This is a genomic window from Nonomuraea sp. NPDC049152 (assembly GCF_040648355.1).
Classification (GTDB): domain Bacteria; phylum Actinomycetota; class Actinomycetes; order Streptosporangiales; family Streptosporangiaceae; genus Nonomuraea.
On the sequence record NZ_JBEZDO010000050.1, the window covers coordinates 1 to 47,049 of the forward strand.

Annotated in this window: 50 protein-coding genes and 2 pseudogenes; 22 read left to right on the forward strand and 30 right to left on the reverse strand. The window is 68.8% G+C overall.

The window, feature by feature from the left end:
• The first annotated feature begins 163 nt into the window (after positions 1 to 163).
• Positions 164 to 520: a hypothetical protein gene (locus AB0B45_RS48140; RefSeq protein WP_358145195.1), complete on the forward strand. Its 357-nt coding sequence runs from the start codon at positions 164 to 166 to the stop codon at positions 518 to 520.
• A gap of 419 nt (positions 521 to 939) precedes the next feature.
• On the forward strand, positions 940 to 1,914 hold the full coding sequence (locus tag AB0B45_RS48145; RefSeq protein ID WP_358145197.1) for an NUDIX domain-containing protein: 975 nt from the start codon (positions 940 to 942) through the stop codon (positions 1,912 to 1,914).
• A gap of 163 nt (positions 1,915 to 2,077) precedes the next feature.
• Here AB0B45_RS48145 and AB0B45_RS48150 read toward each other — a convergent pair whose 3' ends face one another.
• The 4 genes from AB0B45_RS48150 to AB0B45_RS48165 form a co-directional block, all read right to left on the reverse strand.
• Positions 2,078 to 2,404, reverse strand: coding sequence for a hypothetical protein (locus AB0B45_RS48150; protein ID WP_358145199.1), 327 nt, complete (start codon positions 2,402 to 2,404; stop codon positions 2,078 to 2,080).
• Positions 2,334 to 2,651, reverse strand: a complete 318-nt coding sequence (locus AB0B45_RS48155; RefSeq protein WP_358145201.1) for a hypothetical protein — start codon at positions 2,649 to 2,651, stop codon at positions 2,334 to 2,336. Before AB0B45_RS48155 ends, AB0B45_RS48150 begins: the two co-directional genes overlap by 71 nt.
• Before the next feature lie 71 nt (positions 2,652 to 2,722).
• Positions 2,723 to 3,526, reverse strand: coding sequence for an inositol monophosphatase (locus AB0B45_RS48160; protein WP_358145203.1), 804 nt, complete (start codon positions 3,524 to 3,526; stop codon positions 2,723 to 2,725).
• Between the two features lie 44 nt (positions 3,527 to 3,570).
• Complete coding sequence (locus tag AB0B45_RS48165) at positions 3,571 to 4,194, reverse strand: hypothetical protein (protein WP_358145205.1); 624 nt, start codon at positions 4,192 to 4,194, stop codon at positions 3,571 to 3,573.
• A 104-nt stretch (positions 4,195 to 4,298) separates the two neighbouring features.
• Here AB0B45_RS48165 and AB0B45_RS48170 point away from each other — a divergent pair, with 104 nt between their 5' ends.
• Together AB0B45_RS48170 and AB0B45_RS48175 are read left to right on the forward strand one after the other, a co-directional pair.
• On the forward strand, positions 4,299 to 5,624 hold the full coding sequence (locus AB0B45_RS48170) for a monodechloroaminopyrrolnitrin synthase PrnB family protein (RefSeq protein ID WP_358145208.1): 1,326 nt from the start codon (positions 4,299 to 4,301) through the stop codon (positions 5,622 to 5,624).
• A 22-nt stretch (positions 5,625 to 5,646) separates the two neighbouring features.
• A complete protein-coding gene (locus AB0B45_RS48175) occupies positions 5,647 to 6,744 on the forward strand; it encodes an aminotransferase class V-fold PLP-dependent enzyme (protein ID WP_358145210.1) in 1,098 nt (365 codons plus the stop codon).
• Positions 6,745 to 6,968: 224 nt separating this feature from the next.
• On the opposite strand, the gene AB0B45_RS48180 is transcribed toward AB0B45_RS48175, so the two are convergent.
• Positions 6,969 to 7,520 carry a TetR/AcrR family transcriptional regulator gene (locus tag AB0B45_RS48180; protein ID WP_358145212.1) on the reverse strand — a complete coding sequence of 184 codons (552 nt, stop codon included), beginning with the start codon at positions 7,518 to 7,520 and terminating at the stop codon, positions 6,969 to 6,971.
• Between the two features lie 121 nt (positions 7,521 to 7,641).
• Between AB0B45_RS48180 and AB0B45_RS48185 the strand changes: the two genes are divergently transcribed.
• Positions 7,642 to 8,160, forward strand: coding sequence for a cupin domain-containing protein (locus tag AB0B45_RS48185; RefSeq protein WP_358145214.1), 519 nt, complete (start codon positions 7,642 to 7,644; stop codon positions 8,158 to 8,160).
• A 569-nt stretch (positions 8,161 to 8,729) separates the two neighbouring features.
• On the opposite strand, the pseudogene AB0B45_RS48190 reads toward AB0B45_RS48185, so the two are convergent.
• From AB0B45_RS48190 to AB0B45_RS48220, 7 genes and pseudogenes are all read right to left on the reverse strand, one after another.
• Positions 8,730 to 8,879: pseudogene (locus AB0B45_RS48190) on the reverse strand (IS701 family transposase); the annotation flags it as partial.
• Positions 8,880 to 9,619: 740 nt separating this feature from the next.
• Positions 9,620 to 10,495 (reverse strand): hypothetical protein, encoded by an 876-nt coding sequence (locus AB0B45_RS48195; protein ID WP_358145216.1) that lies wholly within the window; start codon positions 10,493 to 10,495, stop codon positions 9,620 to 9,622.
• A gap of 250 nt (positions 10,496 to 10,745) precedes the next feature.
• Positions 10,746 to 12,140, reverse strand: coding sequence for an AMP-binding protein (locus tag AB0B45_RS48200; RefSeq protein WP_358145217.1), 1,395 nt, complete (start codon positions 12,138 to 12,140; stop codon positions 10,746 to 10,748).
• 35 nt (positions 12,141 to 12,175) lie between these two features.
• Positions 12,176 to 13,681, reverse strand: coding sequence for an AMP-binding protein (locus AB0B45_RS48205; RefSeq protein WP_358145220.1), 1,506 nt, complete (start codon positions 13,679 to 13,681; stop codon positions 12,176 to 12,178).
• Positions 13,674 to 14,360, reverse strand: a complete 687-nt coding sequence (locus AB0B45_RS48210) for a GntR family transcriptional regulator (RefSeq protein ID WP_358145222.1) — start codon at positions 14,358 to 14,360, stop codon at positions 13,674 to 13,676. The genes AB0B45_RS48205 and AB0B45_RS48210 overlap by 8 nt, the downstream gene beginning before the upstream one ends.
• Positions 14,353 to 14,964 (reverse strand): nuclear transport factor 2 family protein, encoded by a 612-nt coding sequence (locus AB0B45_RS48215; protein WP_358145224.1) that lies wholly within the window; start codon positions 14,962 to 14,964, stop codon positions 14,353 to 14,355. The genes AB0B45_RS48210 and AB0B45_RS48215 overlap by 8 nt, the downstream gene beginning before the upstream one ends.
• Complete coding sequence (locus AB0B45_RS48220; RefSeq protein WP_358145226.1) at positions 14,961 to 16,274, reverse strand: carboxylesterase family protein; 1,314 nt, start codon at positions 16,272 to 16,274, stop codon at positions 14,961 to 14,963. Before AB0B45_RS48220 ends, AB0B45_RS48215 begins: the two co-directional genes overlap by 4 nt.
• 74 nt (positions 16,275 to 16,348) lie before the next feature.
• Here AB0B45_RS48220 and AB0B45_RS48225 point away from each other — a divergent pair, with 74 nt between their 5' ends.
• A complete protein-coding gene (locus tag AB0B45_RS48225) occupies positions 16,349 to 17,284 on the forward strand; it encodes a fumarylacetoacetate hydrolase family protein (protein ID WP_358145228.1) in 936 nt (311 codons plus the stop codon).
• 20 nt (positions 17,285 to 17,304) lie between these two features.
• On the opposite strand, the gene AB0B45_RS48230 is transcribed toward AB0B45_RS48225, so the two are convergent.
• The gene (locus AB0B45_RS48230) at positions 17,305 to 17,664 is read right to left on the reverse strand and encodes a thioredoxin domain-containing protein (RefSeq protein ID WP_358145230.1); all 360 of its coding nucleotides are present in this window, start codon (positions 17,662 to 17,664) and stop codon (positions 17,305 to 17,307) included.
• Positions 17,577 to 17,996, reverse strand: a complete 420-nt coding sequence (locus tag AB0B45_RS48235; RefSeq protein WP_358145232.1) for an FAD-dependent oxidoreductase — start codon at positions 17,994 to 17,996, stop codon at positions 17,577 to 17,579. Before AB0B45_RS48235 ends, AB0B45_RS48230 begins: the two co-directional genes overlap by 88 nt.
• A gap of 415 nt (positions 17,997 to 18,411) precedes the next feature.
• On the opposite strand from AB0B45_RS48235, the gene AB0B45_RS48240 reads away from it, so the two are divergent.
• A complete protein-coding gene (locus AB0B45_RS48240; protein ID WP_358145234.1) occupies positions 18,412 to 19,581 on the forward strand; it encodes a PQQ-binding-like beta-propeller repeat protein in 1,170 nt (389 codons plus the stop codon).
• Positions 19,582 to 19,765: 184 nt separating this feature from the next.
• Here AB0B45_RS48240 and AB0B45_RS48245 read toward each other — a convergent pair whose 3' ends face one another.
• Entirely contained in the window at positions 19,766 to 20,272 is a 507-nt protein-coding gene (locus AB0B45_RS48245) for a hypothetical protein (protein WP_358145236.1), read from the reverse strand.
• On the reverse strand, positions 20,262 to 20,687 hold the full coding sequence (locus AB0B45_RS48250; protein ID WP_358145238.1) for a hypothetical protein: 426 nt from the start codon (positions 20,685 to 20,687) through the stop codon (positions 20,262 to 20,264). Before AB0B45_RS48250 ends, AB0B45_RS48245 begins: the two co-directional genes overlap by 11 nt.
• A 307-nt stretch (positions 20,688 to 20,994) precedes the next feature.
• Here AB0B45_RS48250 and AB0B45_RS48255 point away from each other — a divergent pair, with 307 nt between their 5' ends.
• Positions 20,995 to 21,939, forward strand: a complete 945-nt coding sequence (locus AB0B45_RS48255) for a hypothetical protein (protein WP_358145240.1) — start codon at positions 20,995 to 20,997, stop codon at positions 21,937 to 21,939.
• A 341-nt stretch (positions 21,940 to 22,280) separates the two neighbouring features.
• Here the strand turns inward: AB0B45_RS48255 and AB0B45_RS48260 are convergent, their stop codons facing one another.
• The 4 genes from AB0B45_RS48260 to AB0B45_RS48275 form a co-directional block, all read right to left on the reverse strand.
• Entirely contained in the window at positions 22,281 to 22,403 is a 123-nt protein-coding gene (locus AB0B45_RS48260; RefSeq protein WP_358145242.1) for a hypothetical protein, read from the reverse strand.
• Between the two features lie 1,163 nt (positions 22,404 to 23,566).
• Positions 23,567 to 24,634 (reverse strand): LLM class flavin-dependent oxidoreductase, encoded by a 1,068-nt coding sequence (locus tag AB0B45_RS48265; RefSeq protein ID WP_358145244.1) that lies wholly within the window; start codon positions 24,632 to 24,634, stop codon positions 23,567 to 23,569.
• 49 nt (positions 24,635 to 24,683) lie between these two features.
• The gene (locus AB0B45_RS48270; protein WP_358145246.1) at positions 24,684 to 25,352 is read right to left on the reverse strand and encodes a hypothetical protein; all 669 of its coding nucleotides are present in this window, start codon (positions 25,350 to 25,352) and stop codon (positions 24,684 to 24,686) included.
• A 347-nt stretch (positions 25,353 to 25,699) separates the two neighbouring features.
• Positions 25,700 to 26,053: a VOC family protein gene (locus AB0B45_RS48275; RefSeq protein WP_358145249.1), complete on the reverse strand. Its 354-nt coding sequence runs from the start codon at positions 26,051 to 26,053 to the stop codon at positions 25,700 to 25,702.
• 166 nt (positions 26,054 to 26,219) lie between these two features.
• Between AB0B45_RS48275 and AB0B45_RS48280 the strand changes: the two genes are divergently transcribed.
• Both AB0B45_RS48280 and AB0B45_RS48285 read left to right on the forward strand, forming a co-directional pair.
• Positions 26,220 to 27,647, forward strand: coding sequence for a hypothetical protein (locus AB0B45_RS48280; RefSeq protein ID WP_358145251.1), 1,428 nt, complete (start codon positions 26,220 to 26,222; stop codon positions 27,645 to 27,647).
• A complete protein-coding gene (locus AB0B45_RS48285) occupies positions 27,632 to 28,027 on the forward strand; it encodes a hypothetical protein (protein WP_358145252.1) in 396 nt (131 codons plus the stop codon). Before AB0B45_RS48280 ends, AB0B45_RS48285 begins: the two co-directional genes overlap by 16 nt.
• Positions 28,028 to 28,054: 27 nt before the next feature.
• Here AB0B45_RS48285 and AB0B45_RS48290 read toward each other — a convergent pair whose 3' ends face one another.
• Positions 28,055 to 28,567, reverse strand: a complete 513-nt coding sequence (locus AB0B45_RS48290; protein WP_358145254.1) for an NUDIX domain-containing protein — start codon at positions 28,565 to 28,567, stop codon at positions 28,055 to 28,057.
• A gap of 244 nt (positions 28,568 to 28,811) precedes the next feature.
• Between AB0B45_RS48290 and AB0B45_RS48295 the strand changes: the two genes are divergently transcribed.
• The gene (locus AB0B45_RS48295) at positions 28,812 to 29,255 is read left to right on the forward strand and encodes a hypothetical protein (protein ID WP_358145256.1); all 444 of its coding nucleotides are present in this window, start codon (positions 28,812 to 28,814) and stop codon (positions 29,253 to 29,255) included.
• A gap of 66 nt (positions 29,256 to 29,321) precedes the next feature.
• On the opposite strand, the gene AB0B45_RS48300 is transcribed toward AB0B45_RS48295, so the two are convergent.
• Entirely contained in the window at positions 29,322 to 30,218 is an 897-nt protein-coding gene (locus tag AB0B45_RS48300) for an aminoglycoside phosphotransferase family protein (protein ID WP_358145258.1), read from the reverse strand.
• Between the two features lie 144 nt (positions 30,219 to 30,362).
• Between AB0B45_RS48300 and AB0B45_RS48305 the strand changes: the two are divergent.
• The 3 genes and pseudogenes from AB0B45_RS48305 to AB0B45_RS48315 all read left to right on the forward strand — a co-directional run.
• Positions 30,363 to 31,013 (forward strand): annotated as a pseudogene (locus AB0B45_RS48305) (IS5 family transposase); the annotation flags it as partial.
• A gap of 511 nt (positions 31,014 to 31,524) precedes the next feature.
• Complete coding sequence (locus tag AB0B45_RS48310) at positions 31,525 to 32,268, forward strand: prolyl oligopeptidase family serine peptidase (RefSeq protein ID WP_358145260.1); 744 nt, start codon at positions 31,525 to 31,527, stop codon at positions 32,266 to 32,268.
• Positions 32,269 to 32,571: 303 nt separating this feature from the next.
• The gene (locus tag AB0B45_RS48315) at positions 32,572 to 33,318 is read left to right on the forward strand and encodes a transposase family protein (protein ID WP_358145263.1); all 747 of its coding nucleotides are present in this window, start codon (positions 32,572 to 32,574) and stop codon (positions 33,316 to 33,318) included.
• A 95-nt stretch (positions 33,319 to 33,413) separates the two neighbouring features.
• Here the strand turns inward: AB0B45_RS48315 and AB0B45_RS48320 are convergent, their stop codons facing one another.
• Positions 33,414 to 33,671, reverse strand: a complete 258-nt coding sequence (locus AB0B45_RS48320) for a hypothetical protein (RefSeq protein WP_358145265.1) — start codon at positions 33,669 to 33,671, stop codon at positions 33,414 to 33,416.
• Positions 33,672 to 33,769: 98 nt separating this feature from the next.
• Here AB0B45_RS48320 and AB0B45_RS48325 point away from each other — a divergent pair, with 98 nt between their 5' ends.
• Positions 33,770 to 34,096 (forward strand): hypothetical protein, encoded by a 327-nt coding sequence (locus AB0B45_RS48325; protein ID WP_358145267.1) that lies wholly within the window; start codon positions 33,770 to 33,772, stop codon positions 34,094 to 34,096.
• A 126-nt stretch (positions 34,097 to 34,222) separates the two neighbouring features.
• Positions 34,223 to 35,143, forward strand: a complete 921-nt coding sequence (locus tag AB0B45_RS48330; RefSeq protein WP_358145269.1) for an NADP-dependent oxidoreductase — start codon at positions 34,223 to 34,225, stop codon at positions 35,141 to 35,143.
• A 32-nt stretch (positions 35,144 to 35,175) separates the two neighbouring features.
• On the opposite strand, the gene AB0B45_RS48335 is transcribed toward AB0B45_RS48330, so the two are convergent.
• Complete coding sequence (locus AB0B45_RS48335; protein ID WP_358145271.1) at positions 35,176 to 35,298, reverse strand: hypothetical protein; 123 nt, start codon at positions 35,296 to 35,298, stop codon at positions 35,176 to 35,178.
• Between the two features lie 381 nt (positions 35,299 to 35,679).
• Positions 35,680 to 38,964, reverse strand: a complete 3,285-nt coding sequence (locus AB0B45_RS48340) for a S8 family serine peptidase (RefSeq protein WP_358145273.1) — start codon at positions 38,962 to 38,964, stop codon at positions 35,680 to 35,682.
• A 245-nt stretch (positions 38,965 to 39,209) separates the two neighbouring features.
• Between AB0B45_RS48340 and AB0B45_RS48345 the strand changes: the two genes are divergently transcribed.
• From AB0B45_RS48345 to AB0B45_RS48355, 3 genes are read left to right on the forward strand one after another with little or no spacing between them, the layout of a single operon-like run.
• The gene (locus tag AB0B45_RS48345) at positions 39,210 to 39,815 is read left to right on the forward strand and encodes an RNA polymerase sigma factor (protein ID WP_358145276.1); all 606 of its coding nucleotides are present in this window, start codon (positions 39,210 to 39,212) and stop codon (positions 39,813 to 39,815) included.
• The gene (locus AB0B45_RS48350; RefSeq protein WP_358145278.1) at positions 39,808 to 40,848 is read left to right on the forward strand and encodes a hypothetical protein; all 1,041 of its coding nucleotides are present in this window, start codon (positions 39,808 to 39,810) and stop codon (positions 40,846 to 40,848) included. Before AB0B45_RS48345 ends, AB0B45_RS48350 begins: the two co-directional genes overlap by 8 nt.
• Complete coding sequence (locus tag AB0B45_RS48355) at positions 40,845 to 41,741, forward strand: hypothetical protein (RefSeq protein WP_358145280.1); 897 nt, start codon at positions 40,845 to 40,847, stop codon at positions 41,739 to 41,741. The genes AB0B45_RS48350 and AB0B45_RS48355 overlap by 4 nt, the downstream gene beginning before the upstream one ends.
• Positions 41,742 to 41,866: 125 nt before the next feature.
• Here the strand turns inward: AB0B45_RS48355 and AB0B45_RS48360 are convergent, their stop codons facing one another.
• The 4 genes from AB0B45_RS48360 to AB0B45_RS48375 form a co-directional block, all read right to left on the reverse strand.
• A complete protein-coding gene (locus AB0B45_RS48360; RefSeq protein WP_358145282.1) occupies positions 41,867 to 42,469 on the reverse strand; it encodes a hypothetical protein in 603 nt (200 codons plus the stop codon).
• On the reverse strand, positions 42,466 to 42,774 hold the full coding sequence (locus AB0B45_RS48365; RefSeq protein WP_358145284.1) for a hypothetical protein: 309 nt from the start codon (positions 42,772 to 42,774) through the stop codon (positions 42,466 to 42,468). The genes AB0B45_RS48360 and AB0B45_RS48365 overlap by 4 nt, the downstream gene beginning before the upstream one ends.
• Before the next feature lie 711 nt (positions 42,775 to 43,485).
• Positions 43,486 to 43,740 carry a hypothetical protein gene (locus AB0B45_RS48370; protein WP_358145286.1) on the reverse strand — a complete coding sequence of 85 codons (255 nt, stop codon included), beginning with the start codon at positions 43,738 to 43,740 and terminating at the stop codon, positions 43,486 to 43,488.
• The gene (locus AB0B45_RS48375) at positions 43,692 to 44,378 is read right to left on the reverse strand and encodes a hypothetical protein (protein ID WP_358145289.1); all 687 of its coding nucleotides are present in this window, start codon (positions 44,376 to 44,378) and stop codon (positions 43,692 to 43,694) included. The genes AB0B45_RS48370 and AB0B45_RS48375 overlap by 49 nt, the downstream gene beginning before the upstream one ends.
• A gap of 335 nt (positions 44,379 to 44,713) precedes the next feature.
• Between AB0B45_RS48375 and AB0B45_RS48380 the strand changes: the two genes are divergently transcribed.
• The gene (locus AB0B45_RS48380) at positions 44,714 to 44,836 is read left to right on the forward strand and encodes a hypothetical protein (protein WP_358145291.1); all 123 of its coding nucleotides are present in this window, start codon (positions 44,714 to 44,716) and stop codon (positions 44,834 to 44,836) included.
• Between the two features lie 271 nt (positions 44,837 to 45,107).
• A complete protein-coding gene (locus AB0B45_RS48385) occupies positions 45,108 to 45,296 on the forward strand; it encodes a hypothetical protein (RefSeq protein WP_358145293.1) in 189 nt (62 codons plus the stop codon).
• Between the two features lie 63 nt (positions 45,297 to 45,359).
• Here AB0B45_RS48385 and AB0B45_RS48390 read toward each other — a convergent pair whose 3' ends face one another.
• Positions 45,360 to 46,241 carry a LysR family transcriptional regulator gene (locus AB0B45_RS48390; RefSeq protein ID WP_358145295.1) on the reverse strand — a complete coding sequence of 294 codons (882 nt, stop codon included), beginning with the start codon at positions 46,239 to 46,241 and terminating at the stop codon, positions 45,360 to 45,362.
• A gap of 72 nt (positions 46,242 to 46,313) precedes the next feature.
• On the opposite strand from AB0B45_RS48390, the gene AB0B45_RS48395 reads away from it, so the two are divergent.
• Complete coding sequence (locus AB0B45_RS48395; RefSeq protein ID WP_358145297.1) at positions 46,314 to 46,958, forward strand: hypothetical protein; 645 nt, start codon at positions 46,314 to 46,316, stop codon at positions 46,956 to 46,958.
• Positions 46,959 to 47,049 lie beyond the last annotated feature (91 nt).

Here is a 47,049-nt window from a genome sequence, read left to right on the forward strand (position 1 = left end):
TCCCAGCACACCCGGACCCGCCTATTGGCGGTAACGCTACAAATCCCCTCGATCACACTGCGGCATCACGGGCAGAGGCTCGCGTAACGCACTCTAATGACCGCGGGGGACCGTCCATAGCAAGGTGTTGGAGACGAACCGTCCCCTCGAAGGAGACCTCTCTGTGCGGATCCACCGCCTCCACCAGGCTCTCACCTGCAAGGCCGCCCTGGTCCTGGCGCTCTCCACAACGCTCACCACGATCACGTTCGGCACGGCCGCCGACGCGGGCGTGCGCACCACCGCGAGGGAACCCATCTGCATCCTCTTGGAGGAGGACGGCGGGCAGCGGGTCGGCCAGCGGTGTGCCAGAAACCTGGGCGGCGTGACGTTGCACCGGGTGCACGCGAAGTTCTGCAGCTCCGGCTTCAACTGCGATTGGTACACCGGTAACTGGGCCCCGACGCCGAACGGCATCTCGTACGTCTCCGCCATCGGCAAGTACTGGACGGGCGAGAGCTGGGGCGAGTACTACTCGTAGGCACCTGACGCGTGGCTATGAATGTGGATCCGAGAGCCATATGTTGGTCGGTTTGAGAGCCACTCGCTGATCAACTGCCTTGGAGTGTCGGTCAAAACGAGAGCCATGACCGTGGGTCTGGAGCATGGCTCTGGTGACGCTGTGTGAGGGCCCCGGTAGTAATGCGGAAAATCCACTGGATTATGCCCCTGAACTGCTCTGATGCGAGGGCGCCGCAGGACTGGTGTTAAAAGTATCCCTTGAGCTCATTGGGTCTCTTCGGCCTCTATAGCCGCAGGACCTGGGCTTATGTGCTGGCGCTCCGACTTCTCTAGGTATGAGCCTTCAGGGATTCTGAAGGTCTACGGGGGTCCTAGTGCTCTTGACTCTGTATGAAATCCAATACATAGTGGATGATGTCTCATACAAAGGAGAGTCTGATGACCAACCCCCACCTGTCTTACGAGCAGATCACCACCCGCGGCGGCTCCGAGATCCACCTGCGGCTCGGCGTCGCTGAGACCGAGCTGCTCGGCGAGGCCGCGCTGCACCTGGCCGCCGGCCTGGACACCGCTCTGCGCGCCATGGCCGAGCTGCGCGCGGGTGCCTGGGACCACACTGTCCCCGGCCCGCACGATGATGGACGGCCCCGCGCCCGCCAGCGTCAGCGCATGTCGGAGACCGTGCACGCCCTGGCCCGCGACCTCATCCCGCGCCTGGAGGCGATCCAGGCCGCCACGCTGCGCCGCTGGAAAGCAGAGGGAGCCAGCTACGCCGAGATCGCCTCAGCGATGGGCCTGAGCAACGCGGCAGGGGCGCCGAACCGGGCCACCGCTCAGTCCCGGCTGCGCGCTCTGGAGGACGCTGGGCCGTCCCCGCTGGAACGCTGGGCGTGCGGGCCGATCACGCACGCCCGCGACGTGTGCGACCACACCTCCATCGGCGTCATCGTCACCGACGAGCACGGCCGGTATCTGCTGATCCAACGGGCCGAGTACCCGCACGCCTGGGCTCCGACGGCTGGGCATGTCGACGACCACGGTAACCCGGGGGAGCGCGCCCGCGAGGCGGTCGCCGAGGAGACCGGCCTGACCGTCGGCCAACTGGAGCATGTGACCGGCGGGTGGCGGCCCAACCGGTGCTGCCGCCTCGTCCGCCAGGGACGCACGCCCGGCCACTACTGGACCATCTACCGCGCCATCGTTACCGGCGAGCCGGCCCCGTCCGCCGACAAGACGCGCGTCGCCCGCTGGGTGACTGGCGCCGAGCTTCAGGCGCTGGCCGACCGGACCGCCGCCTACGCTCGCGGCAAGGTCACCGAGACCGAGTGGGCTGCCTCCCCCGGCTTGGAGGACGTGTGGAGGTGGTGGCTGCGCCGGGTCGGCATCCTCGACACCGCGGACGTGGCCAGATGACCGCCCGGCCGCGCTCCTGATCACCCGCGCCCCTGCTGTCGGCGTACAGCTTGGCGTGCGGGCGGCCATTATCTGGATCAACCAAGCACGCTCGCCATCCTGGTCGGCAGGTCGGTCGCCGGCGTCTTCGGCGGCGGTTGGAGGGGGTGGTTCCCGGTCTTCCTCAGCCGCTTTGCGCGCCTCCAGCGCGACCGCGTCGGCGGTGAGGGGCTCCGGCCCGCAGAGCCGCGGCCAGGCCGGTGACCAGGTGCTCGGTCGGTAGGTGGCGGGCCAGCAGCAGCACTTCGATCAGCGCGCGCGTTCCGTCGCGGTCGCCGTGGGCCTTGCAGGCCGCCGCCCACCACGCGTCGTGAACAGGGGTGAACTTGCCTGCGGCTTTGGCCTGTTCCAGCGCGGTCGCGCCCGGGAGCGCGCCGGGTTTACGGATCAAGACCTCCAGGTAGTGATCCAGCTCCAGGCGGCGGCCCGCCTTGGGCGAATAGCCGCTCATGCCGTGCGACGATCTGCTGTCTGTCATAGACGATCAGAGCCGAGGCGTGCAGCATCACCCACAGCTGTCGGCCGATGAGCCGAGCCGGAACCGAATACCGGTTCGTGCGGACAGTGATCTGGTTGTAGCGATCAACCCGAACCGGCAACAGCAGGCCGGTCTCGAACGCCTCCAGCGGAACCGGTCGCAGCGGCGGCTGCTCGATCGCCAAGTACTCGCCGACCGTCCTGGCCCGCGCCTCCATCAAAGCCGGGGCGGTTCACCTTGCCCTTGCCGGTCCGGCATGCGGGTGACGTAGCGATGTGCCGCTAAACGAGGTCAGAGGTGCAAGACCGACCGGACGGCCTGCCAACAGGAGGCGCCGGCGGCGGTCAGCAGTCCTGGCTGAGTGTCAGTGGGGCGGTAGGTCGTGTGGTCGAAGTGACGGACAACACCTCCGGCCTCGGTGAGCAAGAAGGCACCGGGGGCATGGTCCCAGGGGAGGATGCGCCGGAACGCGACGAAGTCGAGTTCCCCGTCGACCAGGCGGGGGTAGTCGACGCCTGAGCATTGCGCCCCGGGCTCCAGCGCGGCGAATCGGGACGCCACGCCCTCGACGCGGGTCCTGGCGGCGGGTGTCAGAAATCTGGTGAGGACGGCACCGCGCAGCCTGGCGGGGTCGTCCGATGCCGGGGCTCGGCTCACCCGGACGCCGTCGCGCCAGGCGCCGGCGCCGTGTTCGGCGACATAAGCGCGGTCGCAGACAGGGCGGACGATCCACGAAGCCACGGTGTGTCCGTTTCGGACCAGTGCCGCCATAACGGCATAGTCGGGGCTGCCCGCAACGAAGTTGGCGGTTCCGTCCAGCGGATCGACCAGCCAGACGGTGGCGGCCGCAGAAAGTGCGTCGATGAGCCGGGGGTTGGCCGCCACTGCTTCCTCACCGACGACGGGGGCGTCGAGCACGCCACGGAGCCGGCGTGTGATCAGATCCTCGGCTTCGCGGTCGGCAGTGGTGACCACCTCGCCGGGCGACTTCTCCATCACGTCGCCGAGTGCCAGCGCTCTGTATCGAGGCAGAATGATGGCTTGCGCGGTTTCACGTAGGATCTCGGTCACTTTGTCGACCTGCATGATCACCATCGTAGGCCACTGTCCGTTGCCGGCCGCGGCTGGATCCAGTCTCGTCATGGCCTGCGGGAAGCGATGTGCGGGCCGATCGGCGTACCCAGCCGTGCCACAGTCGGTCCGCCACAGCGATGATCGACCTGTCCGTTCAGCCGAGTCCGCCACTGCTTCGACCGTGGCCCCGTTCGACCACCCATGCAGCGATCTGAACGCGGGACCTGAAGTCGAGCTTGGCCAGAATGTGCTCGATGTGGCCCTCCGCCGTGCGCGTCGACGAGCAGCATCTGCCTGTCGCCGATCCGCTCGGCCACCACCTCCAGGGGCGGCCGGTCCGGCTGGTCGCTGATCCCGAGGAGCTGCTCCACCGTATGCACCAGCAGCTCGGCATCGCCCAGCGCGGACAGGTCGACCAGCCACACCTCGTCGCGAAACGCCCGTCTCAGGTCCGCGGCCAGCCTCAGGCCAGCGGTGTCTCGCCCCCCGCCGACGCCGGTCAGCGTCACCACCCGGGCGTGTGGGAGCAGTCGTTTGACGTCCGTCAGCTCGCGACGTCTGCCGACGAAACTCGTGAACGTCGCCGGCAGGTTGTCCAGCGGACGCCTCGTTGTCGGAACCATGTCAGAGCCACGCAAAGAACGGTGGATCCCGCCTGTCAAACTGCTGTTGAGCTGCGCGATCGCCACGGCGGACATCTGAACGTGCTCCGCGACGTCGCTTTCCCTCAAGTCGTGAGGGGAAGGAAGGCGCGACGCTTGCGAAGCCGGTGCCAACGGTATGGACCTGTGAGATGTATTTGGTTTGGACCTGTTTGGGGGAGCCATTAGATAGCCAGGATGGAAAGGTGAACACAGGAACGACGATCCCCGGCACGCAGGGCGAGGCGGCGAGCGCGCCCGGCGGACGCGCGAACACCGCCATCGACCTGCTCGATCAGTGGATCAGAGGCGAGTTCGTCGACCTCAACACCAAGCTCGAAGAGGCGTACTTCTCCGCCCGGAGCGAGGTCCTGACCGACCGCCCAGACCTAGACGAACTCAAGCAGGCGATCGTGCGGGAGGGCTCCAAGCTGATCTCCCAGATCGCCGATGAGGGAAAGCTACCCGTGAGTCCGCAGGAGAGGTACGAACTCCTGGGCCTCGTGGGGTTCTACCTGGCGGCATGCCGCCGGCACGAGGCCGACCTGCCGGGAGGCGTGAACGCCGGGGCGCTGTCGCCCGCCTGGTCGCTCGCCGGCCTGCTCGGCGCCTCGCTCGGGGTCGCCCCCCGGTACGTTTTCGCGCACCAATCCCTCTTCAACCCGTCCGTCCGGGACATCTACCGGACCTTCACCGCGCTCGACGATGAGCGCGTCTTCATCACCGCCAACGGGCTTGCCGTGCTGGCCTACCAGCGCGCGGCCGCCGCGCTACGGCGGATACCCGCGATGGGCGTCTCGAGCCCGCTGGCAACGTACCTGTTCGAGGACGCCCGGGCGGCGCTCGACGACGTGTTGCGCTTCAACCGCACGCTCAGCGAGACGCTCAACGTGGACCGCTTCTTTTTCAACATCCGGCCCTATTTCAAGACATACCGCGTCGGCGACGCGGAGTACCGCGGCGCGAACGCCGGAGACTTCGCCGCCATCAATGAGATCGACCTGCTGCTCGGCGTATGCAGCGCGCGGGATCCCTTCTACCAGCACGTCCTGGCGGAGAAGTACGCTTACGTGCCGCCCGAGGACCAGAGCCGGCTGAGGTCGGCCGTGAGCGGCGGAACGCTGCTGGACTCCTTCCTGCGCGAAGCTGCCCTGGGCCCTCTCACGCCGCAATTCCGGCACAATACGGAACTCTTCCTGGCGATCTGCCGAGCCCACGGCGCCGCTTACACTTTCCACCACCACAAGCTCGTCAAGCCCTTTCTCGAAGCGCCGGCCGGGACCGAGCCGCAGGGCCAGGCGAGGGGCATCACCGCGAGCGGGCCTCCTCTGGAGGCCGTGATCAGCGGGCTGGCACGCCTGAGCGATCTTCGCGCGGCCCGTGACCGGTCCGGACTGAGCACCGCACGGGCCTCGCTGAACCGGCTCGGAAACCTGCTGGCGCACGATGGAGGAGCCAACGGTGGGTCTGAGCAGTGAGTCCTTCCGTTGCCGGTTCCCGGTGCTGGAGCGGACGGTCTATCTCGCTTCCTGCAGCCTTGGCGCGATGTCAGACGCGCTCACCGCGGCCCTGACCGAGTTTCAGTCCACCATGTTCGAGCACGGCAGCCCCTGGGAACGGTGGACCTCCCGCGTCGATGAAGCGCGCAGGCACTTTGCAGCGCTGATCCAGGCGGATGTCGACGACGTCGCGGTGGTCTCCAGCGCTTCGGAGGGCGCCTATCAGGTCGCCTCGGGCTTCCGGTGGAAACGTGCGGAAGCGGTCGTGACGACCGAACTGGAGTTCCCGTCGATCGCGCACGTATGGCTCGCACAACGCGCCAACGGCGCGACCGTCCGATACGCGGAGACCGAAGGCGGATTCGCCACCGCCGAGGGTTACGAGAAGGCGATGGACGGCCCGGCCCGTCTCGTGTCCGTTCCCCTGGTCAGTTACCGTCATGGGCAGCGCCTGCCGGTCGAGCGGATCGCGGAGCTCGCGCGCGATCGTGGGGCGCAGGTCTTCGTGGACGCCTACCAGGGACTAGGCGTCGAGCCGGTCGACGTTCGCAAGCTCGGATGCGACTACCTGGTGTCCGGCACGCACAAATACCTGCTGGGGCTCCCCGGGCTGGCGTTCCTCTACGTGCGCCGAGGTGTGAACCGCGAGCTCGACCCGCAGCTCACGGGGTGGTTCGGGCGAGTGGACCCGTTCGCGTTCAACCCCCGGGAGCTCGACTTCCCGTCCACCGCCCGGCGATACGAGGTCGGTACCCCTCCGGTGGTCGCCGCCTACGGCGCGGTGGCGGGGCTGAAGCTGCTGGCCACCCTCGACGCCGGAGTCGTGCGCGCCCACGTGCGCGGGCTGACCAGCCACCTACGGGCGGGGCTGGCCGGGATCGGTGAGAGGCTCGCCTCACCAGCATCCGAGGACGACTGCGGACCGATGGTGGCCGTCCACGATCCGGCACCGGACCGCCTGGCCCGGTTCTTGGCCGCGCGCAAGATCGTCACCAGCCCACGGTCGGGCCTGCTGCGGATAGCAGTCCATTACTACAACAATGATGCCGATGTGGAGGCTGTCGTCGAGGCGATCCACGAGTACCGGTCCGGTCGGTAGCCAAGGGCGGCGGCGCGTTTCCGGCTGGCGTCCTTGGGCGACCGTCCACGGTGACCTGCTGGTGGTGTGCGGCCTGAACGACGTGTGGGCGGTCGACGCGGTGACGCTGCGGGAGCAGAGGAGCCGATGACCTGGAGACGCTGACCTGCGACGAGGCCAAGGAGCGTGGCTTTACTCCTACCTCGTCTGCCAGTGTGACGAGGACTCCGCGGAGCTCTGACTGTCTAACGGCCCAGGTCCGCTAGGGCGCTCATCAGCTCCACGGCCTCTGCGTTTGAGAGCCCGTTGTCCAGGCACAGGGATCGCCAGGTCCAGAAGGAGATAGCATGCCCGATCACGGCGCGGATCCGCTGGTTTGCGGGGAATGGTTCCGCTAGCAGAGTGTGGAACAGCTCTTGGCGATCTTCCAGGGTTCGTCGGTGGGTATCGGGTAGCACCGCCATATCCCCGTAGACGTGGGTGAGCATCTCCCGACCGTCGCGATAGAACTGGTACAGGTCGGTGAGGCCCACCCGCAGGCGCTCGGCGGGGTCGGCCACCTGTGCCCAGGCGATCGGGTTCGGGGGGACCTGCCGGGACAGCCAGTGCGCCGAGCAGGCCGCGAAGATCGCTTCCTCGTCCGGAAAGTGCCGGTAGACGGTGAGCCTGGTGACGCCAGCCACCGCCGCGATCCCGGCCACGGTCGTCGCCGCCGGGCCCACGGTGCCGTGCAGGTGGACCGCCGCTTCGACGATCCGCTCCCGGGTCTGCGCGACCTGGTCGGCCCTCTTGCGCATCTCGTACGACCTGGATTTGGTGGTACGTGGCTGTTCACTCAACTCTTGACGGCCAGCCTTCCATCTCGAACAATTTCAGAGTACAGAACTGTACACCCAAATATTAAGGGAGAGAGTCGCCATGAGTGACGTCATGCCCCCACCGCTGACGATCGTGCAGCCAGGCCAGGGCCGCGAGGGGAACCTCGGGTCGATCGGGGTGGTCTTCAAGCTCTGGGGTCAGGACACCGGGGGAGCGGTGTCGATCGTGGAGCACCCGTTCCCGGTCGGCGCGCTGGTCCCGCCGCACCTGCACACCCGCGAGGACGAGTACTCGATCGTGACCGAGGGGGAGATCGGCTTCCGCTCCGGTGACCGCGAGGTCGTGCTCGGCCCCGGCGGATACATCACCAAGCCACGCGGCGAGCTGCACGCGATGTGGAACGCGGGCAAGGTGCCCGCGCGGATGATCGAGGTGATCAGCCCGGCGGGCTTCGAAGGCTTCTTCCGCGATATGGCCGACCTGGTGGCGGGCGGCCCGCCCCCAATGGACAAGATGGCCGCACTCGCAGCCGACTACGGCCTGCAGTTCGGCAACGCCGAGTGGCTGCCGGACATCATCGCCCGGTACGGGCTGAACCCGCCATCGGGCGCCCAGTAGCCACGCCGCTACCGGGTGTGGCGTCAGCGCTATGGCGTAGCCGGCGGCTCGGCGTAACCAGCCCCGGCCCGCCGCCCGGCACTGCCAATGCAGGGACTGTAAGAACGGCTTTGGCACGGATCCGGTGGTGACTCTACGAGAGCAGGATTCTCTGTCGGAGTAGGGGGAAGCCTGCTCGGCCGTACATACCTTGGTGTTGGCGCCTTCCATGGGGCCATTGCTGTAGGGCAGGGTGAGCCCGGCGACCACGGCCGGGAGGTCTTTGATGAGTCCGTGGACGAAGGTGTGCGGGGCGGGCAGGTCGTCGTTGCGGACGCGGGTGATCCAGGCGTCGAGGTTGTGGCCTTTCCGCTGGGTGAGGATGGTCGCGAATTCCCGGACCCGACCGGCTAAAGCCGTCAGCTGTGGGCAGCCGCTTGTCAGATCGTCCAGATGGTTGCGGTGGTGGGCGGCCAGATTGCCTGTCCGGTGCCAAAACCGCGCTCGTATCGCTGGCCTGCAGTTTCGCGCGGCGTCAAGCGGCTCTGCGATACTCGTGGATCAGGCCGCAGACGGCGCCTCGTCCCACCCGCACAAGTCCAGCCGCTCTTGCGCTCCAGCCCTACCAGCAGGCCTCGCATGTAGGCCATGACTAGCTCGCGTGGTTCAGAGCATGCGAACTGTCCCGCGATCCGCTGATGCAGCTCCGCCAGTCCTGTCGACCATGCCTCAAGATCCACCGCTGCCACGAGATACAAATGATCACTTAAAGGGGTCGGACTGCGCAAGTGCCGTTGCAGTACTAAAGGCCGCGCATCTGTGCAAGGCCATCGCGGTCCTACAGAACCACGAGCTCACCCGAGGATGAAAAGGCTCTACGAGCCATCTCGAGTCGATTGCGGCGCAACCATCGCAGCTTGGCAACGCTATTGTCGATATTGTTTACAGTAAGCCTTTGTCATGCCGGTGAGTCCAACCGCGCCGATAAATTTTCTTCGCTAAGTCCAGTCGCGAACTTCCGACAGTATGTATATCGCTGTTACTCAGAGCTACCGAATCGGGCCAACTATGCAACCATTACAAGTTTCTGCTTGTCGCCAAACCGGACTACTATAATAGTGATATCTCGTATTCGCGCGTCAGAGGCAGACGGTCCGGGCCTGGTGGCCTGGCGTGTGCCATCATGGAGGTGCCTGGTGGCTAGATTCAATGATTTGTTGGCCGCCTACCCCTGGTTGCGTCACTTAGATGACGACGTGCTCTGGCGACTCGACGTGGCCGAGTTGGCCAACCCCCATCCTGCTGCCCTCGCGCTTGGGCCGACTGTGGTGGCATACCGGCGAGGCGCACGTCCGCGCCCGGGACGCATCTCGCTGTGTGCAGTCGTGCCTGCGGCACCAATCGATTCGGCACGGGCCGCAGAGCTTGCCTACGCTGAGCGCGTGTATCCCGAAATCCTATTGGTCCAATATGCGCCCGGTTAGGGACCTTGGAATGCATTGGAGATGGGTGTAGCTCTTTTGAAGGGACGGGCCTGATTACGCGGCGAGGTCATATTTGCGCTGGTAGCGGGTTTGGTGCACGCGTTGATGCTCGCGTGCGAGGTGATAGGTCCAGTAGGCGGAGAAGTCGCCGTTGCTACCAGGGCGCGCAGTTTCAAGACGGCCTCTGCTCCGTGCAGGCTCCAGCGGGCTCCGGTGATGTCCAGGCGGTCGCCGATCAGGTGACGGCAAGCGCCCTCGATGACGCCGGTGGCGATCGGCCGGCCGCAGGTCAATGTCGTGTCGTAGGCGAGGTAGGGCTGCTTGGCGGTCAGGTAGCCGATGGCCGTGTCGATGCCCTTGCGGCGTTCGGGGTCGAGCCCTGCTTCGGCGGCTTGCCGGTCGAGGTCGCCGATCACCTCGTCGGCGCGGCCGTGGAGGATCTTGTGCAGGTGGGCGCCGACCCAGGCTTCGGCGCGGATGAGGTCGAGTTGATGCGGGGCGCCGTCGACCAGCGCGATCCAGGGGCGGCGGTGGCCGGGATCACGCTGTTCGGCCTGGTCGAAGACAGTGGCGATGACCTGCTCGCTGCTGTGATCGATGGATCCGGTCAGCCATTTGGCGATGGCCTGTGGGCCCCTGCGCCGCGGGGTGGTGGCATCGTGATCGTCATTCGTCCGGTCGTGCCTGTGCCCGGCGTCGCTGCCGGTGCCAGGCAGGGTGATCACATCGTGCGAGGTGCGGATAACCGGGACGGCGTCGTAGACGCCGCCCAGCGTGGCCATCCTCTTGCGCCCCTGTTTCTCGCCGCTGGCCAGCCTGGTCTGGTAGGTGGGTGCGCCCTTGGCCGCGGCGGCCTTGCGGGCCGCCGTCACGCGAAGGCCGGCGGCGCGCCGGAGAACCCCAGCTCAGACCATGCGCGCGAGTTTTGACGCGCTACACGCGTACGAGGCTCATTTCAACCAGCACCGTCCGCACCGGTCCCTGGGGCAGGCTGCTCCGTTGCGAGCCTTGCCCGCCTCGGTCGGAGCCGATATCGAGGTCATCCGCCGCGATCGTCTCGATGGGCTGATCCACGAGTATGCGCAGGTCGCGTAGTGTGGCCGAGTTTCTGGCACCCACACGCTACAGCAGGTGTTTGCGGACTTTGCCGACCGAGGTGCGGGGGAGGGCGTCGATGAACTCGACGAAGGTGGGAACCTTGAAGGAGGCCAGGCGGTCGGCGCAGAACGCGATGATCTCACCGGCGTCCGCCGAAGCGCCGGACCGCAGGACGACGAACACCTTGATGGCCTCGTCGCGTACCGGGTCGGGCACGCCGACCGCCGCTGACTCGAACACCAGGGGATGCTCGTTGACGACGCGTTCCACCTCGGCGGCGGCCACGTTCTCGCCCGAGCGTTTGATCATGTCCTTGGCCCGGTCGTGGAAGGCGAGCAGGGCGCCGGGTTCGAGCGTGACCATGTCACCGGTGCGCAGCAGGCCGCCATCCATGGCCGACCGGGTGGCGGCGGGGTCGTCGAGGTAGCCGGACATCAGCGTGACGCCGGGCCGGCCCGGGACCCGCAACTCGCCGGCCACGACTCTCACGCCTCCGGGCAGCGAGGGGCGGCCGATCGTCATGTTGTCGCGCCGGCCGTACAGCGGGTTCATCAGCGGCGGCGCGATGGTCTCCGTCATGCCGTAGATCTGCAGGAGCGGGCAGCCGAAGCGCTGTTCGAAGGCGCTCAGCTGCGCGGGGGTCAGGTTCTGCGCGAACAGCGTCGCGCGCAGGCGGGTGGCGGCGTCCTCGTCGCCGGGCGGCTGGGCCAGGATCATCCGCAGGGGCGCGGCGAAGAGGCTGGCCAGCGTCGCCCCGTGGTGGCGGGCCTGTTCGGCCCAGCGTGATGCGGAAAAGCGCGGCATCACCGCCACGGAGGCGCCGGTGACCAGCGCCGACATCACGCAGTAGTACTGCGCGTTGGCGTGGAACAGCGGCAGCGTCACCAGCCAGCGATCCTCGGGGCGCATCCGCAGGTGACGGGCGACGACCTCGCCGGCGACCAGGTAGTTGGCGTGGGTGACGACGACGCCTTTGGGCCTGCTGGTGGTCCCGGAGGTGTACAGGACGGCGAGCGGGTCGAGCGGGGAGGGCGCCGGGCCGGGCGGGACTGCCGTGGGGTCGCCGAGGCCGGTGATCAGGTCCACTTCCGGGGGTACGGCGGAGCCGGGCGGGCCCACGGCCACCCGGCAGCCCGCGTGCCCGACGGCGTACCGCAGCTCGTCCGCGCCGGCCTGCGGGCCGATGGGCACGACGACGGCGCCGAGCAGGGCCGCGCCGAACCAGCAGGCGAAGTAATCGGGAACGTTGCCCAGCACCAGCGCCACGCGCTCGCCACGTCCTACACCGGCGGCGGCGAGGGCGGCGGCGCCGCTGCGCGCCAAGTCCAGGGTGTCGGCGTAGCTGTAGGCGGCCTCCTCGAACAGCAGGAACGGCGCGTGCGGCGTGGCCGCGGCCCGCTCGGTCAGCAGCGAGGCCACGCTCTGCCGACCTGTCGGCAGTAACTCGTGCCCGCTCACCGCTCACCGCCCAGCGCGTGCCTGCGGACCTTGCCCGTGGGCGAGCGCGGCAGGTCGGCGACCATGTGCAGGTCCTTGGGCACCTTGTACGGTGACAGCCGTACCCTGCAGTGGTCGAGCAGTTCCTCGGCGGTGACGTCGTCGCCGGGGCGGACGGCGACGTAGGCCACCACGTGCTGCCCGCCGTCGTCGTCGGCCGCGCCGGTCACGGCGGCCTCCAGCACGGACGGATGCTCGGCGAGGACCCGCTCGACCTCTCCCGCGGAGACGTTCTCTGTGTCGGGTTTGAGGATGTCGGCCTGCCGGTCCACGAAGGACACGTAGCCGTCGGGCTCGAGGCGTACCTGGTCGCCGGTGTGCAGCCAGCCGTCGTCGATGACGCGGGAGGTGAGCTGGGGCGCGTTGTAGTAGCCGGCCATGAGGGTCACCCCCGGCGTGCCGCCAACGAGGAGTTCGCCGGGGGCATCCGGGGGACCTGCCACGCGCAACGGGTAGCCGAGCACCGGCAGGCCGAGCGTGTCGTTGCGCTGCCGGCCGTACAGCGGGTTCATCAGGACGGGGCTAACGGTCTCGGTCATGCCGTAGATCTGCAGCAGCGGCAGGCCGAACCGCGTCTCGAAGGCGCTCAGCTGCGCGGGGGTCAGCGGCTGGCCGAACAGCGCAGCCCTGATCGTGTGGTCGCGGTCGGCCGGACGAGCGGGGGAGGCCAGCAGCCGCCGGATGCCGGAGGCGAAGAAGCTGGTCACGGTGACGCCGTGGCCGCGTGCCAGCTCCACCCAGCCGGCCGGGTCCAGGCCGTCGCAGACGACCATGGAGGCGCCGGTGACCAGGGCGGACATGGCGGAGTAGAACAGCGCGTTGCCGTGCGAGAGCGGCAGGGTGACCAGCCATCGGTCGTCGGGGCGCAGGCGTAGGTGTCCGGCGACGACCTCGCCGGCGATGAGCAGGTTTGCGTGGGTGATCACGACGCCCTTCGGCCAGCCCGTCGTGCCCGAGGTGTAGAGGATCGCCACCGGGTCGAGCGAGTCGGGAGGCGGCCATCCGGCGGCGGTCCGGTGCTGGCCCAGCGTGGCCAGTTCGCCCGGGCCGCGGATGTCGCGCAAGTCGGGGCACAGGTCGCGGGCCTCCTCGACGGCGGGCCGGCCGAGCAGGGAGCTGACCGACACGACGCATCCGCTGTGCGACAGCACGTAGGCCAGCTCGTCGCTGCTGGACTCGGGGCTGGTCGGCACGGCCACGGCGCCGATCTCGGCGACGGCGAGCAGGTGCGTCAGGAAGGCGGCGCTGTTGGGCAGGTGGAGGTGGACCCGGTCGCCGCGCCCGACGCCGAGCGCGATCAGGCCCGAGGCGATGGCGGTCGCCTCTTCCAGCGCCGCGGCGTAGCCGAGTTCGGCGCCGTCCGGCTCGCGCACGAACGGCGCGGCCGGCGTGCCGGCTGCGACGTGCCGCAGGTAGCCGGGCACGGTCAGCCCTGAGGCGGGGGACAGGTTGATCTCAGCCATCTTCGACCTCCAGCAGCCCGGCGTCGATTAGCTCTTCGGTGACGGCGACCGTATGGGTAAAGGCCGACGTCATGGCGGCCCGCGCGGCGGCGACGTCGTCGCCGCGGCAGGCGGCGACCAGGTCGCGGTGATCGGCGGCGAACGGCGCGCGGTCGGCGTGCTTCAGGCAGGCCACCCGGTAGCGGCCGGAGTTCTCGACGAGGGTCCGGACGAACCTGATCATCCACTCCGACCCGCAGGCGGACACCAGCGTCAGGTGCAGGTGCGCGAAGGCACGCTCGGCCTGCGGCGGCGACGTCCCCGGCGCCCAGGCGGCGGCGAAGGCGGCGGCCGCCTCCTCCACCGCCTCCAGCCAGGCCGCGTCGCGGTTGGCCAGCGCCAGTTCCAGCGCGTACGGCCCCAGGACGGTGAGCAGCTGGTGCAGTTCCCTGCAGGCCTGCAGCGACAGCGGCGCGACCCTGGCGCCGCGTTGCGGCGAGACGTCGACCAGGCCCTCGCCGGCGAGCCTGGCCAGCGCCTCGCGCAACGGGCTCGGGCTGACCGAGAACCGCTCGGTCAGGGCCGCGGTCAGCAGCCGCTCTCCCGGCTTGAGCTCGCCGGACAGAATGGCCTCGCGCAGCTGCCTGTCGACCCATTCCGAGCGGGTCATCGGTGGGCGGCCGGTGGTCAGGTCAGCCATGGGTGGCCGGTTCCCGGTGGCGAGCCCGGGCCTCCTCCCACAGGTCCATGCCGTGGATCGGGACGATCTCCTCGTCCAGGATGGTCACGCCCGCGTAGACGAGGTCGTCGGGCGCGCGCCTGCCGCGCATGGGCAGTTCCTCGGGCACGTCCCTGTGCATGTCCTCGACGACGAACTCGCGGCCCGCCTCGACGATCGTCTGCCGGTGCAGGATCCGCCACTGTCCCTCGCGTCGTTCGAAGACGTCGATGTAACGGCCTTCGAGCTGCTGGTCGACGTGGCGGCCGGCATCCAGCGGGATGTGGTGCATGACGTAGAACTGGCTCTCCACGAAGGCACGCTCGCCGTCCAGGTCGATGACCGGGTTGGTGATCGAGTGCTGGGAGTTGTCGATCTGGGCCAGCAGGGGGATCACGTAGTCGGCGAAAGCGTGGGCGTTGCCGTTGTAGAACCAGTGCACGTCCGTGGCGTCCGGCCAGTAGCAGGACTTGAACAGCTCCAGCTCGCAGCGGTCGGCGCCCCTGGCGTAGCGGTGGAGCACGTCGCGGATCGCCTCGCGGTCCTCCAGTACGGCCAGCCTGCGCAGAATCTCCACGGTCGTCATGGCGTCCCTCCCAGAACAGTCGATGTGGTGAACGGCGGGCGGCCCTTGGCGGCGAAGGCGACCCACGCGTCGTGGACCTCGCCGGAGCCGAAGACGTGCCGGAGTTCGGCGCCGTGCACGGGGTCCGGCCCGTCGAACAGATAGGTGAAGACCTCGGCGTGCGGCGCGTGCGCCTCGGCCACGGCCAGGGTCGGCCGCCGGAAGCCCGCCTCGGTCGTCAGCTCGACCGCGAGCTCGAAGGCCGAGCGCCCCTGCGGCTCCGGGGCCGGGCGCCCCAGCTCGGCGGTGACCGCGTCCAGCACCAGCGCGCCGACCTCGGGGGGCGGCATCCTGCTGCCGACCGCGTGGGCCATCATGAGCAGCGTCTCCTGCCGGGTGGTGCCGGCCAGTAGCGGCACGTCCCGCGCGGCGCCGGCCGCCAGAGCGGCCAGCGGTTCCTGCGGCAGCAGCTCGTCCCCCCACACCGGGACGAAGGCCATGCCCGCCGCGGCGGCCTCGCCGTATCGCTCGAGATCCCTGCCCTGGAAGGCGTCGTCGCACAGGACGCGCTGCGCCTCCAGCAGCCGGGCGCGCGGCACCGCAGCCAGCGCGGTGAGGTCCTCGCGCGGGATGGCGAGCGCGTCGGCGAGATGGTGGCCGATCCGGGCCGCGGTCGCGAGGGGTACGGCCAGCGGTGCCGTGGCCGATTGCACGATCGCACCGGCCACCATGCCCTGGGCCAGTGGCGAGGCCAGCAGGCAGGCGACCGCCATCGCGCCGGCCGAATGCCCGGCCAGTGTGATGCGTCCCGGGTCGCCGCCGAACAGGTGGATGTTCTCGCGTACCCAGGTCAGCGCCGCGAGTTGGTCGCGCAGCCCGAGGTTGGCCGCCGGGCCCACGGTCGCATAGCCGTCCACGCCCAGCCGGTGGGTGACGCTCACCTCGATCACGCCGTCGCGGGCGAAGGCGCCGCTCTGGTAGAGCGGCTCGCCGCCCGAGCCGAGGACGAACCCGCCGCCGTGCAGCCAGACCAGCACGGGCAGCCGGGCCGAGCCCAGGTCGGGGGTGCGAATCGTCAGGGTCAGGCAGGCTTCGTCCTGCGGCAGGACGGTGCCGAAGACCTCGCCGACCGCGCCGTAGCAGGAAACCTGCGGGGCCGCGGGACCGGGTGCGGTCGCCGGGCGCTCGCCGTCCCACGACGGCGGTGGCGCGGGCGGCCGAAAGCGTAGGGGCCCGACGGGGTCGGCCGCGTACGGCACGCCGCCGAAGAAGTAGATGCCCTGCTCGGCGACGCCGCGCAGGGTGCCTTGCGGCACGTGGGCCAGTGTCATGCGAGGACTCTATATTTTCGAAAATCGATCCGGCAAGCCTTGCGGTCAGATTTTAGAAAATATAGATTCTTGTCATGCGTTGGGCGACATATGCGTCTTCGGAGGGCGCGCGGACCGGCCTCGTACACGACGGCCGCATCCACGCGCTGCCACCGGGCGATAGCGTGCTGGGCCTGCTCGGCGACGACGGCGACAAGCTTCGAGAGGCCGCCGACCGGGCGCTGACCGCCCCCGCCGCCGTCGCACGGCTCGAGGAGGTCAGGCTGCTGGCGCCGATTCCCCGGCCGCCGTCGATCCGGGACTGCCTGTGCTTTCTCGACCACATGCGCAACTGCCTCAAGGCAGCCGGCGCCCCGGGCGGCCTGGGCCCGGTCTGGTACGAGATCCCCGCCTTCTACTTCGCCTGTCCCTCCAGCGTGCTCGGCGCGTACGATGACGTTCCGATCGCTCCGGGCAGCGCCTGGTTCGACTTCGAGCTCGAGGTGGCCGCCGTGATCGGGCGTCCAGGCCGTGATCTCACCCCGGACGAGGCACAGCGGAACATCGCCGGCTACATGCTCATGTGTGACTGGAGCGCCCGCGACCTGCAGATGTTGGAAGGCGAGCTGCGTATCGGCCAGGCCAAGGGCAAGGACAGCGCGACCACCCTCGGCCCGTTCCTGGTGACCCCCGACGAGTTCGAGCTCGCGGCGGAGTTCACCGTCTCGCTGAACGGCCGGCGCGTCGGCTCCGGCTCTCCGGCGGCCATGGACTGGTCCTTCGGCGAGGTCATCTCCTACGCCTCCCGAGGCGTCGAGCTGCAGCCGGGCGACGTGTTCGGCTCGGGCACGCTGCCCGGCTGCAGCCTGGTGGAGCACTTCGCCGGAGGAAGCTTCCCCGGCTGGCTCACCGACGGGGACGTGGTCACCCTGTCCGGCGGCCGCCTGGGTGAGACCCGGCAGACCATCCGGCGCGGTCCCGACCCACACCCGCTACCGCCGCGCCCCGGCCATCCGTCGCTCAGCGCATAACCGTCCACGCCCGATACCGCTCATTTCCCCTCGCCCCCGTTCTGCAGGGTCGTGGTGAGCTTGTGATCCAGCACGTGTTGGGGGGGCCGCGCCGGTCCAGGAGCCGATGCGCCGGCCTCCGGCGTACACGACAAGGCGGGAACGGCGGTGATGCCGTTGCGGGCGGCCAGCTCCGGCTCCTCGTCCAGGTCGATCTTGACGACGTCCACCTCGCCGGAACGTTCCGCGGCCAGGCTCTCGACGATCGGGGTGACCATCCGGCACGGACGGCACCAGGTGGCCCAGAACTGGATCAGGACGGGCCGCTTCGCCTGCAGGACGCGCTCGGCGAAGGTCTGCTCGGTGACACTGTCCACCGAGTTCGAAGCATGAGCGGGCATGGGTGAGTCTCCTTCCCTGGGGAGAAAGGGGTGTGCTGGCGTTGTCTGGGATGAAGGAGGGCCGTGCGGTTCCGGGTGGCTACCCGCTCGTGGCATTCGCAGCGCGGCGCCGCTCGACGGCGCGCTGGACGTCCTCCTCCACCAGGTCGGCGTTGATGGCGAAGCCGGCCGCCGACCCCATCCGTGCCGCGGTGACGACTGGGCGCGCGGGTCGACGACTTCCCGGCGGCCCAGATGCCCGGGACGCTGGTACGGCCGGCGCGGTCGGTGACGATCCAGCCGGTGTCGTCCTTGGCGCAGCCCAGGCGGGTCAGCAGCTCATCTCGCGGCACGATGCGAGGGAAGAGGATCTTCAGCGTTTGCTGAACATGCTGGATACGGCTACAGCGGGCGAGACCCAGCCGACAAGCCGAGCGGAGCCCGTGGGTGAGGCGGCAGACCGCCCACGCGCCCGCGCGTAGGGTGTCATGAAAGTCACGAAACCCTTAGGACGTCACGGGCGGGGAGTTCTTCCTGGTTGTGGGAGAAGCGCCCCGGGTGGGGGTGGTCGTGATGGGCGTGCTGGACACGCCGGGGTCACTGGATCAACCGCCGCGCGTCGGGGTGCGGAGCGGCTCCTCGGCTGTGGTGTTGGCCAGTTACCGGCTCTCTGTCGCTCTCAATCAGTAATGATGATCTTGTGTGGGATGACATGAGATTTCGAAGTCGGCGGACGGCCCCCACGAGCGCCGGGGTGGTGGCGCTGCGATGAAGAAGGCATGGACGGCTCGCACGGCGGCCCCGGTGGTCGCCTCGCCACTCCTGGTGAACGGCGCCTTGATTGTGGCCGATGCGGGGGGCAGCGTGTACTGCTTCGACGCGCGGACCGGTGACGAGCGCTGGCGAAGGGCCGACCCCATCGAAGAGTGGAGGGAGCACGGTGCGGCGTTCTGTCTCACCCCGGCGGTCTGGAATGACTGGGTCTTCGTCGAGGCGGCGCGCGGTCTTCAGGTCCACGATGTGCGTTCGGGAGATCTAGTCCGGGAGCTCGACGACGACGGCTGCCCGACCGTGGTTGGAAACCTTCTCCTTGTCCACGGACTCAACGCCGGGATCAGAGCGTTCCGCCTCCCGGACCTGATGCTGGTCTGGTCAAAGGGCTGGAGCGGGTGGATGCGCGTGAGCCCGGCGATCTCCGAGGAGGGCACGGCCTACGCGGCCCTGGGGTTCGAGGAGCAGCACACGCACGGCGGGCTCCTCGCGTTCGACCCAGCGACCGGCGAGGAGATGTTCCACCGGGACGACGCCTACGAGGGCTGCCCGCTCCGCCAGACCGAGGGGGCCGAGGACTGGCTGACCTTCTCCCCGGTCCACCCGGTCGTCGGGGAGGGGCTGGTGTGGTTGCCACGCGACCGGGGCCACTCGGACGAGGGCCACGATCCGGGGCCCTGGAACGCGTTGGAGATCGTCGGCCTGGATCCGCGCACGGGTGAGGATCGCTGGTGCCACCGGCTCGACCCCACGCTGGAGTCGTATGCGGCCGGCGCCGTCGCGGTGGCAGACGGCACCGTCTATTTCGGTGCGGCGCTGTGTGGCGAGCCGACCCCTTCCATGGAGTTGGACGCGACCCTGGTTCTGCACGCGATCGACATCGCCTCGAACACGACGCGCTGGACGCGGGTTCTCCAAGGGCTCGCGGCGGCGCCTGAGGTGGACGGCGGGGTCGTGTACACCGCCACGGACCTTGGCGAGGTCAGCGCGCTCGACGCCGCCACCGGGGACGTCCTGTGGGCTGCCGAGACGGGCGCGAAGATCTCTCAGCCGCACGCCTTCGTCGAGGAGCCGTCCGACAGCTATGACGAGGGCGGCGCAGCCGTTCTGAAGGCAGACGAGATGCTCTACGTCCGCACCGATGCCGGGGTCGTGGCGCTGCGATGACGGACGTGGTGAGGGACGCGCACGATCTCACGAGGATGGGCGACCGGGACGGGACACGCTGGAATGGACGATGCCGTGTTTCATAGGCGTCAGCCGGCCAGGCTTGCCTGACAGGAGGAGTCGTAGAGGGCCGCGCCTGCGCGCGTAAGGGTGTCGGGAAAGTCGGAAAACTCGCGGTGAGATCTCACCATGGGATGGCGGCACCGGGGGCTTTCGTCGCCCGCCGCGGTGGGCGACGGCGAGCGACGAATCGGGGTCCGGGAGGCGGGCGGCGTGGCGCCAGTCGGCGGTGACGGCCTGGTGCTCGCGGGCGGTGGCGCTGATAGCGGTGGTGATCCTCATCAGGCGGTGGGCCAGCTCGCAGAGTTCGGCTCGGCCGCCAGCTGGGTCGCCGGCGTCGGCTCGCGGCCTGGCTGGCGGTGGCATACAGGGCCTCGGCGAAGTCCTTCATCGCGGCCACGCTGTTGTAGGGGTTGCGGGTGGCGGGGCTGGAGGTGGGGTGGGTGTTCTTGACTGCGTCCCACATGCGATCGAAGTACCACCACAGCGCGCGGCGGGCGCCCAGCTGCCGGGCCCGGTCGACCGGGGCGAGCTGGGCCAGCAGTGCGGCGTCCAACTCCTTCAGTTCGACGAGGGGCTCGATGATGTGCTGCTGGTGGCTGCTGTCCCAGTCGGTGTCGTCATCGCTCATGAGCAGTGGTCAGACGGCCTGTCAGCTCGATGATGCCGACCTCCCACCCGGTCGGCTGCCGGGAATCCTGGCCGCCGTCGACGGCGGGAATCGCGGCGATCGCCACGGCGAGTTCGTCGGCCAGCTGGCAGGCGGCAATGGCGTCGCCGGCCAGGCGCTCGCGCAGCCGCGCCGCGCGCGAGGCGGTCTCGGTGGTGCGGCGGCGGGCCCGGTGGGCGGCTTGGTGGCAACGGGGTTCCGCGGTAGCGGGCCGGGCGGCCGGTGCGGGCCTGGCCGATCGCCGCGCCGCACCCCGGGCAACGCGATGCCGTCGACGCCGGGGTTTCGTTCGCCGCCCGGCCGTCTGCGGGAGCTCCGGCCTCGGCCGCCGCGCCGGCGGCGCAGGCGAGGCCTTCGCCGGCGCGGCGGCCGCCACCTCCTTCTCCTTCCACGGTGATGAAGTCGGTGCAGATCCAGATCCGGGAGAGGTCCGGGTTTGTCGTCATGACGCCGATGGTCGCGCACGCGCGTAGAGGTGTCCCGAAACTCCGGAAACCGCCTCTAGGTCCCCGTAGCACTGACGAAGTTTCAGTCGGATATAGCCGCTACCTGCGGTGATGTCGAGGTGGAGGGCCTGGTGCGAGGGTTGTTGATCTCTGCCGCTACGTTCTGATCCAGAAGGCATCACCATGGTCAGGACCAATTACGACGAGGCGACCGCAGCAGCCTTTCGGAGGAGAATCATGTCCTTTCCCAAGCTTCCCCAGCCGGAGCCCGGTGAAGTGCTGTTGGTCTGCACGTGCTACGAGGACGGCACGGCACTGTGGGGCGGGCTGCTTGACGAGATCGGGGGCCGCGGGGAAGGCGGTGTGCTCGTCGTCGGGGGCAGCGGGGTGCGACTCCGCCCGATCGAGGACTGCGGGTGGGACTACCTGCACGGCGGAAACGTCCCGGCGCTTGTCGCGACCGGCGGCCCTGTGCCGCCGGTCGTCGTCTTGGCGGACATTCCGGTGGTGTACGGCGGGGATGGGCCGTTGCTGGTGGACCTGGCGGCGATACCCGGGCGCGGCGTCCGGGTCCCATCGGTCCGGCTCGGCGAGATCCTGGCCGCCCTGCTGGGCGGCGCACTCGCGTTCGACGACCTGGTGCGCAACATGGACACGTGCGGCATGTACCAGGGAGACGGTGGCCGGCCGGCCTTCCCCGCGCCGACGGCGCCGCCGCACCGGTCCTTCCCGGCACTGCCCTCCACCGCCGCGGCCCTGCTGGTCCGGACCTCCTTCCACGACGAGGAGGGCTGGCGCGTCCTGCTCGACGAGCTGGGTGGAGCCGACGAGGATGGCTGGGTCGGCGCAGACCTGGACCCGGACGAGATCGACGTGGCGCACTACCCGTTGGAAGCGCTGATCGTCGACGACCGGGCCTTCGAGGGCCTCCTGCCGAGCCAGGTCCCGGCGCTGGTCCCGCCCGAGGAGCACACCACGCTGGTCGCGCTCGCCGACGCCAGGACCTTTGCTGAGCCCGGCCAACCGCTGACCGTCGTCGACCTGTACGACACCCCGGGGCAGCCCGCTGTCCTTCCCTGCCGCGCGGTCGGATCGATGGCGTGCAACCTGGAGATCAGCAACATGGACTTCCACGAGTTCGTCGCCGAGGAGGGCACGGAGCCGTGGTGGGAGGGCTCCTGAAAGGGTGCTAGCGGACACCAAGGGGGCTCGTGGCCGCTTCTGCCTTTATCTCGGCTGGACCCGTACCTCGACAACCCTCCCGCCGCCCACCTCGACTTGATCTACCCGGCCTGGCGCGAAGTGCTCAGTCACCCCTCCACCCTCAAGAAGATCAAATTCCTCGGCATCGACCCCTTCGCCCACCTCCGTTGACAAAGAAGCACCTTGAGATGGCCGAACCCCCGCTCAGAGTTCGCCGAGCTCACAACAGGAACGTGACCGCATCGTCGCAGGTCAGAGCTATATCCGTTGGATTCTTCGACAGGACTACTGGGACCCCTCAGCCCACGGCGCGCTGATCGTCACAGCTCTGGGTCGTCGTCGGCGGTGGTGGGGTCGCGGTCCCGCAATCGGCCGGGCAGTTCCGGCCGGTTGAACGGGTACGTCCCGTGGAAGTTGATGTGTTCCCACTGCAGCGGTGACAAGTGAGCCCTGATCTCTGATCTTCATGCCGCGGGCGGTGAGTTTCTTCGCCGCGGCGTCGATGTACAGGCTGTTCCAGAGAATGATCGCGTTCAAACCGAGGCCGAGCGCGCGCCCGCACCTCCCTGACCTGCGGCGGAGGCTTATCGTTCAATTCCGGCCGGATAGTCCCAGGACCCCGGCAACGCCGCCCATGACCTCCTCAAGGAGCGCATCGCCGCCGTGCGGGGAAGGCGCGTCCGCCGCCTACGGAAGCGCGAAGCGATCCAGGTGGCCCGCGCCTGTCTCTGCATCCAACACGGACTGCCCGAAGAACAGGTGCGACTCGTAGGAGCCCACAGAGGCGCCATCCACAAGCGCAAAGGCGACTGGAGGCCTCCCCGCACCTGGAACCTCGATTTCGAGCTCGGTGAAGCCATGGACTCCGTCGTGGTGTTCCTCGATCGAACCGAGCCAGGCGCGGAAGCCATCAAGATCTACAACGGTCGGGCGTGGCTGGACAGCTTGACTCGCTCAGACGATCCGCCGTCCACGCAGGCACGGTGAGCATCGGCAGGCCCGTCGCGCCGCCGCGCGCATCAAGTCTGCCGCCGCCACAAACCCCGGCATCAAGAGCGTCAAGGACCACTCCACGCTGTAGACGATCAGATCGCGGCGGCTGCCTGGCCGGGACGCCGAGTGTCCTCGCGATCACCAAGCAACCCGCACCTGGAGGACATCTTCGACGACGTGATCGGGCTCTACTCGATCCGAGATCCTCGAGGTACATAACGAACGTCCTGCGCAACACCCGGGGCCGCCCCGGCGCGCCAATGCGCCAGGCCTTTCCCGTGCTCGACTTCGCCGTCCAGAGCCAGCGGCTGGTGTGAGCGCGTTCGGTGTGTTCGCCACGGTGTGGCTGGCGCGCACCGCGCACGAGCTCGCCAGGCCCGTCGGCATGCCCGCCGCGGAGACCGTCACCCGGCTCGCGGCGGCCGCGGGCCGAGGTTGTTCGTCGCCCTCGTGCTGCCGCTGTCGTGGTCGGCGCTGTCCCTTCCGGATGAGGTTGGCGGGAGGGATCGTGCTGGCCTGCGGCCCGTCATGTTGATCCGAACGGTTTCGGTTGAGGTTGTTCAGGTCTTGTTGTCGGTGAGCCGCGTGCGCGCGGCCGGCGGGTCCGCTCCCATTAGGTAAGAAGTTTCGCGAGCTGGGCCATCTCGGTGGGTGGATCGATCACCGGCTGGATGAGCAGTTCGTCGATACCGGCCTGTTCCAGCGTGGCGATGCGGGCGCGGAGGTTGTCGCGGGTGCCGATCAGGGTCAGGGCGTCCATCAGCGAGGGCAGGATCAGGTCCCGATCCTCCGGTGTGATGCGTCCGAGGTAGTTGGGGTAGAGCTTGGTGTGCCGGTCGGGTGCGGTGGCGGTGGTGCCGCGCCGGTCGAGGAGTCGCCGCACCGCCTCGCGTTCCTCGGGGCCGAGTTGCTCGGCGAAGGCGCGTGGGTCGGCGGCGGTATCGGCGGCGAAGGCCAGCAGCGACAGGACGAGGTGGCCGGTCGCGTCCCGGGCCGCGTCGCCGTGGGGGTTCTCGTCCTCGTCGAGTATGTGCAGCGCGGTGACCACGTAGGAGTCCGTGCGGGAGCCGGGGTTGCGGGGTGTGCCTGGGGCGGCGTGGCGGCGGGCGTCGTGCAGTGCGTGCCAGGCGGTGGGGTCCAGCAGGCCGAAGGAGATCAGGCCGGTGCCGCGGCGGCCGGCGACGGCGGCGGCCTTCGGTCCGAGCAGCGCGGCCACGACGAACTCGATCGGGTCGGCCGTGTTCACGTGCGCCCCGCTGTGCAGGAACCGGACGTCGCGGACCCGGTCACCTTCGCGGTATTCGATGGTGCGTCCGGCGCACAGGTCCTGCAGCGCGGCGGTGAACTTCTCCATCATGGCCGCCGTGGTCGGCCGCATGCCCAGCGTGCGTCGGGCGGTGTTTCCGGTGCCGACTCCGCAGATGATCCGGCCCGGCGCCAGGGCGTTGAGGCTGGCGAGCCCGCTCGCGGCGGCCGGGGCCGAGCGCAGCGCCGGTGAGGTCACGCCGATGCCGAGCCTGATGCGGCTGGTGGCCTTCGCACACAGTCCCAGGGCGACGAAGGGGTCGCCGTGGACCATAGGGGTGTCATTGACCCAGAAACTGTGCAGGCCCAACTCCTCGGCCTGTACGGCGAGGTCCTCCACACCAGGGTGTGCGGTGACCACGACGCCTGCTCGCATCAAAACCTCCGAGGCGCAAAGGATCGAATCGAACGTTCTCAGCTTGACATCAGATGGTGGATCGAGCACGTCGAGGTTGATTGGACAAGCCGGCGCCGAGCGGTTGCGGGTGTCGTTCGGCCGACATCCGCGACGGAATCCGACAACTCACTCTGAACACCGACGCGAGCACCGACAACAACGCGCGAACACCGTCAGCTTCGACTGCGACCGACACCGGCGGGGACGATGGGGTGTTGGTGCCGCTTTCGGCCTCGTGGGTGAGCTGGCTGTGGCGCAGCTGATGCAGGGTCCAGCCGTCGAGCTCGGCGAGCTGATCGGCCGTTGCGTCGGGGTGGGCCAGGTGCCGGGTGGAGTACTCGAAGATCTCGGCGGCGCGTCGGTAGGACAGACGAGCGCGGCCGGTGATCGGGCACAGGCCCAGGGAAGCGACGGGGCGGGTGGGCTTGCGGTCGGTCAGGAAAACCGGGCCCTGGGCGCGTCCGGCCAGCAGGCGGGGCAGCAGCAGCGCGGTACCGGTCTGCCAGTGGATCCACTCGATCGCTCCGCCCTTGCCGGTCGACGAACTCGCCGACATCCTCAGCTGGGATCCCGAGCGCGTTCCGTCACCGAGGCCGCCATCTTGCGGGCGCTCATCTTGGGAGACCCGGTTGAGGACATGCCCGACCACGAGGCTGACGCGCTCACCGCTCTGGTCGACGCCGGCCTGGTTCACCATGACGAGGCCATCGGCGCGTACCTGGTCGAAACCGATGTCCTCTACAGCCTCGGCTACCTACCCGAGCATCCGACACCACCATCGATCTTCACTGACACCTCATGGCAGACGCACTGACATTCCATGGCAGAGACCACTGATATTCCAATGGCAAACGACAGGAACGGACATGGAGTCGGTTCTCAATCAAGCTGATTCATGGCGGAGCGCCGACCTGCGGTGGATCAGATGACATGGGACGCCCAGAGGCCTGGGCGTCCCAATGAATCTGCGCTATTTCTGCCGCCATGAGTGCCAGGACCTTCACCGTCGTCCTGGTCGACTCGGGCTCTGGCGGTTGTCCGTTCTCAGGGGAGCGGTTCGAGGAACTCCAGACGGTTGCCGTGGGGGTCTTCGCTGTAGAAGCGACGCATCCCAGGGAAGTCATCGTCGAAGGCAACGGGGTAGCCGGCCTCGCGCAGCCGCCGGGCCCAGTCGTCGAGGTCACGGACCAGGATGCCTGGGTGCGCCTTCCGTGCCGGCCGAAAGTCGGTCTCGACACCGAGGTGCAACTCGATGCCGTGGCCACGGAACCAGCAGCCGCCACGAGCGGCGAGGACGGGAGGCTTGGGAATCTCGGCCAAGCCGAGCACGCCCGCGTAGAACTCCCGCAGGACGGGCTCGCTGCCGGGCGGGCAGGCCAGCTGGATGTGATGCAGCATCCACAGCTCCTTATGAGTATCTCGATGGTCCCAGCACCCCAGTCGTGCCGACACGCGTCAATAGGCGTGTGACAAGGCGATAGGTCCAGGGGCCACGGCGAATCCGGTAGGCAGGGGATACGACGATCCGCTATATAGGACCTTTCATCCCTGAGCTGGAGTCCTGATGTCGGAAACCGATTCTCCCGAAGTGCGATCGCGGCGGCCTGGCCGAGGTGCGCGCCTGGTTGCCATAGGCGTGGCAGTGGCCTGTCTCGCCGTGGGGGCGGTGGCGGTGGTCGGGGTGAGCAAGTGGTGGAATGTGCGGGCCATTTCCTCGGCCCGTGAGCTCGCGCTGCGCGGCGTGGCAGCCAGGGGCGATGATCGGACCTCTGCGGTGGTGCTGGGCGCGGCGGCGGTGGCGGCCCACCCGGACAAGCTCAACCGATCGGCCTTGGGGGAGACCCTACTGTCCGGGCGCCGTGGCGTCGCCGCGCCGGCCGGGGCCATACGGGCGATGGCGTTGAGCGACGACGGTCGGACAGCCCTGATGTCGATCGTCGACCAGGGGGTCACCTGGCGGAGCCTGGATTCTCCCATCCAGGAGGAGGTCCCCCTGAAGCTTGGCCTTGATGAGGAGGCACTGGAGGCCTCCATTGAAGAGGAGGGCCGGAAACGGGAGGCCCCGTTCGTGGCGAGCATCCCCTTGGAGGGCGAGGCCAGAGCCACCGCACTGGAGGTGTCGTCCGACGGACGACAGGCGGTCATCGGGGCTCTTGACGGGTCGCTCGGCCTGTGGCAATTGGATGACTCCGCCAGGCCGGTGCGGGTGGCCAAGGTGCCGGGCCAGAACTCCTTCATGGTCGCGAGCGTGGCGCTCGCTCCGGACGGCAGGACAGTCCTGGCAGGCTACGAGCGTGGCAGCGTGCTCTTGTGGGATCTGTCCAGCGGGAAACAGCTGGCCACGCTCCCGGGGCACAGCTCGTGGATCGGCGGGGTGGCCTTGAGCGACGACGGACGGGTCGCGGTCACGATCAGCCGAGGCAGCGGATATATCTGGAATCTGGCCGATCGGAGGAGTCCGGTCCGGGTCGGCGCCATCCCGCGGACAGGAGTCGACGGGGAGGGGCTCGACCTCAGTGCGGACGGCCGGACGGCCATGATCGGTGGCCAGCTCTGGAACCTATCGGACCCGGCCCGGCCCAAGCTGGTGAATCCCGTGGCCAAGGAGGTGGATGGCGTCTCGCTCTCCTCGGACGGGCAAGTCGCTCTGACCACAGACGGCGCAGGGAGCGCGACGCTGTGGCGGATCGCGGACCCGGCGCGGCCCGTCAAGGTCGCCGAAGTCGCCGGAGTGGGGAAACTGGACTTGGACTACCTCACGATGTACGACGTCAAGGAATCGCCAGGATCAGCGATGGTGAGCGGGGACGGCGGGACGGTGCTGGCGGTGAGCGCCGAAGGCGGGGCGCTGTTCATGGACGTCGCGGGACTCAGCGGCGATCCGCTCCGGGATGCCTGCGCGGAGATCGCGGAGGATTCGACGGCTGGCTTGGTCAGGCTGAGGGAGCGACTGGCCGGCGGGAGCTTCGTCGAGCCGTGCGACGGTGGCTGAGCGCTTACGGCCGGTTGTTCGGCAGGCGTCAGTGGGTGGCGGCTCGTAGCGAATCCGGCATCGACCGCACAGCCTTCTACGGCACACGCCCCTATGCCCACCTTCGTGAATCCCGACTCGCGGTCGTCCTCCAGACCGGCGACACCCCCGACCCCCGCGACGCCCAAATCCACCGGCTCAAAGAGCAGATCGCCACCCTCGAACAACGCCTCGCTCACCGCGATCAGACCATCGAGGAACTCACTGACTTCCGCAACGAAGCGCTCTCGCGCCTCGCTGCCCAACACGAAGAGATCCTCCAACTCCGCCGCCAGCACGACCGCGACACCCGAGTACGTCGGCTGCCGGCCCGGGCTGAGGGAATCGGGCCATGCAGCTGAGCCACCCACTCGACATGATGCCGCAGATCAGCCAGCCGACGGCTGGCCCTCGTTCCCGAATACCAAATATCGGCGCACCGCCTCTCGCCCACCGGGAACGAAAGGCCATCGATCAACGACCTCCCGCAGTTCGAGCTCTGTGAGCCAGGCATGCCAAGCGATCTCGGACGGATCTGGAACCAATGGCTCAGTGATCACGGCCTCGTGCACCCCGAACCAGACAGGGCTGACCCCATCCCGGCACAGGAACTTGAACATGAAACGCACCGGGACGCCGGCGCCCAGCTCCTCGGACAGCTCGCGGGCTGCCGCGTCCTCATACGACTCGCCCACGTCCACGGCACCGCCGACCATCACGTCATAGTGGCCGGGAAAGCGAGTGAGCTGCTCCGCTCGGCGCAGCACGAGGATCCGCCGCATCGGATCGCGACAGATCGTCGTCGCGATCCGATGCATCCATCGCCGACGCTCCGCCTCTGCGCGATCCACGACTCCCAGCACGCGGTCCAGTTCATCCACTCGCTTGACCAGCTCGCCCATGCAGGACACGATCGCAGGCACCACCGACAACCTGCTCTACGAGCACCCCAAGCTAGTGATCTGCGTCACATGACCTGCCCGGAAACGCAACACGAGCGACGACCCCCAGCGCGAACACCCCGATGGAAAGCCACCTGCTCGATCGCCACACGAACACGACCGCACACAGCGAGTTACGGGCAGAAGACGCTTCTTCATCACCGATGCCATCATGAACGGCCGGCCACCGCACATCGAGACCACGATGCGTTACAAGGCGGCCTATCCGAAGGAAGCGATCGAGGCCTACCGCGGATTCATCGCGCGCCGCCGATCAGAACGTCCGAGTGCCGAGTATCGCACCCCGACCGAGGCGGAGTGGGACGAGTTCCTCGCGCACTTCGAGAAACGTAAAGTATCCATCGGCACCTGCGCTCGCGCCTTTTCAAGCCCTTGTGTTCATGAACACGCTTGCGTTCGTTGCTCGCTCCTCCCGCCGGACCCGGCCCAGCGCGGCCGGTTGGAGGAGATCCGCGACAACCTCGTCGCCCGTATCGCCGAAGCCGAACGCGAAGGCTGGCTCGGCGAGGTCGAAGGTCTCCAGGTCAGCCTGGCTGGCGCCGAGGAGAAGCTCCGCCAACTCGATCGGGGCCACGGGCAGCATACGGCCGTAGACCTTGGCATCCCCACCACGCGCGGTGATCGATGAATCCCACGAAGGTGGGCTGCCGCATGGCCCTCAACCAAGATCGAGAACAAGTTCAAGAAGTGTGCATCAAACGCCCTTCAGAACACGATCAAGTGCCGCCCGGCCTGCAGGTCCCCAGTGCGGCTTGCCGCCGGGAAGGCCCCGATCTCCGTTCTGCCCCATGAGCATCAGGAAGAGGCTCTTCAGAGCGGCCAGCCCGCGGGCGCGCCGGATCGCCGCCTCGTCTGCATGCGCGTACATGTCGAAGAACCGTGAGGCCGTGCCCGCGGGTAGCAGCACCCATGCGGCGGCGAGGTCCCACGCCGGATCGCCGGCGAACATGTCACCGAAGTCGATGATGCCCGAGAGCGTTCCGTCCGAGACGACGACGTTCGCGGGATGGAGGTCGCCGTGCACCCACACCGGCGGGCCCTCCCACGCGTGGGCCGCAACGGCGTCGTCCCAGACGTCCCGGACGTCGGCAGCGATGTCGTCGGGGGCAACGGCCTGGAAGAAGTTCTCGAAGCCGTCCGTGCAGTTCCTGGGATGGGCACCGCGGTCCGTAGTGATCGGTGCCTCGGCGGGCGCCTCCACATGGAGCGCTTGGAGGAAGCTCGCCAGCGTGTCGGCCGCGTGGGTGCCGCGGCTGATCGAGCCGTGGTCCAGCGGCTCGCCGGGAACCCACGTCATCACGGTCCAGTGCTTGGGGAAGCGCTCGGACGGTTCGCCGAACCGCACCGGGGTCGGCACCGGGAGCGGCAGGCGCGGGGCCAGCACGGGTAGCCACCGCCGCTCCTTGAGTTGGAGCTCGGGGGTGGGGGCCATGCGCTGCATGCGCACGGCCAACTCGTCCCCTAGGCGCCACATTTGGTTGCCCCAGCCGCCCGCTACCTCGCGGATGGCCAGCCCTGCAAGGTCTGGATGTTGCTCCTGCAGCAGGTCGCGGACCAGGTCGGCGGTGATCTCAATCTCGGTGTCGGTCATGCGAAGTCACAGTACTGAGGCGGCAGGCGGAGCGGCTCTCGCTCTCCGGAACATCTCGCTGTGATTCCTCTGGCATCACCGATTCGGTTTCAGAGAGCTGCAGATCAGACGCTTTGGGGACGGACCGGCCCCAAGTTCAGAGAAGTCGACAACGGCTGCAAATGGCGAGCCCTCCCCGCGGACTTCCCTCCTTTCCAGACCGTCTACGGGTTCTTCGCCCGCTGGGCCCGCGCGGGCGTCATCAACCAGATCCGTGACCAGCTCCGCCGCGCTATCCGCCTGCGAATGGGACGCTGCCCCAACCCCGTGACGGTGATTCTGGACTCGCAGCGCATCAAAGTCGCCGAAACGGTCAGTCAGCGCAGTAGAGGATTCGATGCCGGTAAGCGCATAAATGGGAGGAAAAGGCACGTCGCCGTGGACACGAAGGGATTGCTCATGCTCGTTCTGGTGACGGCTGCCAGTACGCCGGATCGCGCGTGCGCTCGGGACCTGCTGGCCAGACTACGGCTGCTCCATCCGCAGTCGGTGCTGGCCTGGGCCGACAGTGCCTACGGCGGCGTCTTGGTGGACTGGGCGCTGAAGTTCCTCGGCTTCACCCTCAAAATCGTGACCAAGGCCGCCGATCAAGTGGGCTTTCACGTTCTCCCGCGTCGGTGGATCGTCGAAAGATCGCTGAGCTGGCTCATGCGAGCCCGGAGGAACTGCCGCGACTACGAGCGCCTGGAACAACACGCTGAGGCGCACCTGACACTCGCGGCGATCACGCTCATGACCAGGCGGCTCACCAGGACGAAAAGAGCGGCACGATGACCGAGACCATGCAGCGACGGCCCACGGTCCGATGGACGCTGTGTTCTTGCACCGGGCCTGCGCCGGCGGCGCTGGCCTACCTCCTCATCGTCGCCTTCATGGAGCGCAATGATGAGGAGTTGGGCAGGCTTCTGGCTCTGGTCGACCACGACGGGATCAGGGAAGTCGAGCGCATCCTCCGGCAGACGGCATCCCACACCCGCGAACGGCTTTCCCAAGATCCTGCCTTCCTCGAGGACTACGACGAACAAGACGTGTGGTTCATCTTCGACAGCATGAACGAGCTCTGCACGCCGAACGTCTCCGCTGCCGCCATGGACCGGATCATCGCGGGCGAGCCGCCCGAGCTTGACCATCACGCGGACGTGTATGACATCGTCTTCGTGGAGGCTGCGCTGATTGCCAGCTACTACGAGACCCTCACCTTCGCTACGACGGCGAAACCCTCGAGGACACCGGGCTTGCGCCCCGCTCACCGGTCGACTTCGGCTACGTGCACGCCCGCATCCTGCACGTGCCCGGGAGGGACGGAACACGGATCCCGCTCACCGTCATCCACCGCAAGGACCTGGAGCTGGACGGCGACAACCCGGTCCTGCTCACCGGCTACGGCTCCCATGGCGTCACCGACCTGCCGCAGTTCCGTCCCGAGATGCTCGCCTGGTACGAGCGCGGCGGCGTCTACGCCATGGCGCACCTGCGCGGCGGCGGCGCCTACGGCCGGGAGTGGCACGAGGCCGGGCGCGGCCCGCGCAAGGAGGCCACCATCACCGACTTCATCGACTGCGCCGAGCACCTCATCGCCCTGGGCTACACCCGGCCGGGACGGCTGCTGGGCGAGGGCGCCAGCGCCGGCGGCATCCCCACCGGCGCGGCCAACGCCGCACGGACCGAGTTCAGCGAGAACGGGCCGATCAACGTGCCGGAGTTCGGCAGCGTCGCCACCTCGGATGGCCTGCGCGGCCTGCTGATCGCCGATGCCTACCTGCGGGTTGAGGACGGCGTGCCGTACCCGGCGGTGCTGCTGACCGCCGGCCTGCGCGACGCGCGGGTGCCGCCGTGGCAGCCGGCGAAGCTGGCCGCCCGCCTGCAGGCGGTCACGTCCTCCGGCCTGCCGGTGCTGCTGCGTGTCGAGGAGCACGGTTGGCACGGTGCCGGCTCGACCCGAGAGCAGGAACATGCCCTGCTCGCTGATGTGCTGGCCTTCCTGTTGCACGCTTTCGAGGGGTCACGATGAGTACGGCTGAGCAGCGGGCCCTTCGTCATGTCGCGTCGCTGTCGTCCGGCGGGCCGCTCGATCCCGGCCCGCGGGTGACGCCCCCGAAGTGACCGCCTGGTGCCGCCGTGCCGTCGCTGAGTACCTCGTGCCCGCCCCCGACCCGGTCGCGGCTGGCATCGACGGGTTCCGTCCTCAGGACACCTGACGAACTCGTCCTTATGAGCCGTGACCAAGCGGGCTCTCCGCACGACCGAACCCCTGGCGATGCGGCAGTAGTCGGCCGAGCGCCTCAAACGACCTTGAGAAGTGGAACCCCGGGCCGTGGGGCGCGCCCTGCCCGACACAGACCCACAACACTCCTGCCCCAGCGATCACGAAACAGCCCGCCTGTCTCAGCTGGGAGACCCTAGACACACGGTCGCCCCCGCCGACTGCGGCGGCCTGCTGGAATGCTTCCAGCGCATTCCCGATCCCCGCGATCCGCGGGGCGTTCGTCACGCGCTGGCCTCGTTGCTGGCGGTGGCTTCGGTGGCCGTGCTGGCCGGGGCACGCTCGTTTGCCGCGATCGGCGAGTGGATCGCTGACGCTCCCGCCCAGGTCATGGCCGCCTTGAAAGTGCGGCGCGATCCGCTGAGCGGGGCCTGGCAGCCGCCGGATGAGTCGACCCTGCGGCGCGTGCTGGAGCACATCGACGCCGAGGCGTTGGACGCGGCGGTCTGCTCGTGGCTGGCTGCCAGAGCCGCCGCCGGTCCCGCCGCTACCGGCCGCCCGCGCCGCCGAGGCGTGGCAGTGGATGGTAAGGCCCTGCGCGGCGCACGAGGCCCACACGGGGACGCGGTGCATCTCCTGGCCGCCTTTGACCACGCCAGCGGCCTGGTGCTGGCCCAGACCGAGGTCGACGGCAAGACCAATGAGATCACCCGCTTCCGGCCCCTGCTGGAGTCATGCCGAGCTCCTGCTGTCCCGCGCGCTGCTGCCGGCGCTCGCCGCCTTGGGGCCTGGGCATGCCGATGTGACCACCATCCAGCTGAACCTCGCTGTCGCCCGCGCCCGGTTGGGCCTCGATGAGGATGCCATCGGCCTGTTGCGCCAGGTCGTCGACGGGCGTCTGACGCTGTTCGGCCCGTCCGACACCCGGGTCAGCATCGCGCGGCTGGAACGCGCTACGCCTCGCCGACGACCACGGCCGCCTGGACAACCGCCTGCTCGCGCGCGACAGCCTGGCGAAGCTGCTCCTGGAGAGCGGGGGGCTGAGCGAGGCCGCCGAGCTGGCCGCGCAGGCTGCCCACCTTGCCGGCACCGAGCATGGCGACGACAGCATCGAGACGATCCGGGCCAGCCCCAGGATGTCGGCGGCCAGGGTCAGCGGCCAGCTCGAAGTGCAGGATCCCGTCGGCGACAACCAGTGCGACTGTGCTCACGTCCGAAATTGAACGCATCATGTCGTTCCAGACACTCGTGCGGGCGTCGGCGCCGTCGCCACGATATTCGGGTGGATCTTTCCGGTAAGGCAGAGCTGATGGGAACGGGCACGGTCACGGTCTTCGGCGCGTACGGACACACGGGCCGCTTCGCCGTGGCGGAGCTACTGGAGCGCGGGTTCGTCCCCGTTCTGGCCGGCCGGGACGGCCGACAAACTACGCGTGCCGGCGACCCTGAAGTGGTCCTCCCCGAGCCGATGGGCACCACTCGCCGTGGAGGCCGTTCACCGGATCCTCACCGGCAGGACCAACCCGTCGGGGTCGCTTCTGCGGGAGAGATCTTCGATGCGCTGGGCTTCATGGAGGGGCTGTCGCCCCACATCGTGGTCGAACTCGACCACCAGACTGAGCCCGCCGTGTCGTGAGCCGAGGGAGTCTGTACCCCGACACAGGTCAGCGCGGCCAGATCCGTGCATCTTCGCACTTCGGGCGCCGGTGCCGATCGCGAGGCCGAGAGCCATTAAGGATCAGCGTTGTGAGAGGGAAGTGACATGCGCGCTATCAGTCAGGACGTTCTGGGCGGTCCCGAGGTGCTGAAGGAGGTTGAGCTGGAGCGGCCGGTGCCCGGCCCGAGCGAGGTGCTGGTCAAGGTATGCGCGGCGGGCGTCAACCCGACCGACTGGATACACCGGGCCACGGGCCTCATCCTGGGCGAGCCGCCGTTCGTGCTCGGTTGGGATGTATCGGGCGTGGTGGAGGCGGTGGGCCTGGGTGTGACGATCCACCGCCCGGGCGACGAGGTGTTCGGCATGCTGAAGTACCCGTACGGGAACGGGTCGCACGCCGAGTACGTCGTTTCGGCGGCGCGCCACCTGGTGCGCAAACCCACGAACATCGACCACGTGCAGGCCGCGGCGCTGCCCGTGGCGGGGCTCACCGCCTGGCAGGCGCTGGTGGACACCGCGGACCTCAGGCAGGGGCAGCGGGTGCTGATCCATGCCGCGGCAGGCGGGGTCGGCCATCTGGCCGTACAAATCGCCAAGGCACGCGGCGCGTACGTCATCGGCACCGCCAGCGCGCTCAAGCACGACTTCGTCCGCGGACTGGGGGCGGACGAGGTGATCGACTATACGAAGGACAACTTCGCCGAGTCCGTGCGGGACGTGGACGTCGTGCTGGACGGCGTCGGCGGCGAATACGGACCGCGCTCGCTGCGGACTCTGCGCAAGGGTGGCATCCTCGTCGCGATCGTGAACCACGTCAGGGACTTGGATGTCGAGCGATATGGGATCCGTGCCGAGGAGATGCTCGTCGAGGCCGACCACGAGTCCATGAAGCACGTCGCGGCGCTGGCTGAGGCGGGACGGCTGCGCGCCGCGATCGACTCGGCATTCCCGCTGGCGGACGCGGCCAAAGCTCACGAGCGCGGGGAGACCGGCCGGGTCAGGGGCAAGATCGTCCTCACGGTGTGAGTCAGGCCGGGGCGAAGCGGCGTAGGCATGGATCATCCCGGTGCCGCCCCTACCGCCAGAACCGTTCCGGCCAGGGAAGCGGCCAGGACGTCTCCGACCGTCTCGGCGCGGTAGAACTTGCGGACGGTCTCCTTGGCCAGACCGAGTTCACGCATGAGCGGCTTGGTGTGCCTTTGCCCTCGGCTTTCAAGGCCTGGACCTGGGCATAGCGCTCGCGCGTGCGCATCACGATGGTCTTGGTTTCGGCGCGAGTGGTGGCCACCGACGGCACCGCCACGGCGGCACATCGGTGCAGCGCGTCAGCGTCTGAGGAGGACGACCCGCGGCGGACCAGCTGTCTCGAGGTCCGCCGCGGGTCGTCCATCGAAGTCGTCTTTCAGGCGTCTGTCACGACTCGCCCGGCAGTCCCCGTTCCTCGTTTGCGGAACGACAGACGTCGCGTGCATCCGCGCTGACTCAGAGGTCATTCCGGTCAAGAGGAAGACGGCCGGGACCGGGACAGGAAGCGCCGTGGGCGATGAGCCCACGGCTCGCGGTCAGGTCCGGAATGCGATGCGGTAGGCCCGGATGACGGTCTGTTCGACGGTGTTGCCCGCGGTGTCGGCGGCCTTGGCGCGCAGGGAGACGAACCCCACCGCGGCAGGGTGGTTCACCGTAACCTGGCCCTTGCGGATCTGGGCCGGGCTCCAGGTGACGCCGTCGTCGAAAGAGACCTCCACAGTGAGGTGGCGCACCCCGCCGGCGGTCGAGCCCGGCTGTCGTTCCAGGCGGACCGGAATCCGGTAGGTCCCGCCGCCGGGTGCGGTGTTACGGGCGTCCAGCGCGGGGGAGAAGCGGACGACAGAGACCGGCAGCGGCAGCCGGTGGTCGCTCTCGGCGTACTCGGAGCGGAACGTCCAGGCGGTGAAGGTGCGGGTCGACAGGGTGGCAGGGGCGCCCCGTTCGGTCTCCACCACCAGCCGGTAGTCCGCCCCGCCGGGCGGGACGCGGAAACCCCTCCCTCCGAGCTCGGGATGTTCGGCGACCAGGACGCCGTCGCGGTAGAGCGCCGTGCGCGCCCGGGTCGTCGCCCCGCGGCCGGCGTGTCCGGCGCCGTCGCCGTACATCGGGACGTTCGCCCAGATGTAGTCTCCCGCCCGGGTCAGCCCGCCGGAGTCCTCGTCCGCTTCGTCCGCCGGGACCAGGACGGGAGAGAAGACGCCTCGGTTCCACGATTCCCGGTAGGTGCGACGGGGCGTGTAGTCGGTGAGCGGCGATTCGAGGGCGGTCTCCCCGCCGTCGGGGCCGTGCTCCCAGAAGAAGCGCCGCCACCGCGCTCCGCCATCGGTGTTGACGTACTCGGTGCGGACCGACGGAGTGGTGAACCTGGTTGCGGTCAGGAGATCGGAAATCCGCCTGCCGGGCAGCACGGCGCCGCTGGCGGCGCGGCCCTGGTCGCCGGTCAGGTGGGCGGCGTAGTCGGTGCGGATGGCCGCCAGGTCACGGCCGGCGACCTCGCGGCGGAACCCGGTGACCATGCCGCCGTCGTGGAACCACGCGAGATCGTAGACGCGGAGGCTGTTGGCGGTGCTCCCGTCGGCACCGGTCTGCGCCCACGTCCCGCCGACTTTGGTCACCACCCTGTCGTAGGTCCGGTCGGAGCCGAGCTGCGCCGTCGCCATGTTCTCGAACCGATTCGATGTGAGGTGATGGGATGACGTCCCGTCGTCGTAGGTCACCTGGGCGCCGACCTGCACGGCCGACGGGTTGGGCACAGTGACCGAGATCGGCTTGCCCAGACGGGCGTCCAGCTCCAGGGTCTGGTCCTCGGTGAGGTCCAGGTCCGGGTGGACCAGGTGGGTGGTGTGCTCGCCGTCGAAGAGGTCGCTCCTCACCATCCATCTGCCCTTCGGCAGCCGGACCGTGACGGAGCTGTCGTCGGGGTCCCGCACGGGGATCTCGTTGAAGAGGCCGGAGGGGTTGGCCTGGCGCAGGGTGGTGAGGTAGTGAACGGTCGGACTGCCGTCGCGGCCGGTGTGCTTGAGCGTCAGCGCGTACGTCTCTTTCTCGTTCTCCACCGCCAGCGGCGTGCTCACCCGGACGTCGCCGTCGCCGCGGGCGACAAGGTGGCCGCCGAGGTCGCCCACCGGGGCTTTGGCGGTGTCGGCGGTGATCGAGACGTCGGCCTGCCCGCCCGCGGGCACCGTGACGGTAGCGGGACTCACCGTGAACGGCTTCGCATCGCCCTGGTTCTCCACGGACAGCTCAAGGGAAACCGGGGTGGTGCCGGGGTTGTGGTAGGTGAGCGTCCTGGTGAGGGGCTCATCGTCGTCGTGTGGCCATTGCTGCACGCCGAAGCTGACGCCGCCGGGTTCGGCGGTCACCGGCTGGGCCGTGGCCCGCGCCACGTCGACGCGGCCGGCGCCCTGGTCGAAGACGCCCAGCGCAGGGTTCGGGAGCGCCGATCCCATCAGCGCCGCCTTGAGCGTGCCCGCGCTCCAGTCCGGGTGCTGCCCGGCCAGGATCGCCGCGGCCCCCGCGACGTGCGGGGTGGCCATCGAGGTGCCGGACATCGAGGTGTAGGAGCCGTCGCCGTGCGATGCGTCCTTGGCGCGCGCGGCGACGATGTCCACCCCGGGCGCGGTGATCTCGGGTTTGAGCGCCGAGTCGCCGGTGCGCGGCCCCCGGCTGGAGAAGTCGGCCAGCGCGTCGGACTTGGTGACGGCGCCGACCGCCAGGGCCGCGTCGGCGCTGGCCGGTGACTCCACCGACCGCTCGTTGCCACTGTTGCCCGCGGCAATCACGAAGAGTGTGCCGTAGCGCTGGGTGAGCGTCGCCACCGCCGACTCCAGCGGGTCGATCTCGACGGAGTCGGTGCCGCCCAGGCTGAGGTTGACCACCTTCGCGCCCTGGTCGCCGGCCCACTGCATGCCCGCCAGAACCGCCGACTCCTCGCAGAAGATCTCGCAGACCTTGCCGGCCAGGATGGTGGCGCCGGGGGCGACCCCCTTGTACTTCCCGGCGGAGGCCGCGCCACTGCCGGCGATGGTGGAGGCTATGTGGGTGCCGTGCCCGTTTCGGTCAACGGCATCGGGGGCCCCGGTGAAGTTGGCCTGCGCGCCCACCCGGTCGGCCAGATCGGGGTGGGTGGCGTCCACGCCGGTGTCGAGCACCGCGACCTTCACGCCGGCGCCCGTGTGCCCGCTCTCCCACGCGGCGGGCGCGCCTATCTGCTTGACGCTGACGTCCAGCGTGGGCTTGCGCAGGCCGTCCAGCCAGATCTTCGTCGCGCCGCCGGACAGGGCCCTCCCGCCGCCGGTGACGCCGTTCCAGAACCGGACCCGGTCCTTCTTCGCTGTTCGGACGGCCAGGCCGTCCACCGCGGTCAATTCCCGGGCCACCCGGGCGCCGCCCGCGGTCATGGTCGAGCGCAGCCCGCCTGCGACTGCCGGGCCCGAACGGGTCACGATGAGCGGCAGGGAGTCGCGGCGGTCGTCGTAGCCGAACTCGACGAGCGTCGTCACGTCGAACAGTCGTGGATCAAGTCGTCCCTGGCGCAGCAGCGTGGCGGCGTCGCTGGGCAAGACTCGCAGCCGCCCGTCCCGCTCGTCGGTGACGAAGGAGATCCCGGTGCGGCCCTCGCCCCGTTCGACCAGGACGCCGTTCGAGCCGGTCAGCGTCACCCGGTCTCCGGTGATCAGGGTGACGGTGACCGGGGCGGTGCCTTCGCCGGTCGGCCGTGCCGGCGTGGGGCCGCCCTCGGCCGTTGCCTGCGGCGCGGCGAGCGCCATCATCACGAACCCCGCCACCAGCGCGCCCGCCGTTCGTCGTCTGCTTGTCATGTCGTCCTTCCAGCCGGAGTCCATCTGGCCGCCTCGAATGACGGACCACATGTACTCCGCCGGATACGCCTGCGGCTTTCACCGGCGGGATCGCCGGCGGCGGAGCGACGTCCTGGATGGACGCCGGGTCGGTTCGCCGTACGGATCGCGATGACCGATGAGCCGACCTGGCTGAGAACGGTGTCGCGGCGGCCGGCGTGAAAGCAGAATGCCCCATCGGTTGAGTAAGGGGTGTGACTGCCAATATGACGGCTCCGGATCTCACCGAACCATCGGAGACGATCAGCGACGCGGCCCTGCTGGAGTTGTCGCGCCGAAGACCCGAGCGGTTCGGGGAGATCTATGACCGGTACGTGAGCGAGATTCACGCGTACCTGGGACGGCGACTCGACCGGCAGGCCGCCGACGATCTCACCGCGGAGGTCTTCCTGGCCGCGTTCAGGAAGCGCGAGGCGTTCGATCCCGAGCGTGGAGAGGTCCGCCCGTGGCTGTACGGCTTCGCCACCAACCTGATCTCGTCGCACCGGCGTACCGAGACCAGGCGGCTGGCCGCGCTGCAACGCAGCGCCATCGGACACGACGGCGCAGAGCACGGACACGAGGACCGCGTGGTCACCCGCGTCGACGCCGTGAGCGCACAGGGGCGGCTCGCGGCCGAGCTGCGCGCGCTGTCCGACGGAGACAGGGACGTGCTGCTGCTGAGCGCGCTGGGCGAGCTGAGTCATGAAGAGGTGGCCAAGGTGCTGGACATCCCGTACGGCACCGTCGGATCCCGTCTGTCGCGGGTGCGCAGGAAGCTTCGTGCCGCCTTGGGCGGCGTCAACCCCTTGCTTGGAGGTTCTGATGGATGACTATCAGGCGGTGCGGGAGCTGCTGCCCGCGCCGCCCCTGACGCCCGATGTCGAGCGGGCCGGGCGCGAGCGGCTGACCGCCGCGTTCGCCCAGGAGCGGGTACGGCGGGGCCGCAGGGCCGCCAGGTGGAGCGCGTTGGGGCTCAGCCTGGCCGGGGCCGCCGCAGCGGCGGCCATCGTGATCGCGCCGACGGCACCCCCGAAAGCGCCTGCCATCTCTGGCACGGTAACTCAAGCCGATGGCAAGCGGTTCTTGCTGGTCGCGGCGGCCTCGGTGGCTTCCATGCCTGACGAGGGCGCGTGGTGGGGCCGTACGGAGGTCACAGGTCGGCAGTTCCGCGAGCCTGGCGGCCGGTACGTCCTGCGCGAGAGCGAGTCGGTCGAGACCTGGATCCCCGCGGATCCTGAAGGGCTCACCTGGTACCGCCAGACACCTCAGGGAATCAGGCCCGCGACGCCCCAGGACGAGGCGGCCTGGCGCGCCGACGGCTCGCCGACGTCATGGACGTACGACAAGACTTCGGAAATGGGACACTCCGGTGTCGTACGGGCGGAGCCTGGCGAGCAGCGGACCTGGTCGACCGAGGACTGGGACTTCCGGATCGTCACAGCGGGCAAGCCGCTGACCAAGATGAGCGAGGTGCCCGACACCCCCGAGGGGCTCGAGACGCTCTTCGACGCCGACGACCTTACGACCGTCGACACCGCGGCGCGGCTGCTGTTCTTCGCGCCGGTGACGAGCGAGAGCAGGGCCGCCGCGTACCGGCTGCTCGCCTCGGCGCCCGGGGTCACCGCCGTCGGGCAGGTGACCGATGCGCTGGGCCGTGCCGGGCAGGCGATCGAGTACGAGTCCGGGGAGTTCGCCCCGCCGAACCACGCGGGGGCGACCAGGACCCGGCTGGTGATCGACCCCGTTTCCGGAAGGCCGCTTTCCATCGAGACCCGTTCCGCCGCGGACGGCCTGCTCCTGACCTACACCGCGATCCAGGACAGCCGCTGGGCGGACGACAACCCGTTGAAGGAGAAGAAATGAGATTCACCCTTGCCGTGGCCGCTGGCCTGATCTTCGCTGGTGTGGCCGCCGTTCCCGCGTCCGCCGACGCGCCGGAGGGGGCGTACTGGCGGGTCGAGACAATCTTCACCACGACTCATCCCCACGCGGTCGGCAGTGGCTACTACCTGACGCAGCGCAGGATCAGCACCGAGTGGCTCTCGCCCGAGGGCAAGAGCTGGAACGGCTTCCGTGAACTGGGCGCGAAGCCCGCGACCGGGAAGGACGAGGCTGCCTGGCGTGCCGATGGGTCGCCGACCACATGGGACTACCGCACGGAGGGCATGAAGATCCATCTGTCCACCAAACCGGACAAGGGCTTCATCGTGGTGGCCAAGGGTCGGCCTGACGGGTTCCGTCTGGGCGAGAAGTTCGTGACCTTCCAGCAGCTTCAGTCACTGCCCACGGACGTCGAGGCGCTCAGGGCGTACCTCGTCGCGGATGTCAACGCCTGGATCGACAAGTCCGCGGAAGAGGCCAAGACCACCGCCCCGAAGGCCACGAAGGACGACTGGCTGGTCAACTTCGACCGATACGTCGCCGAGTGGGCCGCCGAACTCCTGTACGCGAACCCCGCGCCCGACAGGGTCAGGGCCGCCGCCTACCAGGTACTCAAGTCAACCAAGGGCGTCAGCGACCTCGGCCGGGCCGAGGACCCGCTGGGCCGCTCCGGACAGAAGCTTGCCCTGCCCGTCTCCTCCCGCAAGGGTTCGGTGCTCAAGCAGCAGCTCCTGGTGGACACCAAGGCCATGACGCTGCTGGCCGAGTACACCGACCTCAAGGACGGCGGCAAGGCGGTGCTCGGCAAGTCCGGTGTGGAGACGTTCAAAGCCGGTTGGACGGATGACAAGCCCGCCGTTCCAGGCGTCAGCTGACCATTCGCCGCAGCCTTGACGTCGACGTCAAGGCTGCGGCCACCGAAGCCGTCGCCGAGTACAACCTCGGGCTGCTCGACCTGCATCCCGTCGAAGAGACCACCATTCGCGCCTCAGGCCAGCGTCTACCACCAGTTCGACGAATCGATCTCCGGAGTCGTCGAAGAGGCGCGCGAGGGTGTCGGCCTGGCCTCGGCCGACGGCATCGCCATGATGACGGTGGCTAGTTCGGGCATGAGACCAGTGAGCAGATTTTCCGCAAGCCGAGCCCGCAGCCGACCCGTCGAGCGAGGGTCGGTGAGCTGGGAATGGGCGGCCAACGCTCGATCGCCGAGCTCGCCCGCGCGCTGCGCGTCGCCGTCCATGGCCGCGACGGTGGCGCCGTTCCAGCAGGCGGCTCGCAGCGCCCGCGGTGTGCCCAACTGCTCGGCAGCCTCCAGCAGCTGAGCAGCCAGCGCCCGGCACGTGGCCTGTTCTCCACGCTCGATGTAGGCGGCCAGCAGGGTGGCGCCGAGCTCGATGCCCCGGTCGGTCCAGCCTCCGGGCAGCTCTCGGGTGAAGGTGATCTCGCCGATGTGGACGCTGGCCGTCAGGTCGCCCACCTCGCGCAGGCATCGGCACAGCGCCAGGGCGGTCCCGATCCGGTGCTCAGTCTCTTCGCGATCTTCGTAGGCCATCGGCGGCAGCTGCTCATCCAGTGGGGCGAGGACGTTCAGCAGATGCGTCAAGCGCTCGATGGCCTCGGGCAGGTCCCCGTCGGCCTCCAACGCCAAGGCCAGCCCGAGTTCGGCCTGCCGCCACAGGTCGGGGCGACTGCCAACGCCGGATCGGCGACAAGAGCGGCATACTGGGCGAGGGCCTGGGTGGCCATGCCTTGGGCGAGCGCTTCGTCCGCGCTGGCGAGCTCTCGTCTGATTTCCGCGCCGCGGTCGGCGGTGAGCCCATGGTTGAGAATCAGTGGTGGGCACTTCAGCTTGGCGGCCAGTTCCCGCAGTTCTCGAGCTGTGGCATCGACGCCGTCTTCGATCAGCATGAGCCGACGAGCCGACAGTTGGGGCCCGCTGAGCTCTTCCAGAGTCAACCGACGCTGGTGTCGCAGTCCTCGCAGGATCACGCCCATGTGCCTGTCGGTCAACATCCCACCGCCCCTGGTCGCGATCCGTCTCGCCCATGTCGATCAGTGCGAACCGATCGCAGACATAACCCGGTCAAACCGCCACCTCTGGTGGCACATCGCCCAGTGGCTCGACCGGAGTGAGCCGTCCGTCAGCGCAGCATGCCGAAAGGTGATCATGTTGTGGAGCGGCCGATGGACTGTCACAATCGGGCCCGGTCTGCAAGTTGTTCGACCGCGTGTCGACGCATTCAGGAAAGCAGGAGGTTCGCTGTGCGTTCCCGCTTGGGACATCGCGTCCTTGCCCTCAGCGCCCTCATCGTCACCGCGGTATTGGTGACCTCTACGACGGCTTCCGCCGACACCGAGCAGGGCACTGCTCCGACAGTCGTGGGAGCAGTGGGAAATCACTGCTGCTGAGTAGCCGACTGGGCTGGAGCGGTCGCCGCGGCGAGAGCTCTTGTGGCACTGAAACCACCGGGCGGGGGTTGGTGGCCAGGATCTCCTGTCGCTGCGCCAGGCAGTGAAGGAGGTGAGCACGGACAGGTGCCGTTTCCAGGTGGCGGCGGCCGCGCGTCCCATCAGTTCATCACGGCGGCGTAATCCTCGGGCGGTATGTCGCCCAGCGACTCACTCCGCATCGGGGGTCCGGAAGCCGGGGAGCAGTTCCAGTCGCAGGTCGTCCTCCTCAGTGAGGACAAAGGTGCGGCTCTCGCCGGCTCTCAGCTGATCCTTGGTCACGACCGGCAGCAGGTAGTAGCGGTCGTCGCGGGTGAGCAGCAGGCGCAGGCCCGTGTAGAGGTAGCGGTACGTGCCCGATGAGATCTCCTGGCGCGTCACCCCCGGCGCGTCGAGCGCGAGGCCGTCCTTGGCGTAGATCGCCACTTGGGTCCGGTACGGCAGGAGCCGACGAACTCCTGGGCATCCCGCCTACCGCGCTCCTGGGCGTAGACGAAGACGGCCCAGAGCAGGCAGAAGGTGGAGATGACCACGCTGGCGGCGAAGGCGAGCCTGCTGTTCCGCCCGTCGCGGGACGGCCACGTCAGCATCAGCGGGCCGGCGACGGTCGGGGCGAGGACCAGGTAGGTGTTGATCCGCCACCTGGTCAGCGCGGCGACGGCGAGGACCATCCCCGCGAGCGTGACCACGGCGCCGGCGAATCTGACGTTCGTCACGACCCGCACGGGCCGCCAGCCCATCAGGCGGCGACCTGCGTGCCGGACCCGCGCCGGTAGCAGCCGCGAGAGCTCGGCGCGGTGGGCGGCGGCGGAGAGCAGGAGAGGGATGGCGGCCATCCACGGCAGGAAGACGTGCGAGAAGACATTGAGGCCGCGCAGGATGTACTCGTCGGCGCCGAATCCCATGTCGGTCGCCTTGACGTTGAAGGTCATCAGGTAGCCATCCAGGAAGGCCCAGCCCATGTAGAGGAGCACGGCGGCGCTGACGGTGAGCAGCATGGTGATCAGCCCGATGGCATCGAACGGGCGCGGCGGCGAGGAGCGGTTTCCCCTGCGGTACGTCATGTGCGGCCGTCAGGGACCGGACGTGGTGGGCGGCGGTTTGGGATCCGGGTCTGACGGTGGCGGAGTGTCGGGTGTCGTCTCGGATGACGGTTGGCCAGTGGGAACCGTGATGGTCGGATTGTCGGGTGGGGACGTGCGAACGGAGGGGCAGGGCACGGGCACGTCGTCACCTTCACCGGTGGGGCACGGCCGGTGCTTCGAGCGAGTGGGCTTGTGGGTGGGCCGGTCCGTGGGTTCATCCGTGCGCTCGGGGCCGCACGGAGCCATTTACAAGCGGCGGATATTACGCCGGTAACTGGATGGCGGAGTGAGTGGCCGGGTTCGGGGGAAATTTCATGCCCAGCACGGTCCTTTTCCACGCTGACACCACCTTCGAAACCGCCGCCACCAGCGCCCAGGCCCCGGCCGTCTACGACGGCAAACTCCACCTCGTCCACCGCGGCGGCGGCATCCTGTAAACCCCTACTCCTGCAAGCCCAACGGCCCCCGAACACCGGGGGCCGTTGTCGCACGCCTGGGTTGACAGCGCCGGCCTCGCCCTTCACGACCGCAGACCCGACAGTGCTTCCATCCCGATCGGTGACCCTGCGCGGTGCGCCACTACGGCCGTTATCTTAGGTTATCGAGCGAACTGGCTGGTCAACCGCCTGAAGGTCAGTAAGCCAAGTAAGGCATGTAGGTGGGCCCGGCTGCTGCGCTGACGGATCGCTGTGCGCGGCGTTGGTGGTGATGGGTTGGCATTTCGCCGCCCGGGGTGAGCATGGGTGGGCGATCGCCTGCCGGCTCGTGCCGGTCGGCGTGCTGGCCGGGTTCGCCAGCTCCTCGGCCACCGTGATGGCCGTCACCGCCGGAGCGGGGTTGGGGCTGATCTGGCTGGCCATGGTCTCAGCCCGGGTGCGCGCTTCGGTTGACCCGTAGGCGGTGCCGCACCTCTGAAAGAAGGGCAGCAGGCCCCTGCAGAGGCCCGGCCGCCTGGGCTTGTCAGAGGGGGCCCAGATCGCGGACGACCTGGGCGAAGGCGCGGATCATGTCGTTCTCCGCATCACCACGCCAAACCAGACCGAAGTCCAGCGCGGCCATGTCGGGGATGGGCAGATAGACGATGTCCGGCCGACTCCAGTAACGGGCCACGTGCGCGGGGAAGGCGTTGACGGTCTCACCGGCGCTGATGAGGGCGAAGACGTCGTCGGTGGTCTCGATCTCCGGCCCGCGCTCGATGCGGTAGCCCCTGGGCGTATGCAACGGCATGTAGGTTTCCGCCCAGTAGTCGGGGGCCGGCGTGCCGCGCGCGACCTGGAAGTCGCCGAGCATCTCGATCGTGGCCGAGGTGCGGCCGGCCAGCTCGTGGTCGACGGACACGGTCAGCACCCGGGCGTCGGAGAACATCGTCGGCCCCACCACCAGGTCGGGCTCCAGCACGGGTAGCCAGGTGACCAGCATGTCGATCTCGCCCCGGCGCAGCCCGGCGAAGGGGTCGAGGAACGGGGCGTTCTGCAGGCGCAGGCCCCACTGCGGGTGGCGGGTGCGGAAGGTCTCCCAGTAGCGGCGCAGGTCGTGGGCGTTGCCGTTGATCATGCCGATGCGCAGCACGGCGGTCTTGCCCTGGGCGGCCAGCCTGGCACGTTCCATGCTGTCCTTCAGGCCCTGGTAGATCGGTGCCAGGTCCTGCCGGAGTTGGTGACCGGCGGGCGTCAGCCGTACGTTGCGGCTGTCGCGGTAGAACAGCTCGCCGCCGATGCCTCGTTCCTGCTTTTTGATCGCCTGGCTCACCCTGGCCACGGACACGTGGAGCCGCTCGGCGGTACGGCCGAAGTGCAGCAGCTCGGCCAGGGTCAGGAAGATCTCGATATCACGCAGCTCCACGGTGTCCCCCTCTCGTCAATCGGAGGAGAAGAGTGACATAGGCGCACCATCCATCGCAAAACGGACGCCTTCATGGGAGGGGCGCTCCGGGAGGCGTCAGGCCAGGTCACCGGGCGCAGCCAGATCGCGCGCGTGTCCAGATCGGTCCGCAGATTGACCACCGGCGGCACTTCGCGGGCCTGCATCGCCGGGACTCTTTGGGTGCGTGTCGGCCCGCACGAGGTGCCCGCCCCCACAGCGATCGTTATCTGGGGTCATCCCGCCCTTCCTGCAGGTCAGAGAGGTCGAGAAGATCCACAGGGCGCCAAGAACACCACCTATCCGCGCTGCAGCGGCGGCGGCCGCGCCTGCCCGCCGGAAGACAGCGGCGGCCCCGAAGGCTACGAAGACACATGCGGACCCTGCGCCACCGCAAGGGCTGGAAATACCAGGTGGCCAAGCACATCGTCGGCACCACCAGGTGGGACCCGGCCAAATGGGATCGCGCCGAGGTCAACGCCGACCTGGGCAAGCTCGCCAAGCTGTGGGCCAAGCGCGCTGCCGCCAAGGCCAAGCAGCAGGCCAAGGAGGCGAAGGAAGCGGAGGCGAAGGAGAGGCGAGAGAGAAGGCGGCGGCCACCGAGCCCGCCGCCGCCCCACCGAGACCGCCTCCCGCGCGGCACGGCTACGCGAGCGCCTGGCCGACGACGCGGCCGCCGCCCGCCAGCTGGCCGACTAGGGCGCGTATCGAGTCGTGATCAAGTGGTGGTCCGGGTGAGGTGCTTGACCCAGATCATTGAGGCGCGCAGATGGAGGCCGGCGAGGTAGCT

Excerpts from the sequence above, each read along its gene's own strand:
- AB0B45_RS48215 (WP_358145224.1), bottom strand. The coding sequence starts at position 14,964 with ATGACGACCGTGGAGATTCTGCGCAGGCTGGCCGTACTGGAGGACCGC.
- AB0B45_RS48380 (WP_358145291.1), top strand. The coding sequence starts at position 44,714 with ATGCCCAGCACGGTCCTTTTCCACGCTGACACCACCTTCGAAACCGCC.
- AB0B45_RS48365 (WP_358145284.1), bottom strand. The coding sequence starts at position 42,774 with ATGCTGATCGAAGACGGCGTCGATGCCACAGCTCGAGAACTGCGGGAA.
- AB0B45_RS48275 (WP_358145249.1), bottom strand. The coding sequence starts at position 26,053 with ATGCTGCATCACATCCAGCTGGCCTGCCCGCCCGGCAGCGAGCCCGTC.
- AB0B45_RS48225 (WP_358145228.1), top strand. The coding sequence starts at position 16,349 with ATGCGTTGGGCGACATATGCGTCTTCGGAGGGCGCGCGGACCGGCCTC.
- AB0B45_RS48340 (WP_358145273.1), bottom strand. The coding sequence starts at position 38,964 with ATGACAAGCAGACGACGAACGGCGGGCGCGCTGGTGGCGGGGTTCGTG.
- AB0B45_RS48295 (WP_358145256.1), top strand. The coding sequence starts at position 28,812 with ATGCGTTACAAGGCGGCCTATCCGAAGGAAGCGATCGAGGCCTACCGC.
- AB0B45_RS48255 (WP_358145240.1), top strand. The coding sequence starts at position 20,995 with ATGTCCTTTCCCAAGCTTCCCCAGCCGGAGCCCGGTGAAGTGCTGTTG.
- AB0B45_RS48395 (WP_358145297.1), top strand. The coding sequence starts at position 46,314 with ATGGGAGGGGCGCTCCGGGAGGCGTCAGGCCAGGTCACCGGGCGCAGC.
- AB0B45_RS48350 (WP_358145278.1), top strand. The coding sequence starts at position 39,808 with ATGGATGACTATCAGGCGGTGCGGGAGCTGCTGCCCGCGCCGCCCCTG.
- AB0B45_RS48205 (WP_358145220.1), bottom strand. The coding sequence starts at position 13,681 with ATGGCTGAGATCAACCTGTCCCCCGCCTCAGGGCTGACCGTGCCCGGC.
- AB0B45_RS48180 (WP_358145212.1), bottom strand. The coding sequence starts at position 7,520 with ATGCGCAAGAGGGCCGACCAGGTCGCGCAGACCCGGGAGCGGATCGTC.
- AB0B45_RS48210 (WP_358145222.1), bottom strand. The coding sequence starts at position 14,360 with ATGGCTGACCTGACCACCGGCCGCCCACCGATGACCCGCTCGGAATGG.
- AB0B45_RS48290 (WP_358145254.1), bottom strand. The coding sequence starts at position 28,567 with ATGGGCGAGCTGGTCAAGCGAGTGGATGAACTGGACCGCGTGCTGGGA.
- AB0B45_RS48240 (WP_358145234.1), top strand. The coding sequence starts at position 18,412 with ATGAAGAAGGCATGGACGGCTCGCACGGCGGCCCCGGTGGTCGCCTCG.
- AB0B45_RS48160 (WP_358145203.1), bottom strand. The coding sequence starts at position 3,526 with ATGGTGATCATGCAGGTCGACAAAGTGACCGAGATCCTACGTGAAACC.
- AB0B45_RS48355 (WP_358145280.1), top strand. The coding sequence starts at position 40,845 with ATGAGATTCACCCTTGCCGTGGCCGCTGGCCTGATCTTCGCTGGTGTG.
- AB0B45_RS48265 (WP_358145244.1), bottom strand. The coding sequence starts at position 24,634 with ATGCGAGCAGGCGTCGTGGTCACCGCACACCCTGGTGTGGAGGACCTC.
- AB0B45_RS48230 (WP_358145230.1), bottom strand. The coding sequence starts at position 17,664 with ATGCCCGCTCATGCTTCGAACTCGGTGGACAGTGTCACCGAGCAGACC.
- AB0B45_RS48150 (WP_358145199.1), bottom strand. The coding sequence starts at position 2,404 with ATGAGCGGCTATTCGCCCAAGGCGGGCCGCCGCCTGGAGCTGGATCAC.
- AB0B45_RS48270 (WP_358145246.1), bottom strand. The coding sequence starts at position 25,352 with ATGGTGAACCAGGCCGGCGTCGACCAGAGCGGTGAGCGCGTCAGCCTC.
- AB0B45_RS48375 (WP_358145289.1), bottom strand. The coding sequence starts at position 44,378 with ATGACGTACCGCAGGGGAAACCGCTCCTCGCCGCCGCGCCCGTTCGAT.
- AB0B45_RS48330 (WP_358145269.1), top strand. The coding sequence starts at position 34,223 with ATGCGCGCTATCAGTCAGGACGTTCTGGGCGGTCCCGAGGTGCTGAAG.
- AB0B45_RS48385 (WP_358145293.1), top strand. The coding sequence starts at position 45,108 with ATGGGTTGGCATTTCGCCGCCCGGGGTGAGCATGGGTGGGCGATCGCC.
- AB0B45_RS48145 (WP_358145197.1), top strand. The coding sequence starts at position 940 with ATGACCAACCCCCACCTGTCTTACGAGCAGATCACCACCCGCGGCGGC.
- AB0B45_RS48245 (WP_358145236.1), bottom strand. The coding sequence starts at position 20,272 with ATGAGCGATGACGACACCGACTGGGACAGCAGCCACCAGCAGCACATC.
- AB0B45_RS48185 (WP_358145214.1), top strand. The coding sequence starts at position 7,642 with ATGAGTGACGTCATGCCCCCACCGCTGACGATCGTGCAGCCAGGCCAG.
- AB0B45_RS48335 (WP_358145271.1), bottom strand. The coding sequence starts at position 35,298 with ATGCGTGAACTCGGTCTGGCCAAGGAGACCGTCCGCAAGTTCTACCGC.
- AB0B45_RS48345 (WP_358145276.1), top strand. The coding sequence starts at position 39,210 with ATGACGGCTCCGGATCTCACCGAACCATCGGAGACGATCAGCGACGCG.
- AB0B45_RS48280 (WP_358145251.1), top strand. The coding sequence starts at position 26,220 with ATGTCGGAAACCGATTCTCCCGAAGTGCGATCGCGGCGGCCTGGCCGA.
- AB0B45_RS48170 (WP_358145208.1), top strand. The coding sequence starts at position 4,299 with ATGTATTTGGTTTGGACCTGTTTGGGGGAGCCATTAGATAGCCAGGAT.
- AB0B45_RS48325 (WP_358145267.1), top strand. The coding sequence starts at position 33,770 with ATGGGAACGGGCACGGTCACGGTCTTCGGCGCGTACGGACACACGGGC.
- AB0B45_RS48300 (WP_358145258.1), bottom strand. The coding sequence starts at position 30,218 with ATGACCGACACCGAGATTGAGATCACCGCCGACCTGGTCCGCGACCTG.
- AB0B45_RS48220 (WP_358145226.1), bottom strand. The coding sequence starts at position 16,274 with ATGACACTGGCCCACGTGCCGCAAGGCACCCTGCGCGGCGTCGCCGAG.